Genomic DNA, 56,957 nt, shown 5'->3' on the forward strand with positions numbered 1-56,957 from the left:
AGCGTCGCGATCTCTTCCGGCGACAGCTCGGCGTCATAGATCTGACGGTCCGAGATCACCCCCTCGAACGGCGCGTCGAACCCGGCCTGACCGCTTGCGCTGGCCCAGCCCCGGCCGCCCCACTGGATCACCTCGACGTTCTGCGTCCAGTCCATCGCCAGCGGCGTGGTCCCCATCAGCGCGCCATCGACCCACACCGACGCCCCGCCCGGGCCGAAGGTGATCGCGATCTCGTACTCCTGCCCCGCCGAGATGCCCGGCACGTTCACGAAGTTTTCCGACGTCCCGTCCTGGAACCGCGCCCGCAGCGTCGTGCCTTCAAGGTACAGCGCAAAGTGGTTGCCGCCGCCCACGTAGCCGGAGGCGTCTTTCGCCATCAGACCCTGCGTTCCGTTGGTATCGGACGCGATGAAGGAGAAGGCGATCGAGCCTGATGAAATCTCGTAGATCGAATCGTGGGCGATCTCTTGCACGTCACCTGCGCTGCCGTTGAACGTGGCGACGCCGGCCGCAGAATATACCAAATCAGTCATTTAAGACCCCCAAGATCCATAGCCAGTCGAAGTCCGGGACGGCGCGGGCAGACGCCCAAGCCCCGGCTTCCGGCGCGGGCCCACCGTCCCGACACCACCAATACGAAGGATGCCACGCCAAATAGCGCCGCGCGCACTGCGCGGCGCCTCATTCGACACACCCAAATTAAAAACAGACAAATCCAACCCACACCGAACAATGAAGCCATAAAAACTGGCCGCCCCCGGACGTATTTCGCTTCACGCGGGTCATTTTCCGGGATGGTTTACGGTTAATCAATCCCGCCTCGCGACACCGTTACGGGCCGGTCGCGAACCGAAATTCCACCATAGATTGCGTTTTGGGCGTTCCGTCACACCATCACGAGACACGCGTCCAACAACCCTAAGATGAACCTCGCGCCTTTTCCGAAAGGTGCACTACCAAAGAGCGTTAGCCCCGAATGCATATAATGGCGTCAGGCTTGGCGGTCTGGTGCGTGAGCGGATCGGACAAAATTTGCCGATGCGACTTTGTGTCGAGACCCGGCAGAAACAATGTCGTTTCTGGGGCCAAATTGGACAAAAATAAGGCACACCCTGCCGGGATAGACCGGGCCCACGTCAGACGGCGGGCCCGGTATCTGGGTCAGCGTTCGTTGTCCATGTCGTGCAGCATCGACACCCGGCGGCGGAAATCCTCGTCGGTCGAAAACTCGGCAGTCAGGTAGGCATCGATCAGATCGAAGGCCAGCCACGGCCCGACGATCTGGGCGCCGATGCACAGGACGTTCACGTCGTCATGTTCCACGCACTGGTGCGCGGAATGCACGTCGTGGCCCACGGCGGCGCGGATGCCCTTGACCTTGTTCGCCGCGATCGAGGCACCGACGCCGGTGCCGCAGACCAGCAGGCCCCGCTCGGCAGAGCCGTCGTTCACGGCGGTCGTCACCTTCTTGGCGATCTCGGGGAAGTCGACCGGCTTCTCGTCGAACGACCCGACGTCGGTGACCTCGTGCCCGAGGCTCTTGATGTGGTCGACCACGGCGGCCTTGAGCGGGAAACCCGCGTGATCGGAGCCTATGACAAGACGCATGGATGAAACCTTTCCGGTATGGGTTAGCGGATGAGTTGCGGCAGGGCCAAAACCAGCCCGTCCGCGAAGGTGATGATCGCGAGGGTCACAAGCAGCGGCACGTAGAACGGCATCAGCGCCCACAGAAGCTGCCGAAGAGAGACCTTGGCGATGGACGAGACCACGAACAGCGACAGCCCCATCGGCGGCGTCAGCAGGCCCAGCATCAGGTTGAAGATCACCACGATGCCAAGGTGGACCGGGTCGATCCCGGCCATCACCATCGGCGGCGCGATCACCGGCACCACCAGCAGCGTCGCGGTGGTGGAATCGAGGAACATGCCGGCGATGAAGAAGATCAGGTTCGCAATCAGCAGCAGTATCATCGGGTCGCTGGAGATCGTGAGGATCAGCTTCGAGAAGTCCTGCGGGATCTGTTCCACCGCGAGAATCCAGCCGAACAAAGATGCGGCGGCGACGATGATCAGGATCGCCGAGGTGCTGCGCAGGGTGGTCAGCATGGCGTTCCACAGATGCGCGACGGTCAGTTCGCGATAGACCAGACCGCTGATCAGCACCACGTAGACGGCGGTGACGGCGGCGGCCTCGGTCGGGGTGAACAGGCCCAGCAGCATGCCGGCGATCATCAGGACGGGCGCCAGCAGGGCGGGAAGCGCGGGCAACAGGGCACCGCCGATTTCGCGCGGGGTGGACCAGCGGTCGGCGCGGGGCATGCCACGGACCATCGCGATGATCGCGGCGGTCAGCATCAGCAGCGCGATGCAGATCAGCGCCGGGATGATGCCCGCCAGCAGCAGCTGGATGATGGAAACGCTGGTGACCGACCCGTAGACGATCAGCGGAATGCTGGGCGGGAAGATCGGGCCGACCACGGCGGAACTGGCGGTCACGGCGGCGGCGAAAGGCGCGTCGAAGCCGCGGCGCTTCATCGCCTCGATCTCGATCTTGCCCAGCCCGCCCACGTCGGCCAGCGCGGCGCCGGACATGCCGGAAAAAATCAGGCTGGAGAAGATGTTGACCTGCGCAAGACCGCCGGGGATGCGTCCGACCAGCGTGTCGGCGAAGCGGAAGATTCGGTCGGTTACCCCGGCAAGGTTCATCAGGTTGCCCACGAAGATGAACAGCGGAACCGCGACCAGCGGGAAGCTGTCCAGCGCGTAAGTGATGCGCTGGGTCAGGAGGCCCAGCGGCAGCCCTTCCAGCACCACGTACAGGATCGCGGGCAGCAGGATCGAATAGACGACGGGGAAGCCCAGCACGAACAGGGCAAGGAACAGGACGATCAGGATCAGGCCCATGTCAGAGGCTCACGGAATGGGTATCGCTGTCCTCGGGCGTTTCGGGCCGGAACAGCTGGATGGCATGGAACACCGCGCCGCCGGCGAAGCCGATGAAACAGGCGCCGAGGAAGATCCAGAACGGGATTTTCAGTGTCGGGGTGGCGTTGCGCAGGTTGTCGGAGATGTTCATCGCGGTCACCACGGCGATCATCACGCAGGCCCCCAGCGACAGAAGCGTGATCAAAAGGCCCAGCCAGTGCCGCCACCGGGCGGGCAAGGCGGCGCGCAACTCGCCCATCACGATGTTCTCGCCCGACCGCACGACCAGCGGGTAGGCCACGAAAACGGTGCAGATCAGCAGGAACCGCGTCAGTTCCTCGGCCCCCACGATGGCGGAACCGAACACGTCGCGCATGATGACCTGCAAGAACGGCAGCAGGATGAGCGCGGCAAGCAAGGCGGCACAGATGAAACGAAGCGTCTTTACCATGAGCGGGACAATTCTTGTGACGTGACAGGCGGTGGCTTGGGCCGGAAACGGGGGGCGCAACGCGCGCCCCCCGCATAAGGATTACTGCATCGACATGATCTGTTCGATGTACGGCCCGAAGTCCGGGAAATCCTGATCGATCTGGGCCAGCACGTTCTCGCGGAACGCATCAAGGTCCAGCCCGTTCTCGGCCGTGGTGAAGGTCATACCCTTGCCCTTCAGTTCCTCGACCAGCGCGGCTTCGGACTCTTGCGCCCATTGCAGCGATTCCGCTGCCTTGGCGTCCAGCACCTCGGTGATCGCGGCCTGCTGTTCTTCGGTCAGCGACTGCCAGGTGTCCTCGTTGACGAACACCGCCAGCACCGACTGCATGTGGCCGGTCATCGCGACGTGGCTTTGTACCTCGTTCAGCTTGTTCGCCGAGATCATGGTCAGCGGGTTTTCCTGCCCCACGACCATGCCGGTCATCAGCGCGGTCGGCAGTTCCGACACCTCGACCGGGGTCGGCGTCGCGCCGAAGCCCGTCACCATCGACACCCACAGGTCCAGCGGCACCGCGCGGAACGGCTTGCCGGCCATGTCGTCGGGCGACTTGATCTCGAAGTTGGACGAGATGTGGCGCGCGCCGCGATAGATGCGGCCGATGATGCGCACGCCGCCTTCCTCGATCAGGCGCTCGTTGATTTCCTGCAGCGCAGGCGAGGTCGCCGGGTCCGTGGCGCGCATCGCGTGCTCGGCGTCGGTGTAGACGAAGGGCGCGTTGAACACGGCCACTTCCGGGACGATCCGGGCCAGCGACGCGAAGTCGTGGTGCCCCATCTGGATCGTACCCATGCGCACGCCGTCGACCATCTCGGCCACGTTGCCAAGCTGGCTGGCCGGGAACACCTGAACGGTCACATCGCCGCCGGTGGCCTCTTCGATTTCCGTTGCGGCCTCGGCCGCGAAACGGGTCTGGAAGTCTCCTTCGGCCCCCACGTGGGCATAGCGCAGTTCAGCCGCGGTGGCCGGAATGGCGCACAGGCCGATCGTTGCGGCAGCCATGAGCTGCCGGGCAGAATAAGCGAACATGATTTCCTCCCTTCGCTAGTCGTCTAAGCGGTCTTGGCGCCTTTTCGATAGGTGTCGATCAGGCTTCTGCGACGCAGTTCGTCGCCGATCGCGAAGTGTTCCCGCAGCCGCCGGTCGGCGACCTCGGGGTCCTTCGCGACAATCGAGAGGAAGACCTCTCGATGTGCTTCCACGAGGTCTCCGACGACGGAACGCTCGTGGTAGACAGTCTTTCGCCTTTGCACGTGGCTGCGCTGAAGCAGCTCGGACAGGGCGCCGTACAGCGTGATCAGCGAACTGGAATGGCTCGCCGCCACGATGGAACGGTGAAACATGAAATCCGCGCGCCCGCCGGCGTCGGGGTCGTCCAGCGTCTCGGTCAGCGAGGCGAACCACTGGCCGATGCGGGCAAGGTCGACTTCGTTGGCGCGGGTGCAGGCAAGACGGATGGCTTGGCATTCGATGCCGATGCGGGCCTCCATGACGTCGTCCAGCATGTCCTGCTGCTGGGCGAGACAGAAGGTGAAGAAATCGGCGATGGTGCTGAGGTTGGCCTGCCGAACGTAGGTGCCGCTGCCATGACGCACGTCCAGCATTCCCAGCATCGACAGGGACCGGATGACCTCGCGCAGCAACGGGCGGCCGACATCAAGCTCGCGGCTCAGGTCCCGTTCGGACTTAAGCTTGTCTCCGATCTTGAGCTCGCCGCTCATCAGCGCATCGTTGAAATACGCGATGACACGGTCGGCTCCCTTGTCGGACAGGATTGTCTCGACGTCGCTCACTCTGGCGCCTCCTCCTTGGCTGACCAGATACAAACTCTTGCCGAACCTTTTTCCAATCGGTTTTCGGTTTCCCAGTCGAATGCGGAGAGAGGCTTTTGATAGCCCAGTTCAGGATATAACCCCAAATATCTGTATATGTTCGTTTTTTAAACATCACGTCTCAGCGAAAGAACACACAAAACTGGTCAGACCACTTCAGCATTTTTCCGCCCATTCGTCTGCACGACCAAGAACCGCCTCGCAGATCGAGTCGTCCGAAGCGCCCGCCATAAAGCCCTTTTGCCGCCGCCGCTCAGGCCCCGCCGATCGGCCAGTCGCGCGCCCGAAGTTCAGCGCCCAGCGCCGGCGTTCCCGTAGCGATAATCCACCCTTCCCGGCACGTCGGCGCATAAGGGTTGCTATCCGCCAGCGTGACGTGCCCGCCCGCCTCCTGCAGCAGAAGGACGCCCGCCGCGTGGTCCCAGACCTTGACCGCGGCATTCACGCTGAAGTCGGCCTGCCCCGTCGCCAGCATCCGGTATTCGTGGCACGAGCAGCGCAGCGAACGCGCCGCGCGGGCGTCCGCCACGGCTTGCAGCGCCTCGACGCGACGCGTGCCGCGTGCAAGATCCAGCGGCACCGTGCCTTCCGCCTCGGCCAGCGCGGTACAGGCCCGCGTCGCCAGCTTGCGGCGGCGACCGTGCGCGTCGACCAGTTCGGCTCCCTGCCCGCGCCGCGCGATGGCCCAGTCGTCCATCACCGGATCGTACAGAAGGCCCATCACGGTCTGCCCGTGCCGCAGCACGGCAAGAATGATGCCAAAGACGGCAATGCCGCGCGCGAAGTTGAAGGTGCCGTCGACCGGATCGATCACCACGCAGGTCTCTGCCGTGCCTATGGCGTCCAGCAGGTCGGGGTTCTCGGAAACGGCCTCTTCGCCCACCACCGCGCAGCCCGGCAGGATCGCGCGCGCGCCTTCGGCCAGTGCGAGTTCCGCCTCGCGGTCCGCGACGGTGACAAGGTCCGAGGCGTCGGCCTTGGCCTCGATCTCGGCGGCGTCGAGGTTGCGGAACCGCGGCATCACGATGTCGCGCCCCACCCGCCGCACAAGTGCGACGAAGGCTTCGGCCTCTACATCGGACAATTGGTCTTGAAGTGCGGTCATCTCGGTCTCCGGTCACGGCATCAACAGGGCTTGATGTGATGCATACGCCGGAACAGGCGGAACTCAAGCCCGCCCCGAAGGATGGCACATGGCGAAACGCGACCGCGGCCCGCGTGCAGCGCCAACGCCTACCGGCCGCCCGGATCGGACGGCCGGTAGTGCCGTTTCAGGTCTCGCGGTTCAGCAGTCTTTCGCGCGGTCGATCATGGTGGCCAGCACCTCGTCCGCGTCGCGCGTCCACCAGTTGTCGCCCGAGAAGATCTCGACCTCGACATAGCCGTCGAAGCCCTGCGCCTCGACAAGGCCACGGACATGGGCGATGTCGATCACCCCGTCGCCCATCATGCCCCGGTCCAGCAGCAGGTCCTTGGTCGGGACCAGCCAGTCGCAGATGTGGAACGCCAACAGCCGCTCGCGGCCCGCGCGTTCGATCTGCTTGGCCAGCTCGAAGTCCCACCAGACATGGTAGACGTCCAGCGCCACGCCGATGCCGTCGCCCAGCCGGTCGCAGATATCCAGCGCCTGCCGCGTGGTGCTGACGCAAGCGCGGTCACCCGCGTACATCGGGTGCAGCGGCTCGATCGCCACGGGCACGCCCACGGTGCGGGCATAGTCCAGCGTGTCGGCCAGCCCTTCCTCGACCAGCGCCTGCGCGGCGGGAAGATCCTTGGACCCCTTGGGCAGACCGCCGACGACCATGACAAGGCAGGCGGCGCCGATCTCTGCCGCCTCGTCCACCGCGCGGCGGTTGTCGTCCTTGACCTTCTGCGTGAGGGACCCGTCCTCGGTATACCAGCCGCCCCGGCACAGGCCGCTGACGCCCAGCCCCGCATCGCGGATGGCGCGGGCGGCGGCGGTGGTGCCCATCTCGTGCAGCTTGTCGCGCCACGGCGACAGGGCGCCGATGCCGTGCCGCGCACAGCCGTCGATGCACTCGGCCAGCGACCACTGTTCGCGCACGGTGGCGGTGTTCAACGACAGGCGGGATGCGTCTATGCCAGCCATGTCAGACCTCCACGCCACGGGCGGCGAACACGGGCCGCGCACGGGCGGCGGCAAGGTCGGCGTCTGGGAACAGCCCTGCGTCGTTCGCCAGCCGCACCAGTTCGGCCAGATGGCGGGTCGAACGGGTGCTTTCCTGCCCGCCGATCATCGTGAAATGGTCCTGATGCCCGTTGAGATAGGCCATGAACACGACACCCGTCTTGTAGAACCGCGTGGGCGCCTTGAAGATGTGCCGCGACAAGGGAACGGTCGGGCCGAAGGCGTCGCCATACTGGTTCATGTCGCCCTGCCCCAGCGCGGTCAGCGCGCGGGCGGCGGCCCCGGCGATGGGATCGAAGATGCCCAGCAGCGCGTGGGAATAGCCTTGGTCATCCCCCGCGATCAGGTCGGGGTAGTTGAAGTCGTCCCCGGTGTACATGCGCACGCCCTCGGGCAGACGGCGCCGCATGTCGATCTCTTTCTCGGCGGACAGAAGCGATATCTTGATGCCGTCGACCTTGGACGCGTTCGCCTTGATGATCTCAAGACAAGTGTCCATCGCCGCCATGTGGTCGCCCGAGCCCCAGTAGCCTTCCAGCGCGGGGTCGAACATTTCGCCAAGCCAGTGCAGGATAGCCGGTTTCTGAAGGCCGGACAGCACGCGGTCATAGACCTTGGCATAGTCCTCCGGCCCCTTTGCGGCCTTCACCAGCGCCCGGGACGCCATGAGGATGACCTGACTGCCAGTCGCCTCGACCGCTTCGCACTGCTCCTCGTAGGCGGCGATGACAGAGTCGATGGTCGCACCCTCGGGCGAGATGTGGTCGGTCCCCGCGCCCGAGGCGATCAGGTGGCCGCCGGACTTCGCCAGCGCAACGCTGCGCTGGATCAGCTCCAGCGAGGTCGGCCAGTCCAGCCCCATGCCGCGCTGCGCGGTGTCCATCGCCTCGGCCACGCCGAAGCCCAGCGACCACAGGTGTTCGCGGAAGGCCAGCGTGCGGTCCCAGTCGATCGGACAGTCCAGCCAAGGATCGGCCTCGGCCAGCGGGTCGGCCACGACATGCGCGGCGGCGAAGGCGGTGCGGGTCCAGCCATCGGACGCCACCGGCGCCGGGCCGTCCTTCAGCGTGACTGCACCGCCGGGAAGGTTGAGTGTCGTGCTCACAGCCCCAGATCCTCCAGATCGATCCAGCGCCGTTCGCGCCAGCTTTGGTATCCGGCCTCGGCCAGCTGCACGCCCTTGGCGCCCTCGGCCAGCGTGTAGGCGAACGGCGCGTCCTCGACGACGTGGCGCAGGAACTGTTCCCACTGCACCTTGAAGCCGTTGTCGAACACGGTGTTGTCGGGCACTTCCTCCCATCCGCCGAACAGGTCCAGCGGCTGCGGCTCGTCCGGGTTCCAGACGGGTTTCGGCGTGTTCACGCGGTGCTGCGAATAACACTTGTGCAGTCCCGCAACGGCAGAGCCGTGGGTGCCGTCGATCTGGAAGGTCACAAGGTCGTCGCGGCGCACGCGGGTGCACCAGCTTGAATTGATGTGGGCCACGATCCCGCCTTCCAGCATGAACGAGGCATAGGCCGCGTCATCCGCCGTGGCGGTGTATTCCTTGCCCTCTTCGTCCCAGCGGGTCGGGATATGCGTGGCGCCAAGGCAGCTGACCGACTGGACCGGCGCGACCACGTTGTCGAGCACATAGCGCCAGTGGCACAGCATGTCGGAAATCATGCCTCCGCCGTCCTCGGAGCGGTAGTTCCACGACGGGCGCTGCGCGGGCATGAAGTCGCCCTCGAACACCCAATAGCCGAACTCGCCCTTCACGCTGAGCATCCGGCCGAAGAAGCCGCTGTCGCGCAGGCGCTTCAGCTTCAGCAGACCCGGCAGGTCCAGCTTGTCGTGGACGATGCCGTTCTTGACGCCCTTCTCCTTGGCATAGCGCGCGATGTCGACCGCCTCGGCCAGCCCTTCGGACACCGGCTTTTCGCTGTAGACGTGCTTGCCCGCGTCGATCGCCTTCTTCAGAAGCTCGGGCCGCAGCTGGGTCGAGGCAGCGTCGAAGAACAGCGTGTCGTCCGGGTTGGCCAGCGCCGCATCAAGATCGGTCGTCCAGCGTTCCACGTTATGCCGTTTCGCCAGCGCCTCGATCCGGTCGGCGTTGCGGCCGACGATGATCACGTCGGGCACAAGGTACGAGCCGTCCTTCAGCGCCAACCCGCCCTGATCGCGGATCGCAAGGACCGAGCGGATCAGGTGCTGGTTCATTCCCATCCGCCCGGTCACACCGTGCATGATGATGCCGATCCGTTGTTGTCTCATAGTCGTCGGTCCTTTCGAAGATATGTCCGAGTGGTATGGCGCGCCTTGCCGCGCCGGGGTGTCATGACGCCGGAGGAGTCCGGCGCAGGTAACAGGTGAGCATGTCCGAGATCATCGCCGCGCGCTGGTCCAGCCAGTCGTCGTCGATCGGCACCTTGAACACGGCGCGCAGCGTGTGCTTGTTCGAAACCGGGAAGTAGCAAAGCGACGCGATGGTGATGTACAGTTCGACCGGGTCGACATCGTCGCGGATCTCGCCCGCCGCCGCGCCGCGTTTCAGGAACTGGCGGATCGACTCGATCAGCGGCGACTGGATCTCTGCCACGTCCCCGATCTGCCGGATGGCGTCGCCGCCCAGCAGGTTCTCGGTGTTCAGCATCGACACGAACCACGGCTTCGAAACAAAGTGGCGCAGCGTGAAGCCGACCAGTTCGCGCACCGCTTCCTCGGGGCTCAGGTCCTCTAGCTTCAGTTTCCGCTCGCCCTGCCGGATCTGTACGTAGCTTTCGCGCAGCGCCGCCTTGTACAGCTCTTCCTTGTCGCCGAAGTAGCTGTAGATCATCGGCTTCGACACGCTGGCCTTCTCGGCGATGGTGTCGATCCGCGCGCCCGCGTGCCCGTGGGCGGCGAACTCGGCCAGCGCGGCCTTCAGGATGCGGCGTTTCGAGGCGGCGGCGTCGCGCTTGACGGGCTTCGCCGCGGATTTGGGTGCGGATTTCGGTGCGGTCTGGTTCATGGCTTCCTGCCCTCCGGTGCTTCGGTCGGGCCGCGTTTCCTGCCGATCACCCCGCCAACGGCGCGCCGGGTGGCGGGCATCGACAGGATGATGCTGAGCACGATGATCACCACAAACCCAAGCGAGATCGGGCGGGTGAAGAACGGCTCGAGCGACCCGTTCGAAAGGGTGAGCCCGCGCCGCAGCGATTTGTCCAGCAGATCGCCAAGGATGATGCCCAGCACCAGCGGTGCCATCGGGTAATTCATCTGCCTCAGCACGAAGCCGATCAATCCGAAGGCGACCATGACCCAGATGTCGAAGACCCGCTGCGTCAGCGCGTAGGGGCCGATGACGCACAGGGTGAACACCACCGGCATCAGCAGTTCCCGCGGGATGCGCAGCACTAGGATGAACAGCCGGGTCAGCGACAGCCCGTAGATCGCGATCGCAATGGTCGCGAGGATCAGCATCGCCGCGACCGAATAGATGAAGGTCGGCTGTTCCAGCATGATCATCGGCCCGGGACGGACGCCGTGGATGAACAGCGCCGCGATCAGCACCGCCGCCGGGGCCGAACCGGGCACCGCCAGCGTCAGCGCCGGGATCAGCGCGCCCGGCACCACCGCCGAGTTGCCGGTTTCCGCCGCCGTCAGCCCCTCGTGCGAGCCCTTGCCGAACTGGTCCTTTTCCTTGCTGCTGCGCTTGGCGGCGGCATAGGACGCCCACGCCCCGATGTCCTCGCCCACGCCGGGAATGATCCCCACCAGCGTGCCGATGACGCCGGACCGCCCGATGGTGAACTTATAGCGCCACAGGTCCGACAGCCGGGGCAGGACACGGTCCTCTTTCAGCTCTTCGGTCGACAGCTCGGCCTTGCGCCGCCACATGACGGTCAGCACCTCGGCGAACCCGAAGGCGCCGACCATCGCCGGGATCAGGCCGATGCCGCCGTTCAACTGGTCGAAGCCCAAGTTGAACCGGACATGGGCATGGATGCCCTCGGACCCGATCATCGCGACCATCAGGCCCAGCAGACCGGCCATGTAGCCTTTCAGCGGGCTGACACCGCCCGTCAGCTGGCCCGAGATGACGATCCCGAACACGGCCAGCCAGAAGAACTCGAACGATCCGAAATCCAGCGCGATGGCGGCCAGCGCCGGGGCCAGCAGCACCAAAAGCAGGATACCGACCATCGTGCCCATCGCCGACCCGGCGGTGGCCAGCGCCATCGCGTAGCCCGCCTGCCCCCGCTGCGCCAGCGGGAAGCCGTCCAGCGAGGTCGCGGCCGAGGCCGGGGTGCCGGGGATGTTCAGCAGGATAGCGGACCGCGACCCGCCATAGATCGCCCCGACATACATGCAGATCAGCACAAGGATCGCGCTGTCGCGGTCCAGCGTGTAGGTCAGCGTGGTCAGCAGCGCGACGCCCATCGTCGCGGTCAGGCCCGGAAGACTGCCGACAAGGATGCCCAGCAGCGTGGCCCAGGCGACGTGGAAAAGGCCCATCGGGGTCAGGAACTGCCCCAGCCCGTGCATGAGAGCGGCCAAAGCGTCCATCAGGGCAGCCTCACCAGGAAACCATAGCGGAACAGCGCGGCGACGCCCACGCCCACGGCGACGGCGTAGATGGCGATCAGGATCAGCCGCTTCGCGTTACGGCCCTGCCCGTCCTCTGCCTGCCATGCGTACCAGCCCGAGAACACCATGACGTAGATCGCGGCGGCGGCGGCGAACGGCAGCGTGCCGACCAGCAGCAGAGCGAAGATACAGCTCCATGCGGCGGCGAAGCCGAAGTCGTGCCAGTTGCCCTGCGCGCCCCCCTCGTCCGGGGTGCCGTCAGGCGCGGACAGGCCGCGCGTGGACAGCGCCAGCAAGGTGGCGCACAGCATCATAGCGGCGCCAAGGATCATCGGGACAAGGCCGGGAATGCTGGCCGGATGGATCTGCCGGATCTCGAGCCGGTCCATCACGAAGCCCCCCCAGGTCATGGCCGCGCCCAGCGCGAAGAGAGTGGCCGCAGTGATGCGGTCAGCGGCGGGTGTGTCGAAACGCATGGTATTGCCTTCTGGAAACGCCGGCCGGGACGGGTTTGCCCCGGGCCGGGTGTCCGCGCGCGGCGCACCGCGCGCGAAGAAGATGTGCTTATTCGCCGGCCGGGCAGTCGATGCCGATCTCGGACGGATCGACAACGGCCTCGCCGCGGGTGACGCGGGCGCAGGCCTCGGCCACGACGACCGGCATCGCGCGGTCCATCGCTTCTTCGCCGAAGCTGGGGGCGAAGACGGCCCCGCGCTCGGTGGCGTAAGACATCAGCGTTTCCGAGTTCATCACCTGCTCGGCCCAGATCTTGTCGACCGTGTCGTAGACCTCTTGCGGGGCCCCGACAGGGATGAACACACCGAAGTAGTCCGGCGCGACATGCATGTCGCTCAGCCAGTTGGTGATCGGCGGGATCGGGTCCAGCCCTTCGATGATCAGCTCGCCGTCGGACAGAACCGCCAGCGGACGGATCTTGCCGGCGCGGATCATCTCGGTCTGTTCCACGGCAAGCTGCGTGGTGACCATCGTCTCGCCCGCCGCGGTGGCCAGAACTGCGGGGTTGCCGCCGTCGTAGGTCACCATGCGGGCCTTGACATCGTCGCCCGCCGCCTCGTTGATCGCCGCCAGCGCCATGCCGCCGGACGAGTTCACGCCAGCGGTGCCGACGGTGACCGAGTCGTCCGCCTTCATCGCTTCCAGCAGTTCACCGAAGTCTTGATACGGCGCGTCCGCGTTGACCGAGATCACCGGCACGTTCGCGACGTGCAGGTAGATATGGTAATCCTCGATCGAGGTGTCCTCGACCAGCCCCGTCACCGCGTAGGTGGCGTTGTTGGCGATGGCGTTCGCGGTCCAGGTATAGCCGTCGCGCGGTGCGTCCAGAGCGGCCTTGGTCCCGATGGACCCAGAGGCCCCGGGCTGGTTGACCACGACGACCGGCGTGCCGAGTGCCTCCTCCAGGATCGGCGCGACGACCCGCGTGACCTGGTCGGTCGAGCCGCCAGCGGACCACGGAACGATGATGTTGATGGGCTTGTCGGGCTGCCATTGCGCCATCGCGGGCCCCGCTACGGCACATACGGCCATAGCGGCGGCCCCGGCGCAGCGCGCCAGAGTCTTGGTAAGCATGATTCTCCTCCCATATGCTACCTACTGGTAGGTAACTAAATCTTAAGAAATCCGTCAACGGTTTCTCGGCGCATCGGAAGGATGCCGCCTTTCCGCGCCGCTCGGGCCACCGTTAAAGGCAGGTCGAACAACCTGCGCCTTGCACATCCCATCTGCTTCGGCTCCTGCGATTTGTTTCCGTTTTGCAGATCGCACAGCGCGCACCCGGGCTTTAGAAATAAAGCGTTATAGGCGGCGCCATCCCTCCCCCCAGCAATCCCAGTCACGCGGTGGATTGCACTCGGTTTCGCGCCGGACAATGCATCAGCACCACCACATGAAACATCCATTTGCCAAACTGATGCATCAGTTGTAGCGTCAAGGTTGTCCACCCCCGGTCACCCTGCCGCACACGATGCGCAGGAACCGCTGCGGCGGCACGAACAGCCAATCAGGCGAAAGAGGAGTTTCGCGTATGACTGCACCTACCCGACGTCACCTTCTGGGAACCGCAGTCGCGGCAACCCTGACCGCTTCTTTCGCCCTGCCCGGACAGGCGCAGGATTTGCCGCAAATCGAGTTTCTGTATTCGCCCTTCGCGGATTACGCGCCCTTCTTCGTGGCCGAGGAACTGGGCTACTTCGACGACTTCGGCGTCGATGTGCAGCTTGCCCCCAAGGCCAACACCGCCGAGACGATCCAGCTTCTGGCCTCGGGCAACATCGAGGCCGGCGCCGCGACCTGGGGCGCCAGCCTGTTCAACGCGCTGGACCGGGGTGCAACCGTCGCGATCATCGCCACGATGGCCCGCATCCCCGATACCGTACCCTCTCCGTCGCCGTTCATGGTGTCGCAGCAGGCCTGGGACGAAGGCATTCAAAGCGTCGAGGATCTGAGGGGCAAGCGCGTCGGCATCCCCGGGCCCGGCGGGTTCGGCATCTATTCGGTCGCCAAGGCGCTTGAAACTGGCGGCCTTACCCTGGACGACATCGAGGCGGTCTACCTGCCGCCCCCCGCGACTGCTGCGGCCTTCGCCAACGGCGCGCTCGAAGCAGGATGGAGCATCGAGCCCTTCGCCAAGCAGCTTGAGAACGAGGGACTGGGCAAGCGACTGGTCGAGGACCACATTTTCGGCACGGAACTGGGGTTCATCGCCTTCAACCAGGACTACGTGGCCGAGAACGAGGATACCGTCGTCGCCTTCATGGCCGGCTACATCAAGGCGGCGCGCCTTCTGGACAACGGCGGATGGGACGATGACGAAGTCGTTGCCATCGTTGCCGAGTACACCGGAACCGACCCCGACTTCCTGCGCGGCATTCCCTATACCGTTCGCTCCGAGGACGGCGGCATCGACATGGCGTCGGTGCGCGAGCAGGAAGAGTTCTTCCGCGCCGAGGGTGACCTTAGCTACGAGGGCGAGGCGGACATCGAGGCGGTCTATCGCACCGACCTGCTGGAACGCGCCAACGCGCAGGTCGCAGAAAACCCCTGATGGCTGCGAAGCTTGAAATGGTACGTCCGGCCCCCGCTGACAGCGCGGGGCCGGCCATCGAAGTCGACCGGCTTACCAAGGCGTTCTACGACGCCGAGGGGGACCGGACGACCGTGGCGGTTTCCGACTTCAGCTTTTCGGTCCCGCGAGGCGAATTCGTCTGCATCGTCGGCCCCAGCGGCTGCGGCAAGACCACTGTTCTGCGCATCATGGCCGACCTCGAGTCGAAACTCAGCGGAACCGTCGATCTGCATAGCGACAGGCCGCCGGCGATGGTCTTTCAGGAAGCCTCGGTGCTGCCGTGGCTTACGGTGTCCGAGAACATCGCCCTGCCGCTGAGCCTGAAGGGCGTGAAACGGTCGAAGATCGACGCCCGCGTCAGTGAGTTGCTGGCATTGACCGGCCTGACGGATTTCGCCCGCGCCCGACCGCAGCAACTGTCAGGCGGGATGAAACAGCGGGTCTCGGTGGCGCGCGCTTTGGCCGACGACCGCGAGATTTTGCTGATGGACGAACCCTTCGGCGCGCTCGACGAACAGACCCGGCTGGTGCTGCAGCAGGAATTGCTGCGCATCTGGGAAGCCACCCGCAAGACCGTCGTCTTCATCACCCACAGCGTCGACGAGGCGCTGACCCTCGCCGACCGGGTGCTGGTGATGTCGCCGCGCCCCGGCACGCTTGTGGCCGATCTCGACGTGCCGTTCGAACGGCCGCGCGACGTGGTCGAGATGCGCCGCGACAAGCGGTTCTGGGACCTGACTTACGAGGTCTGGAACCTTCTGGCCGACAAACCTGCAGGAGCCTGACATGAGCGCGACGGCAAGGTCCCTTACCGAAGACGAACTGCGCCGCCTCAAGGCGCCCGCACGGCGCGAGCGGATTTACCGCTTCGCGTCCTACTTCAGTCCGCTGCTTCTTTTGCTGCTGTGGGAACTGTCCAGCAGGACAAACATGATCGACCAACGGTTCTTCCCCGCGCCCAGCGCGATCGCGGGTACCGCGTGGGAGATGATCGTCAGCCTAGAGCTTTTCCAGCACATCGGCGCGACGCTGCGCCGGGTCGGCATAGGATACGCAATGGGCGCCATTCCGGGTGTGCTGCTTGGCCTGCTGCTGGGCCTGTCCCGCCCGGTCCGTCGCCTCTTGGGTCCGATCTTCGCAGCCCTCTACCCGGTGCCCAAGATCGCCATCCTGCCGCTGATCCTGCTGATCTTCGGTGTGGGTGATGCGTCCAAATTCGTGCTGATCGCCATCGGCGTCTTTTTCCTGATGTTCTACAACACGATGGGCGGCGTGATGCAGACGCCGCAGATCTACATGGACGTCGCGAAGAACGCGGGTGCGACCCCGTTCCAGACCTTCCGCCGCATCGCCTTTCCCGCCGCGCTGCCCAGCATCTTCACCGGGCTGAAGCTGGCCGCCGGGTCGTCCTACATCATCATCGCCGCAGCCGAGTTCCTTGGCGCGCGCAGCGGTGTGGGCTTCTTCATCTGGGCGTCGTGGCAGACCTTCGCGGTCTCGCGCATGTTTGTGGGCATCGTCGTGATCTCTGTCATGGGCTATCTCACGATCATGGCGATCGAGGCACTGGAACGCCGCTTCGTGCCTTGGGCCAAGCACTGAACCGACGCGAGGATCCGAAGGCATGAGCCCCGAAACAAGCACCGCCACCCCAACCAGCGCCCCCGCGCCGGTGTCCGAGCGTATCCACGTTGCGCTTCGGCAGGCGATCATGCGGTGCGAGATCGCGCCCGGCACGACGCTGGACGCTGCCGCAATCGCGCGGGACTACGGCGTCTCGAAGACTCCGGTGCGCGACGCGATGCAGAAGCTGGCGGCAGAGGGGCTGGTCACGATCATGCCCCGCAGCGGCTATCGCGTGGCGGCGATCACCTTTCAGGCCGTGCATGAAATTCTCGACATGCGCGCCGCCATCGGCCCCCATGCAGCACGGCAGGCAGCGCGCTATGCGACCCGCGAAGACATCGCCGGGCTCAGGCGCATCGTGCGGGAATACGCTGCCCCCATGGACATCGGCGAGATGCAGCAGGTCGCCCGGCGGTTTCATGTCGCCATCGCCCGTTGCAGCCGGAACCGGCGGCTGGTCGCTCTTTCGGAATCGCTGTTCGACGAACTGGAACGCCTGCTGCGCTTTGCCATCGACTTCACCGTCAAGGCGGACGAACACTCGGACGAGCACACGCTTCTGGTCGACGCCATCGAGGCCGGGGACGGCGACCGCGCCGCGCAGATCGAAACCGACCACATCCGCCACAGCCGCGCGTTTCTGATCGAGCGGCTGATGACGCTGGGCTACCTGTCCGAGGGCGAAATCGCACGCGGCGCGACCGACGGGGCCATTCGATGATCCCGGCACAGGATGCCATAGCCAAGCTGTCGCGGGCTTTGGGCGGCTCTGACGCGGCCGCGCTTGCCGCCGCCGCACTGGTCGAGGCCGACGCGATGGGTCAACCGCGGTTCGGCATCTCGATGCTGGACGAATGGACCCCCGACGCCAGCCCGCCCCCCTTGGTGGACGGCAGCCGCGCGGTGGCGTGGCTGGACTGCACGGACAGCTTTGCCCCCCTTGCCGTCGCCTCTGCCACGCTGGACCTTGCCCAGACGGCCAAGCAGCTGGGCATCGGCGCCGTGTTCCTGCGCGGCGTTCGCGGGTTCGGCCGGTTCGCGCCGTTCCTGCGTCCTCTGGCAGACAGCGGGCTGATTGCCCTTGCCGGGGCCGAGGGCCCGCCCTTCGTCGCCCCCCACGGCGGCACCCGGCCTGTGGTCGGGACCAACCCGTTGGCCTTCGCGATGGGGCGTGGCGACGACAGCGTGATCATCGACGCCGCCAGCAGCAGCATGACAATGGCCGACATCCGGTCTGCCCGGGCCGAGGACAAGCGCCTGCCCGCAGGGTCCGCCGTCGACGCGGCGGGCGCTCCGACCAATGTCGCCGCAGACGTGGCTGCGCTGTTGCCGCGCGGCGGCCAGATCGGGTCGCTGCTGGGGCTGGTCGTGGAATTGATGGCCGGCGTTGCAGCGGGCGGTCGGGGCGATCCGAAGGGCCGAGGCGTGTTTCTGGTGGCAATCGACCCAACGGTCGCGGCCGAGGAAACCGGCTGGCAGGACAAGCTGGCGGCGCTTCGGAACGACTGGACCGGCGCGCGTGGCCACTGGCCGCGTGGTGGCGGACTGGCACCGGATGCGACGCTGGACGATGACTTCCGGGACCGGCTGGATGCCTATCTCGGGAAAATGCCCCCCGAAGCAGGCGGTGCGCAATGACGTCCCTTGTTCTGACCGTCACCCCCGAAGACGGCCCCGTCGATCTGCCGCGCCGCATCACCCTAACAGGGCTGGAGCCCGACGCACTGGTGGCGATCACGGCCCGCACACGGCGGACCGGCGGCGCAGACTGGGACAGTCAGGCGACGTTCATTGCGGATGCCGATGGCACCGTCGACCTGACCCGCGACGCCCCGGTGGGCGGTGACTATGCCGAGATCGCCGCGATGGGGCTGATCTGGGGCCAGCACCCCACCGACAGGGCAGGCCCGGACCTGTTCGCGGATGACGTCATGGGCCCCCTGCCAACCGACCTGACCGCCGAGACGGCGGACGGCCAAGGTGCCACCGCGCAGCTGATCCAACGGTTCGCCGCGCCCGGCGTGAGCCGTCGCGAGATCCGCGAGGACGGGATGGTTGGCACGCTGTTCACGCCGCCCGGCCCCGGTCCGCATCCGGCGGTGCTGGTGCTCAGCGGCTCGACCGGCGGCATCATGGAAGCGCGCGGCGCACTATTCGCGTCGCACGGGTATCAGGCGCTTGCGCTGGGGTACTTCAAGGCGCCCGGCCTGCCCGCGCACATCACCGAAACCCCGCTGGAATACTTCCGCGACGCGCTGGACTGGATGCGGGCCACGCTATCCCCGCGGGGCGACTTCGTGGCCGTCAGCGGCCAGTCACGCGGCGGCGAGCTGGCGCTGCTGCTTGGCGCAACGTGGCCAAAGCGCGTGTCCGCCGTCATCGCCTATGTCCCCGGCGCAATGGTCCACGGCGCGCAGGGCGCGGGCGATCCCGACCGGGGCGGCTGGCACGGTGACACGTGGACGCTGGATGGCACCCCGCTGCCGCACCTGTGGCAGAACAACGCCCACGTCCACTGGCACCCGTGGGACGGGGCGGCGCCGCCCGATCGCCACCACTCGGTGTTCTTCGAAGGTCTCAAGGACCGGGCGCTCGCCGACCGCGCCCGCATCCCGGTGGAACGGATCGCAGCACCGGTCCTGCTGATCTCGGGCCGCGACGACCGGGCTTGGCCGTCCAGCCTGTACGCGCGAATGGTCGTCTCGACCCTGCGCCGGCACGACCATGCCCACACCGTGCGCCACCTCGACTTCGACGATGCAGGCCACTCGATCAACCTGCCTTTCGTCCCCGCGACCCAGATCAGCCGCCCGCACCCGGTATCGGGCGTCCCTTTCACCACCGGCGGAACGCCGTCCGGCAATGCCCGCGCCGACGACGCCTCGTGGCGCGGCGTGCTGGCGTTCCTGGACGAGGCCACCGCCACGCACGCATCCCCCCAAGAGGAAGCCCCATATGCCCACGCACGAACATCTTGAAGGCCAGTGGCGCGAATGGCGTCACGCCCATGTCGCCACCATGTTCCGCCCCTATGGCTGGACCGCGCTGGTCGCCCAGTACTGGCTGGAAGAGACCGACAGAGACGTCCGGTTCGACATGCTGCCCGGCACATGGTCGGTCGAGGACGGTCGCATCATGTTCACCCCGCCGGCGTCGGGTCCCACTTTGTCCGTGAACGGCGCCTACCCCGAGGGCCCGGTCGAGATCATCCCCGGCCGGAACCAGACCTACGGCCACGGTGCAAGCCAGCCGGTGTACTACGGTGTCTGCGAGGTCGAGACGCTGCTGCGCACCAAGCACGACGGCGAACGGCTGTACGGCATCCGCGTCCGCGACCCGCGCGAGGCGACGAAGGCCGAGGACTCGGGCGTAAGCCATTTCGACTATGACATCGCGTGGCGCATACCGGGGTACTACACCCCGACCGAGCGCACATCCTACGAGGCGGAGACGGTTGAACCGGGCGTGCGCGAAGATACCCCCCGCATCGGCACCTTCACCTTCGAGCACGATGGCACGACCTACGAACTGCAATTGATCGGCAAGGACACCGCGCACGGCGTGCAGCCCGTCGCCCACGTCCGGGACAAGACGAACGGCCCCGTGACCTATGGCGCCGGTCGCGTGGTCGAGCTTCATTTCGCGGATGACAGCGGCGAACGGATCGATTGGATCGACTTCAACTACGCGGTGGCGCTGCCCTGCGCCTTCACCGATTTCGTCACCTGCCCGATTTGCCCGCCCGAAAACCATCTCGACTTCGAGGTGCTTGCTGGCGAAAAGCGCCCGACCCGGACAATCGCGCGCACCGTGACCTACCAGACGGAAGGCGCCGCCTGACCGGGTGACCGCAATACGTCGCCCCCGCCGCGACCGGCGGGGGCTTCTTTCATCTGCCCAAAAGCCACCCCGGCTTTACACCGGCGGCCACATGCGGCTGAAGATGCCGTCGCGTTTCACCAGACCGTGCATCGCCGCGGCGCCCGCGTGCATCAGGATCAGCACGATCAGGACGGATTTCGCGATCTCGTGGAATTCGCTGGCCGCTTCGGCAAGATCCTTGTCGCGGTCCAGAAGCCCGCCGATCAACGGGTCCCAGATCTCCATCGGGAAGCCTCCGGCCTGTACCCGCACCATGCCCGACACGACCAGTGCGACCAACGTGGCATAGAGCAGCCAGTGCACCACCGACGCGACAAGGGCCTGCACGCGCGGCAGGCTTTCGGGATGCGGCGGCGGCGGCGATACCACGCGGACCACCAATCGCAGCACGACCAGCAACAGGATCACCGGACCGATGTTCTTGTGGTACAGGTACAGCGTGTCCTGAACCGGCCTCGACAGCCCCTCTTCCACCATGATCAGCCCCGCCGGGATCGTCGTCAGCACAAGCACGACGGTCAGCCAGTGCAGGATGCGGGCGGCGCGGGAATATCTGGGCGGATAGGCGGCAGTTCGCACGTTTGCCATTGCGAGGACCTCCGGCTTGGCATTCATACTATTTTCACAGACGGTTGAAGTGGAGGCTTAGTCAAGGGTCTTCGCTTGACGTCGGAGTAAGGGGCGGCATGTCGTTTCCTATGAGTATTTTGTTACAACAGGCGCACAACGCCCCAGCGCAGGCCGGATCGCGGGCGGCTGCGGTGTCGATGTTCCTGCTTTCGTTGTCCTTTGCCGTGGTGCTGTTCGGCCTGTCGTGGTGGCTGGCAGGCACGCGAACGCTTTTGCCGGTCGTGTGCTTCGGGCTTGGCGCGGCGGTCTCCGGGGTGTTCCTGATCCGGTACTGGCCCGCGCGGCGGCTGGGCTATGCCAACGCGCTGACCTTGGCGCGGCTGGCGCTGTCGGCGCTGATGCTGGTGCCGCTGGCCGATCCGCGCCTGACCGAGGGCGCGACGGGCTGGATGGTGTTCTGCCTTGCGCTGGTGACGCTGTCGCTGGACGGGCTCGACGGTCCGCTGGCCCGGCGCAGCGGCCTTGCCGGGCCGTGGGGCGCGCGGTTCGACATGGAGGTCGACAGCATCTTCGCCCTGCTGCTGGCCGGCGTGGTCTGGCGCAGCGGTGCCGCCGGAAGCTGGGTGCTTCTGCTGGGCAGCCTGCGGTACGTCTTCGTCGCCGCAAGCTGGGCCTTGCCGTGGCTGGACCGCCCCCTGCCCCAGCGGTTCCGGCGCAAGCTGGTCTGCGTGGTCCAGATCGGGACGCTGGTCGCGCTGATCGCGCCGATCGTGCAACCGCCCTACAGCTGGATCGCGGCGGCGGTGGCGCTGGCCTTGCTGGCGTGGTCCTTCGCGGTCGATGTGATCTGGCTGGCGAGGCGGCGTTGACCTTGCGCCTCCGCCGCTGGCTTCTGCTGATCCTGTCCGCAGCGTTCCTGCACCTGCTGCTGATCATGCCCAACCATCCCCGGGCCGTGACTTGGCAGGCGCTGCAGATGGTGCCGCTGGAACTGCCGGTCCTGTTGCTGGGCATGCTCGCCCTGGCCACGCGGTCGCGGCTGGCGGGTTGGGTCTGCGCCGGGCTGCTGCTGGCTGTCACCCTGCTGAAGCTGGCGGACCTGTCCGTCTACACCGCGTATGGCCGTGGCTTCGACCCGCTGGCCGACATGCACCTTCTGCCCGCCGCCGGGATGCTGTTGACCGGCAGTATCGGCATCCTTGGCACCGTCGCGGTGGTGGCCGTCGTGGGGCTAGTGCTGGCCGGGATGCTGTTTCTGACCTGCGGCGCGCTGCGCCTGTGGGGCCGCGCCGGTCAGCGCCTGCCCCGCGCGGTCCGCATCGGCGCCGGGACCGTCGCGATGGTGTTCGCCGCCCTCTGCGCGACCGAGATCCGCACTGCCCTGAACGGCTGGAAGGGCTGGCAGCCGCCGGGCAGCGCCTTTACCGCAAGGCTCGCCGCCGAGAATATCCGCGACTTCGAACGCTCTCGCGCGGCGCAGGCCGAGTTCCGGCGCGCCGCCGCCGAGGACCCGTGGCGCGACCGCGACGGGTTGTTCGCCCGCCTTGACGGGCGGTCGGTGGTGATCGTGTTCGTCGAAAGCTACGGCCGCACCGCTTTCGTGAACCCGCTGTACGCCGAACGCCACGAGCGGACGCTTTCGGCGGGACAGGACGCGCTGGCCGATGCCGGGCTTGCGGCCCGGTCGGGCTGGCTGCGATCCCCGGTGCAGGGCGGGCAAAGCTGGCTGGCCCATGCCACGCTGGCCTCGGGTGTCGAGGTCAGCGACCAGCGCCGGTATCGCGCCCTGCTGGCCAGCGAGCGGCAGACGCTGTTCATGATGGCGATCCGCGCCAGATACGAGACCGCCACCGTGGCCCCCGCCATCGTGCTGGACTGGCCCGAGGGTCCGGCAATGGGGTTTCAAAGGATCTGGGCCGCCGCCGACCTTGGTTATGCCGGGCTGCCGTTCAACTGGGTGACCATGCCGGACCAGTACACGCTGGCCGCCTATGACCGCGAGGTGACGTCGGACGGCCCGCTTTTGGCCGAGATCGCCCTGATCTCCAGCCACGCGCCGTGGACGCCGGTGCCCGAGATGCTGCCGTGGGACGCGGTCGGCGACGGCAGCGTGTTCAACGATCAGGCCAGCGCCGGCCCCACCCCGCGCGAGGTCTGGTCGAACCGCGACAGCATCCGGGACCATTTCGGCCGGACCATCGACTATGCCATGCAGGCGGTCCTGTCGTGGGCCGCGCTGCCCCGTGACGAGGCGCCGCTGATCATCCTTCTGGGCGACCATCAGCCGGTCGAGTTCGTGGCACAGGGCGGCGGCAAGGATGTGCCGGTGCACCTGATCGGCCCGCCCGACGCGCTGCGGCTGTTCGACGACTGGGACTGGACCGACGGCATGATCCCCGATCCCGACCTTCCGACTTGGCCGATGAGCGCGTTCCGCGACAGGTTCCTCGACGCCACCAGCGCGACCGGAGACGCCGCGACACAGGCGGACGGATCATGAGATGGCTGCGCCTGCTTCTGCCGCTGGTCCTGATCGGGATCTGCCTTGCGCTGGCCGATGGGCAGGGCGCGCTGGACCGGCTGGCCGCCCTGTCGCCGGGGTGGATGCTGGCGACGGTCGTGCTGCTGAACGCGGTCACGCTGTTGTCGGCCCTGCGCTGGCGGGTGACGGCGGGCGCTTTGCGGCTGCACATGCCGTGGTGGGACACGGTGCGCGAATACTACCTTGCCCAATTCGTGAACCAGACCCTGCCCGGCGGCGTTCTGGGCGACGCGGCCCGCGCCGCCCGGAACCGACAAGGCGGTACGCTGGGGCGCGCGGCGCAGGCGGTGGTGCTGGAACGGGCCTCGGGACAGGCGGGCATGGCCGCGATGTTGGCGCTTGGCCTGATTGGCGTGGCGCTGCCGTCCGGGCCCGGCGCAACGGGTGCGGCGGGCGCGGCGGGCGCATCTGGCCCGCAGGTGCCGCTGGTGGTGCTGCTGCCCGCCGGGGTGCTTGCGCTGATGCTCGCAGCGACCGGCGTCCTGCTCTTCACCCGCGCCGGGCGCCCCGACGGCTGGCGCGCCGCCGCCCGCAGCGCGCTTTTGGGACGATTTCCGACACAGGTCGCGCTGTCTTTGGCGATCTCGGCCCTGATCGTCGCGGGGTTCGTCACCGCCGCCCGTGCCAGCGGCAGCACCCTGCCCGCCGGGACCGCGATGCTGATCGTGCCGTTGATCCTAACCGCCATGCTGCTGCCCGCGTCCGTTGCGGGCTGGGGCTGGCGCGAGGGCGCGGCGGCCGCCCTGTTCCCGCTGGCGGGCCTTGGCGCGGATGCCGGGCTGGCGGCCAGCATCGCCTTTGGCCTTGCCGCCCTGATCTCGGCCCTGCCCGGCGCCTTCTTCCTTCAGCGCCGCACCCCCAACGCTGCCCCCGCCGGGGACGGCATTGCCACCACGCACGATTAACCTACTCTTTTCCAAAACCCAGAGGATGATGCCATGACCTTCCTGACGCCCTCTCGCCGCCTGTTCATCGGAGGCGCCCTGACCACCGCCGGTGCCGCCCTTCTGTCGCCAAGCCGCGCGCGGGCGCAAAGCGCCGTGAACTTCCAGCTGTCGTGGCTGCACTCGGTACAGTTCGGCGGCAGCTATATCGCCAGCGACAAGGGCTATTGGTCTGACGCGGGGCTAGAGGTCTCGTTGCTGCCCGGCGGCCCCAACGCTCCGGTCGAACCGCCGGTCGTGGCGGGCACCGCGCTGGTCGGCATCTCTGCCGCGGACTATACCGCCGCCGCCGTGAACCAGGGCGCGCCGTTCAAGATCATCGGTGTCGCGATGCAGAAGAACCCCTTCGCCATCGCCTCGCTGGCCGAGAACCCGGTGAACACGCCCGCCGACCTTGTGGGCAAGAAGATCGGCATGGCGCTGGCCAACATGCCGGTGCTGGAAGCCCTGTGCACGATCAACGACGTCGATGTCTCGCAGATCGAGGTGGTGCCGACCCAGTACGATCCCGCGCCGCTGGTGCAGGGTCAGGTCGACTGCCTGCTGTGCTGGGAAACCGACCTGCCCGTCGCGATGGAGATCCAGGGCGTCGACAACGTGACCATGCTGCTGGCCGACCACGGCTATTCGGTCCACTCGCAGACCTACATCGCGACCGAGGACAGCCTTGCCAACCGCCGCGACGAGCTGGTCGCCCTGATGACCGGCGAAATTCGCGGTTGGGAGGACTACAAGGCCGCCCCCGCCGCCGCAGCCGCGCTGACGGTCGAGATGTTCCCCGACGCCGGGCTCGACCTGCCGACGCAAGAGCTGCAGGCCGAACGGCAGGTGCCGCTGATGTTCTCGGACCTGACCGAAGCCGAGGGCTTTGGCTGGTTCACCGACGATACCGTCGCCGCCAACGTGGAAACGCTGGACCTGCTGGGCACCCCGGTGTCGCCGGACCTGTGGGACCGGTCCATTCTGGAAGAGGTTCATGGCTAGACACCCGGGCCGAGGACCGGCTTGCGCATGACAGCCCGGCCCGACATCCGGCTGACCGGCGTATCCAAAAGCTTCGGCGCGGCAGGACGCCGCGTCGATGCGGTGGACACCGTGGACCTGACGCTTGCGGGCGGCCAGATGACCGCGCTTGTCGGGCCGTCGGGCTGCGGGAAGTCGACCCTGCTGCGGCTGATCGCGGGGCTGGACCGGCCCTCTACCGGCACGATTTTGATCGGCGGCGAAAGCCCGGACGACCTGCGCCGCCGCGCCGGTCTGGCGGTGGCGTTTCAGGACGCCGCGCTGCTGCCGTGGCGCACCGTTGAGGGCAACATCGCGCTTGGCCGCGCGCTGGCCCGTCGCCCGCGTGATCCCGACGGCATCCGCGACCTGATCGCCCGCGTCGGCCTGTCGGGCTTTGAACGCCGCCGCCCGGCAGAACTGTCGGGCGGGATGCGCCAGCGCGCCGCCATCGCCCGCGCCCTTGCCGGAGAGCCCGAGCTTTTGCTGCTGGACGAACCCTTCGCCGCCGTCGATGCCCTGACCCGCGACCGCCTGAACGCCGAGCTGCCGCCCCTGTGGGAAGCCCGCGGCGCGACCTCGGTCCTTGTCACCCATTCGGTGGCCGAGGCGGTGCGCCTGTCGGACCGCGTGCTTGTCCTGACCCCGCGCCCCGCCAGCGTCGCCGCCGACATCGCCATCCCGCTTCCGCATCCGCGCGACGCCAAGGTCCTGGCCTCGGACGCGTACCGCGACCTATGCGCCCAAGTCACCGAGGCGCTGCGCGACCACCAGTTCCCCGAAAACCTCGCGGCGCAATGACAGCCGCGGACGGCTCCGTTCCCGACAGCGGCCTTGCACCGGCCACGGCCCGCCTGTTGAAACGCGGCGTCGGGGTCGTGCTGTTGCTGGCGGTATGGGAAATGCTGGCCCGCGCCACCGCCGGCTCTTTCGTGATCGCCGCGCCCAGCCAGATCGCCATGCAGATGGCACAGAACGCGGGCCTGTTGTCCCGGGCGCTTGGCACCACGCTGTGGTCGGCGCTGCAGGGGTTCGTCTGGGGCAATCTTGCGGGCATGCTGCTGGCGCTGGTCGCCGTACTGGCCCCGCGCAGCGAAAGGCTGCTGGCGACACTTGCGCTGTTGGTCTTCTGCCTGCCGCTGGTCGCCACCGGCCCGATCCTTCGGGTGCTGTACGGCCCCGGCACCGGCCCGCAGGTCACGCTGGCCGCGCTGGCGGTCTACTACACCACCTTCCTGCCGGTGCTGGTTGGCCTGCGCGCCGCGCCGCGCGGCTGGTTCGACCTTGTGCACAGCTATGGCCGGGGGCGGCTGACCACGCTTTTGCAGGTGCGCCTTCCCGCCGCGCTGCCCTACGTCGTCGCGGGCCTTCAGATCGCCGCCCCCGCCGCCTTTCTGGGTGCCATGGTGGGCGAGTTCACCGGCGCCGAGCGCGGGCTGGGCGTGCTGACGGTGCGCGCGCTGCGGGCGCTGGACCTGCCCGCGACGTGGTCCATCGCGGTGCTGGCCGCCGGGGTGTCGATGCTGGCCTTCGCGGGCGTCGGCGCGCTGGGGCGGCGGCTGGACCTTGCCCCGCCCGAGGTGCTGCTGGCCCCGCCAACCGAAACCCGCCGGTCCCGCTTCGCAGGCCTTGGTCAGGCGCTGCTGGCGTTCGGGGTGACGGTCGCCATCTGGAAGGGCAGCATGGAGCTGTTCCAGCTGCCCCGTTTCTTCGCCAAACGCCCCGAGGACGTCTGGGCCTATCTTGTGACCGCCCCGTCCTCGGCGGCGCAACGGGCGCGGCTGTTCGACGCGATGGCCGAGACGCTGGCGCTGGCGGCGCCCGGCTATGCCGCGGGGCTGGTGCTGGGCGCCGGGCTGGCGATGGCGCTGACGCTGCTGCCGCGCCTTGCCGGGGCCGTGATCCCGGTGTCCGTCGCGCTGCGGTCGATCCCCATCGTCGCCACCGCACCGCTGATCGTCTGGGCGCTTGGCCGGGGCGCCACCGGCACAATCGCCGTGGTCGCCACGATGATCTTCTTCCCCACGTTGATCGCCTGCCAGCACGGGCTGGCCCGCACCCCGCGCGCCGTGCTCGACCTGTTCGACGTCTATGCCACCGGCCCGGTGCGGACGCTCACCGGCGCGCGGTTGCCCGCGATGCTGCCCGCGTTCTTCGCCTCTGCCCGCATGGCGATCCCCGCCGCGATCCTTGCCGTCACCACCGCCGAATGGCTGGCCACGGGCCGCGGCGTCGGCGCGCTGATGGCCACTGTCGCCTCGACCTCGGACTACGGGATGCTCTGGAGCGCGATCGCCCTGATCGGCCTTGCCGCCGTGCTGGCCCATGCTCTTGTCGCGACGCTGGAACGGATCGTCCTGTCGCGCACCAGTGCCGAGCAGATGGCCCGATGAGACCCTGTGCCTTCGCGATCCCCGGCGATCATCGCCAGAAAACCGGCGGCTACATCTATGAGCGCCGCCTGCTGGAAGAGCTTCAGGCCTCGGGGCGCGACACGCGGCACATCGCCCTGCCCGCCGCCGCCGCGTCGCCGGACCAGCCCGACGCGCTGCGCGCCGAGGTCGCCAAGACGCTGGCCGACCTGCCCGACGACCGGCCCCTGATCCTTGACGGGCTGGTGTTCGGGGCGATGCGCACCGTAGACCTTGCCCGGCTGCGCTGTCCCGTGGTGGCGATGCTGCATCATCCGATGGGGCTGGAAGACGGGCTGACCGCCGACACCGCACGTCGCCTGCTGGCGCAAGAGACCGCGAACCTTGCCCACGCCACCCGGATCGTGGTGACCAGCCCGCACACCCGCGACACCTATGTCCGCCTTGGCGCCGCCCCGGACCGCATCACCGTCGCGTTGCCCGGCTACGACGGTCCCCGCGACCTGCCGCGCACCGATGCCGGGCCGCGCATCCTGTCGGTCGGGCTGCTTGCCCGCCGCAAGGGACACGACGTGCTGATCCGCGCGCTGGCGCAGGTGGCCGAACTTGACTGGACCGCCCGCATCGTGGGCAAGACATTCGATCCGGCGGTGCAAGACGATCTTGCCGCGCTGATCGACGCGCTGGGTCTGTCAGACCGGATCGAACTTGCCGGCGAACTGTCGGACGCGGCGCTGGACGAGGCCTATCGCACCGCCCGGATCTTCGCGCTGGCCACCCGCTACGAAGGCTACGGCATGGCACTGGCCGAGGCGCTGACCCACGGCTTGCCGATCGTCACCTGCGCCACCGGCGCGGTGCCCGGCACGGTGGGCGACGCCGCCCTTCTGGCGCCGGTCGACGACCCCGACGCCTTCGCCCGCCACCTGCGGTCGCTGCTGGTGTCGCACACGGAACGCGACGCCCTGTCGGCCCGGTCCCGCGCCTTGGGCCGTGCATTGCCGCGCTGGCGCGACACGGCCAATGTGATGGGCAAGGTGCTGGACGGACTATGAAGGTGATGCATTACCTACCGCCGACAGGTATCTGATTTTATTTTACATTCCGGCCATTCATCCCGCCCCGAGACGGCCATCCCCGATATCCCAGAATAGCCCCGCCATCATCTGCGTCCCCTCGCGGGCCACGTCCAGCATCATGTGCTCGTTGGGCGCGTGCTGGGCACAGGCCGGGTGCGAATGCGGAATCCAGATCGTCGGCAGACCCAGCGTTTCGGCAAAAACCTCGTTGGGCAGCGCGCCCCCGAAGTTCGGCGACAGGGCCGGCGGCGCGCCCATCGTCTGGGTGATCGAGGCAACCGCCAGCCGCACCCACGCATTGTCGGGGTCGGTGCGGGTCGCATGGAAGAAATGGCGCGAGCCCTCCACAATCTCGACATCGGCAAAGCCGTGGCGGTCGAGATGCTCGCGCAGCGCCGTGACAATCCGCGTGTGGTCGATCTCGGCGATATAGCGCAGCTGACAGGTCGCGCGGGCCTGCCCCGGGATCGCGTTCACCGGCGCCTGCGGATTGCCGCACACGAAGCTGGTGACCTCGAAGTTGCACCACCCCAAAAGCTGCGTCGCGCCCGTCAGCCCCGGCTCGCCCCAGTCGTCGTCCGTCTGCGGGTCGTCGGGCCCGAATTCCAGCGCAATACCCCGCAACGCCGCCAGCACGTTTGCGGGGATCTCATCGGGCCGCCACTCGGGCACCGCGATTTTCCCCTTCGCGTCGGTGATCACCGAGATCGCCTGCGCCAGCCGGATGCCCGCGTTGGGCAGGATACCGCCCCAGTTGCCAGAGTGATGCCCGCCCTCGCGCAGGTCGCACCGCAAGGTAAACCCGTGACTGCCCCGCGCACCAAGAAACACCGTAGGCGTCCGGGTCGAGACCCGCGGCCCGTCCGACGCGATCAGCACATCCGCCGCCAGCAGGTCGCTGTGCGCCTCGGCGATCCCGCCCAGCCCCGGCGACCCGCATTCCTCGCCCATCTCGATCAGGATCTTCGCGTTGAAACCAAGCCGCCCCCGCGTCTCGATCACGATGCGCAGCGCCTCTAGGTTGATCGTGTGCTGCCCCTTGTTGTCCACCGCACCCCGGCCATACAGCCGGTCACCGACGACCGTCGCCTCCCACGGGGACAGGCCATCGGCCCACTCGCCCTCCATGCCCCACAGCACATCGCCATGCCCGTAGACAAGCACGGTCGGCAGTCCAGGATCCTCGGCACGCTCTGCAAACAGCGCAGGCAGTCGCGGCAGGTCGGGGTTGTCCAGCAGACGGCAGGCGAACCCCATTTCCGACAGCATCGGCTGGATCTGTCCCTGCAGGTATTGCAGATGGTCGGCCGCGCTGTCCTCGCGCGGGCTTTCCGAGCGGACGGCGATGCGCGCGGCCATGTCTCGAGCGAACCGCCCGTCGTCAACATATGCAGATGCGCGTGACGTGGCCTCTTGGCGTGACATGGCGGTCTCCTTCCGCATCGGGTCGTTGCAGGGACTCGGCGGGCCAAGGGCTGGCCGCAAGGACACTGCACATGAAGACAGGCGCGAAACCGCGCCTGCCCCGTTATCCGCGGCCGGGGCCGAAGCCTCCGTCCCGGCCTATGAATACCCGTCGCCTTAGCGGTTGGCGATCTCGATGAACTCTGCGAAAGCGTCAAGCTCTTCGCGCATCATCTGGCTGGCTTCTTCCGGGCCATAGAAGGTCATGTCGACGTTGCGCCGCTGACCGACCGTCTGCGCGGTCTCGCTTGCGACCGCGGGCTCGATTGCCGCGGCAAGTGCGTCGACGATTTCGGCCGGGGTGCCTGCCGGGGCAAGAAACATCATGCTGGATGCGCTGCCCAGTTCGAAGCCCAGATCCTTCATCGAAACCAGATCCGGCGCCATTTTCAGGCGGTCGAAGGACGAGGCGAACAGCGCCTTGGCGTCGCCCGCTTCGACCAGCGGTGCCCACGACCCGCCCGACAGGACAACGTCGACGTCGCCCGACAGCATCGCCTGGATCGCGCCATTGCCGCCCTGCACCGGAACCGGGGTGAATTCCACGCCGGCGCTGTCGGCCATGTAGCCCATCAGCAGACGGTCATACGACAGGTAGCTGCCCAGAAGGATCGGGCGGTCTTCTTCCTGCGCCACGGCGACCAGTTCCTCGAAGGTCGAGAAGCTGCTGTCGGCGCCGGTGATCATCGCGGACTGGAACTGCCCGGCTTTCGCGATCACCTCGAAGCTGTCGAGATCGTACATCGTTTCGTTCAACTGGGGTTCCAGCGTGATCGAGGACGAGTTGGTGGCAAGGATGGTGTACCCATCCGGGTCGGCGCGCGAGACTTCCGAGTTGCCAACGGCACCACCGCCGCCACCGACGTTCTTGACGAGGATCGACACGCCAAGCTCTTCGCTCATGACGTCGGTCATGGCACGCACCGCCGTGTCGACGCCGCCGCCGGGTGCATAGGCCACGACGATGGTGATCGGCTGGTCAGGGAAGCTTTGCGCCAAAGCGGCACCACCGGGGACGACGGCCATCGCCGTGGCGAAGGCAAGCAGTGCGCGCCGCGTGACGCCCTTGGATGTATTGGTCATGTTCATCTCCTTGTTGGTTCGTTGTCGTTTCAGGTTCAGCCAGCCGCAGACAGCCGCATGGATCGCATCCCGGCGATGGTGAAGCGCCAGACCGCGAAGACCGTAAGGGCGAGGAAAAGCAGCGCGATGGGATGGTCGAGGATCCGCCAGGGATCGCGCGCCGACAGGATGATCGTCTGGCGGATCGTAAGCTCTGCCATCGGCCCCAGAAGGTAGCCCACGACGAAGGTCACGAAGGAATAGTCGAACTTCCGCATGAAGTAGCCGATGAAGCCGAAGATCAGCATCAGGTACACGCCGAACATCGTGCCGCCCTGGATGTAGGCACCGCAGACGCACAGGAAAACGATGACCGGCCACAGGATCGTGCCGCGCACCCGAAGCGCCGCCGCGAACAGGCTTTGACCGAAGAACCCGACCAGCAGCAGCGCCGCAGAGGCCACGATCATCCCGATATAGATCGAATAGACCACCGTCGCGTTCTCGCGAAACAGGAATGGGCCGGGCGTGAGGTCGTGCATCATGAACGCGCCCATCAGCAGCGCCGTCGACAAGCTGCCGGGCACGCCGATGGCGAAGACGGGCACCAGCGCGGCGGGAACGGTGGCGTTGTCCGCCGCCTCCGAGGCCGCGACCCCTTCCGGGGCGCCCTTGCCGAAGCGTTCCGGCGTCTTCGAGCTTTTCTGCACCCATGTATAGGCGAGGAACGACGCCAGCGTCGCACCAAGCCCCGGCAGGATGCCGATCAGCGTGCCGACGATGCTACCGCGCATGATCGCGGGGGTGATCTGCTTGAATTCTTGCTTGCTCAGCTGCTTGTCGGACTCGTCGGTGGACACGACCTCGGCATCGGGCGAGGTGTACTTTCCGCGCCACCCCTTGTCGGTCTGTGACAGGACCTGCGACATCGCCAGCGTGCCGATGGCGACCGACAGGACCGGCACGCCGTCGAACAGTTCGACCAAGCCGAAGGTCATCCGGGGCAGCCCGGTTTCGATATCGAGGCCCGGTGCCGACAGAAGCAGGCCAAAGAACCCGGCGATCAGCGCCTTGAAGAACGAGTCGCCCGCCACCGCAGCGATGAAGGTGATCGAGAAGATCAGGATCGCCGCCAGTTCGAACGGACCCAGCCCGATGGCGAAATCGGCAAGCGGCCGCGCCAAGGCGATCAGCACGGCGGTGGCCAGCACGTCGCCGATCACCGACCCGAACAACGCCGCCTTCAGCGCCTTCTGCGCCTTGCCGCTGCGCGCCATCGGATAGCCGTCATAGGCGGTCACGGCCGACGATGCCTCGCCGGGGATGTTCAGAAGGATGGCCGACACGGCAGACCCGGCCGCTCCGCCCTTGTTGATGCCGATCAGGAAAGAGATCGCCGCAGCCGGCGACATCGTGAAGGTGAACGGCAGCGACACTGCGATGGCGGTCGTCCGGTTCATGCCGGGCAGCGCCCCGACGACGTAGCCCAAAAGCACGCCGAAGACGATGTAGATCAGGACAGCGGGCTGAAAGATCTCGGCTGCCGCCGCAAGGATGTACTGGCTCATGATACCGCCCTAGGGAAGTGGTGCCCGAAGCACGTAGGTGACGACGAGGTAGACGGCGGCGACCGGAACCGTGCTGGTCAGCAGGATGGTCAGCCACGACCGTTCACCGAGGATCAGCATCAGCCCGGCGATCATGACCGGCGCGCCATAGATCAACCCGAAGAAGTCCATCAGGATGACCGAACCCAGCACGAGACCGATGATCAGCAGGAAGAAGAAGATGTTCGAGGCCGAGACGGGAAGCTCTTTGCCGAACCCTTCCGCCTTCAGCCGACGAAGCGCCTGCAGCGTAAGCCCAAGGCCGCACAGGCCGAAGCCGGCGGACAGGATGATCGGGAACACCACCGGCGACAGGCCGAAATAATTCCCCGACGCGGTCTGGGTCGGGATGATCCAGAAGATCAGCAACAGGCTGAACCCCATGATCATCAGGCCTCCGATAAGATCGGCCCTGTTCATTCAAACTCTCCCGCCGGACGCGTCCACTGCATCGCTCAGGCCTCTGCCATCTCTTCGCGGTACGTCACGAAGACCTCTTCGGCGGCGCGCATGGATTCCAGCGCAGCCGGCGCACCGCAGTAGACGGCGGTTTGCAGGACGACCTCGACGATCTCTTCCTCGGTGACCCCGTTGCGCAGCGCGCCGCGGACGTGAACACGGAATTCATGCATCCGGTTCAGCGCGGTCAGCATCCCAAGGTTCAACATGCTGCGCTGCGCCAGCGTCAGGCCGGGGCGCGTCCAGATCTCGGCCCAGCAGGTTTCCGTCACAAGCTTCTGCAACTGCACGGATTTTTCGCCAACCGCCGACAATGAGCGGTCCACATGGGCATCACCGAGAACTGTCCGCCGAACGGCCTCGCCCTGCTTGAACCGCTCTGTCTGGAATTCAACTCTCGCATTCATGGGCCCGTGCCCCTCCGCAACATTGTCGTATTGCGCCGGACGCTAACCACCGATCCGGGGGGCGTCAAGATTGTATTATTGTCCTAGCATCATATTGTTGGAACATCCTTCGATTGATGCTATCGTCTGCGGAAATGGATACGGACAGGCGCGCGACGAAGCCGCCAAATACCTGCAATACAAGGAGAATATCAGTGACCAGCCGCAGTTATGGTTTTGTCGGACTTGGCAACATGGGCCTGCCGATGGCGCGCAGATTGCTCGAGGCCGGGTATTCCCTTTCGGTGTTCGACACCCGCCGCGACGTCGCGGAAACCCTTGTCGCCGATGGTGCGACGGTGGCGGAATCGCTGTCCGACCTTGGCCGGAACGCCGACGTCGTCTTCATGTCGCTGCCGACGCCGGATGCGGTGAAAGCGGTTTGCCTGTCGCCCGGCGGGTTGCGCGAAGCCGAACGCGCAGAGGTGATCGTGGACCTGTCGACCACTGGCCCCCGCGTCGCGACCGAAGTGGCGCAGGTCCTTTCCGACGCCGGCAAGACCTGGATCGACTGCCCCGTCAGCGGCGGCGTCGCCGGGGCGCGCAAGGGCACGCTGACGCTGATGGTCTCGGGCGATGCCGGGTGGATCGAGACGCTTGCGCCGGTGATCGCGTGCTTTGGCAAGCAGTTCGTGGTCGGAACCGAGGCCGGCAGCGGCCACTCAATGAAGATCATCAACAACCTGATGTCCTCTGCCGCCCTCGCCGTCACCTCGGAATGTCTTGTGCTGGGGCGCAAGCTGGGGCTGGAGCCGGAAACCATGCTGGAGGTCCTGAACTCTGGCAGCGGCCGCAACAGCGCGACCACGGACAAGATCCCCAATTTCGTCCTGCCCGGCAGCTTCGACTTCGGCTTCGCCATCGCGCTGTCGTCCAAGGACGCGCGGCTGTGTCTGGAGGAAGGCGACCGCATGGGCGTGCCCATGATCGTCGGCAACGCCGTGCGGCAGCTGATGAACATCGCCCGCGACTCGCTGGGCCCCGATGCCGATATGACCGAGGTCATCCGTGTGGTCGAAGGCTGGGCCGGGGCCGAGGTGCGCGGCAAGGACGTCGCGCAGAAGGCCGCCGAGTGAGCGCGCCCGCGCTTCCGGCGGAAACGGCGCTCGCCCGCTTTGCCGCCGACGCGGCATCGCTTGCGGTTCCCGAACGCGTGCTTTCGGAAGGCCGCCGGTCCCTGCTGAACATGTTTGCCACTGCCTTGGCGGGCAGCGGCGAGCCCGCCATCGACATCGCTGCGTCTGTTCTGACCCCGTTCGCCGGTCCCGCAACCTGTGGCGTCATCGGGCGGCCCGACCGCACCGACCTGCCCACCGCCGCCTTCCTGAACGCGGCCAGCGCCAACATCTTCGACTTCGACGACACCCATCCGGGCACCATCATCCATCCGACTGCCCCCGTCGCTCCGGTCCTGCTGGCACTGGCCGAGACCAGACACATGACCGGCGCCGACCTGCTGCGGGCGTTCATCATCGGCGCCGAGGTGGAATGCCGCCTTGGCCTTGCCGTGTCGCCCGACCACTACGCGCGCGGTTGGCACATCACGTCGACCTGCGGCGTTGTGGGGGCCGCCGTCGCGGCCTCGGTCGCGCTTGGGCTGGATGAACGCCGGATCGGCTGGGCAATCGCCAATGCCTGCGGGCAGTCCGCTGGCATGGTCGAGACGCTTGGCACGATGACAAAGTCGCTCAGCGTCGGAAACGCGGCGCGCGGCGGCCTGCTGGCGGCCCTCCTGGCCGAGAAGGGTTTCTCGGGCCCGGACGCCCCGCTGACCGGCCAGCGCGGCATTCTGCACCTGTATGCGGACGCGCCCCACGCCAAGGCGCTGTCGCAGGATCTCGGGACACGCTGGGATTTCGCGGACAACACCTACAAGCCGTACCCTGTCGGCGTCGTACTGAACCCGGTGATCGACGCCGCCGCCGTGTTGCAGTCGGACGGCGTTAGGCTGTCGGACATAGCGGACATCACCCTGCGCGGGCACCCGCTGCTGCGTCAGCGCGCCGACCGCCCCGACGTCGCCACCGGACGCGAAGCGCAGGTCAGCGCGCAGCACGCCTTCGCCGTGGCCCTTTCGGGCGAGGTCGGGTTGGCGGATTTCACGGACGACGCGGTCATAGGCACGCTGAAGACGGGACGGCCCGCGATGACGTTCGAGGATGATGCCGATATGGACATTGGCGCCGTCGCACTGACGGCCCGGATGGCCGATGGCACCGAGCGACAGGTCACCATCACCGCTGCGCGCGGATCGACGGACAACCCGATGACCAACGCGCAGATCGAGGACAAGCTGCGCGCGCTGGCGGAGTATCGCGGCGTGACATGGGACACCCAGCCGCTGATCGACGCGGTTTGGTCGCTGGACACCCTGCCGGACGCCGCGCGCCTTGCCGCTTTGGCCTGCCGCGCCCCAATGGCAGAGGTGGCGGCATGACCCAGCCCGATCCGTTCGAGTTGTTCGCGCTGCGGTACGGCACCCACACGGGACGCAGTGACGCTGACAATTTCGACGACGGCGATCCGGATGCCGCCGGTTCGGACCTCGACTATTACATCTGGGTCGCGCGTCGCGGGGACCGGGTCTTCGTGATCGACACCGGCTTTTCCGACGCACAGGCACGCCCACGCGGCCGCCGGCTTCTGTGCGCGCCCGCCGACGGGTTTGCCGCGATCGGAATAGACGCAGCGCGGGTCGAAGACGTCGTCATGACCCACCTGCACTATGATCACGCGGGCGGCCTGGAGGCCTTCCCGAACGCGCGGCTGCACCTGCAACACGCAGAGATGGCGCATGTCACCGGCCCGGCCGTCAGCCACCCGCCGCCGCATGGCGCCTACGACGGCGACGACATCGTCCACGTGGTGCAGCAGCTTTATGCAGGTCGGATCATGTTCCATGACGGCGATGTCCAGCTGGACCCCGGCCTGACGCTTCACCTGACCGGCGGCCATTCCGCCGGATTGCAGGCAGTGCGGGTGTTCACCCAGCGCGGCTGGGTCGTCATCGCGGGCGACGCCGCCCACCTGTACGCCCACCTGCACGACGACAGGGTTTTCCCGGTCTACCATGATCGGGACACCACTCTGGACAGCTATCGCCGCATCATCGCGCTGGCAGAAGGCCCGGACCGCATAATCCCCGGGCACGATCCGCTGGTCGCGCGGCTTTATCCCGAGTTCGCGTCGCCGCGCGATGGAAAATTTGTCCGTTTGGACAAAAGCCCCTTCGATACTCCCGTATGATTGTATTAGGATACTTCCGCCGGGTGCCATATGCTGCCGGCTTTAGTGTTGCCAGTTGGGAGGCTCCGGCACCGCATGACATTCATTTCCGATCCAGACAGTCATCGGGCCCTCGCCAGATGCGGCCGCTCTGCGAGCGCGCCACACGTTGAGTATTATGCCGTGGACAGCCGCGGAACCCGAACGGGCACGATGTCACTTGGACGACACCGAGACGGCCACTGCCAGAACACAAACACCTGACAGGACTGAGCAAGAAATCCATGACCACCCCCCCGAACGCATTCCGCGTCCAGAAGGTCGCCGCGCCCTTGCGGCAGACCGTAACCGAGAACATTCGCAACGCCATCTCGACCGGACATTTCGAGGCGGGATCGCACCTGCCCGAACGCGAGCTGTGCGAGGTGCTTGGCGTCAGCCGTACCCTTGTCCGCGAGGCGCTGCGTCAGCTTGAGACAGAGGGCTGGATCACCGTGATCCCCCATCGCGGCCCCTTCGTGACCAAGGTCACGCGCGAGCAGGCCGAGGGCATCTACAAGGTGCGGATCGAGCTAGAGGGCTTGGCCTGCGAGCTGTTCGCCACCAATGCAACGGACGCCCAGTGCGACGCGCTCAAGGAAGCCTTCGCCGCGTTCCGCGACCTGCCGCCGTCGACCGACCGCCTTGCGCAATTGCAGGCCAAGAACCGGTTCTACGAATGCCTGCTGGACGGCGCTCAGAACGAAACGCTGAACGCCTGCATGACGCTGCTGGATTCCCGCGTCATGCTGTTGCGGGCGACCTCGCTGCAAGCACCCGGCCGCGCCGAGGACTCGGTTCGCGAGCTGGCGGATCTTGTCGACAAACTGATCGCCCGCAATGCGCCTGCCGCGCGCAAGGCGGCGCAGGACCACATCCGCATGGCCGGAAAGACCGCGCTGAGCATGATGGACGAAGAGGTCGCCTAAGGCCGTGGCCGGGCATCAGATGCCCGGCGTCGCGCCTCCGTCCGCGACAATGACCGTGCCCTGAATATAGGCCGCCTTGTCAGAGCACAGGAATCCGACCAGCTGCGCGATCTCTTCCGGGGTGCCGTACCGCTCGATCTTGCTTTCGGCGCGGAACCGGTCGGCGGCGGCGTCGAATGTGATCCCCTCGCGGTCGGCCAGAGCCTGCACGCGTTTCGACAGCCGGTCGGTCAGGATGTGGCCGGGGCAGACGGTGTTGACCCGGATGCCCTGCGGCAGGCCACGCTTGGAGATCGCCTTGCCGAAGTTGATCATCGCCGAGTTCACAGACCCACCGATGGTGAAATCCGCGGCGGGCGTCTGCGCGCCGATGCCAGAGATGTTGACAATGCTGCCGCCGCTTTCCGCCAAGGCCGGCCACGCCGCGCGGCAGAACCTGACAGCGGCGTGGAATTTCAGGCCGAAGCCGGACAGGAAATCCTCGTCCGTCAGGTCAAGAAAATCGCCCCGCTTGGTGGTGCCCGCGTTGTTTACCAGAACGTCGATCCGGCCGAACCGCTCCATCGTTTGCGCGACGACCTGTGCCGGGGCCTCGGGCTGCGACAGATCGGTGGCCTGCACAAGCACGTCCGGCGCACCGGCGGCGCGCGCTTCGTCCGCGACCTCGGCAAGGACGTCCGCGCGGCGGGCCGACAGCACCAGTGCCCGACCGCCGCTGGCCAGTTCCAGCGCGATTGCCCGCCCCAGCCCCTGACTTGCGCCGGTAACGATCGCGACTTCGGCCGAATTGCTCATTCTTCTTACTCCTGCAGGTTCGCGGGTCCCGTCGCGGAAGCCTCGCCTCGTAATATTGACAGATTGTCATATCGTATTAAAGGTACATTCGACAGCCGGATGGCTGATAGGACGGAAAAGGACCCGACAATGCATAAGGAAATCATCCGCGCCGACGTTCCCGAGAACGGCGGATCCTACAATCTGTGTGTGCGCTATGGCGACATGCTGTACCTTTCGGGCCTTGCCCCCTTCGACGCCGAATTCTGCGCCGAGGTCGCAGAGGCGCGCAAGAACGGCACCAAGGTGCCCCCGATGCCCGACACGCCGTTCCCGCGTCAGGTCGAGATCGTCATGGACAACATCAAGAAGCTGGTCGAAGCGGCCGGGTCCAACATGGACTGCCTCTTGAAGACGAACGTGTGGCTGAAGGACCAGACGCAGGCCGAAGAGTTCGAGAAGGTCTACGTCAAGTATTTCTCCAGCTTCGAAGCCCTGCCCGCCCGTGCCCGGATGCAGGCTGGCCGGACCCCGATGGACTGCGGGCTTGAGATCGAAGCGATCGCCTACGTCCCGTCCAAGGACTGATCGATGCGGCGCATGGCCATCTCGACGTCGGTCGACTTCCAGCAGGACGGCCGCCAGACAGGTCACCTGCGCCTGCCGCATTCGACGCACAGGTCGGCCTATGGCCACATTCGGATTCCCATCGCCTGTCTCAGGAACGGCGATGGCCCCTCGCTTCTTGTGGTCGCGGGCAACCACGGTGACGAGTACGAGGGGCACATCGCCGCCCGCAGGCTGGTGCAGTCGCTTGACCTCGGCAGACTCCGGGGGCGGATCATCGTTCTGCCCTCGGCCAACCACCCCGCGCTTATGGCCGGGCAGCGGACCTCTCCGCTGGACGACGGCAACCTCAACCGTTGCTTTCCCGGCGACCCGGACGGCACCCCGACCCGGCAGATCGCCGACTACATCGAAAACGAGTTGATGCCGCAGTCGACCCACGCGATCGACCTGCATTCGGGCGGCAGTTCGCTGGACTACGTGCCGTCGGGTGTTGGCAACATGCAGCCCGGCGACACCCCCCGGAACCGCGCGGTGATCGGGATGCTGGATGCCTTCGGGGCACCGACCAGCTTCGTGTCGGCCACCACCTCGGGCGCGCCGCAATCCTTCGCCTCGGCCGCGATCCGGCAGGGCGTCACCGCGATCGGGACCGAGGCCGGCGGCGCGGGACGGACGTCACGCGCGGCGCTGGACCTTGTCGAGGCCGGTCTGATGCGGCTGCTGGCCCATCTGGGCATGCTGCGAGACACACCGGCCCCGGCCGACAGCGCAACGCGCCTGATGCAGGTCGGCGGCGCGGATTACTTCGTCTTCGCCGGAACGCGCGGGATCTTCGAGCCGTTGGTCGAACCCGGCGCCACCGTCACGGCGGGCCAGCCCGCCGCCCGCATCCACGACCCCCTGACCGGATGGACCGAGCCCGAAACGGTCTGCTTCGAAAGGGACGGCTTCGTCCTGTGCCGTCGCAGTCTTGGACATGCAGAGCCCGGCGATTGCCTGTACCATCTGGGCACCGAACTTGCCCGCCCCTCGGACGCGCCCTGAAACACCACGCTGAAAGCAAGACCATGAGCAACTTCTCGACCACCCAGAAGATCACCAAGACCGTGGAGTGGACCGACGGTGGCGTCGTCGCCAGTCAGCACCGCACCGCATCCGAAGCCGGTGCGCGCGTGTTGGCCGAGGGCGGCAACGCCTTTGACGCGGCCGTCGCGACCGCGTTCGCCCTTGGGGTGGTCGAGCCGTGGATGAGCGGGCCGGTGGGCGGCGGGATGATGACCCTGTGGCGCGCGGACCGGCAGCAGGCCGAGACCATCGAGTTCGGGATGCGGTCTCCGGTCGGGCTGCGGCTGGAGGACTACCCGCTGGAGCGCGGCGACGGCCATTCGGACCTGTTCACCTGGACCAAGGTGAAGGACGACCGCAACGTCTTCGGCCCGCATTCCATCGCGGTGCCGGGCTTCGTCGCCGGAATCGAGATGCTGCACCAGCGCCACGCGACCCGCGACTGGGCGGATCTGCTGGCCCCGTCCGTCGGGCTGGCCGAAAAGGGAATGCTGATCGACTGGTACGCTTCGCTGATGATCGCGGCTGTTACGCGCAACCTTGCGCAGGACCCCGATGCCGCCGCCATGTTCCTTGTCGACGGGCAGTGGCCCAACATCGCAGGCTGGACCGACGTCAGCGAACAGCGGCTGGACCAGTCCGCAATGGCGGCGACCCTGCGCCAGCTGGCCGAAGCCGGGGCGCGCGACTTCTACGAGGGCCGCACCGCCGAGGCGCTGGTGGCCGACATGGCCGCCAAGGGGTCGTCGCTGTCGGCGGAAGATCTGTCGACCTACAGCGCCAAGGCGTCCCCCACGCGCGAGATTGCCTATCGCGGCGGCGTGATCCATGCGCCCTCCGGCCCCAGCGCGGGCGCGTCGCTTGTCCGCACTTTCCGCCAGTTGGCGCAGTCCACGTTCGGCGACAGCCCCGACGCCGCCAGCTTCGCCGCCACGGCGACGGCGCTGCGCGACGCGTACAAGGCGCGCCTGTCGCAGGACGGGGCCGAGGACGAACCGGCGGGGTCCGAATCCTGCACGACCACGTTCAGCGTGGTCGACAAGGACGGCAACATGATCAACGTCACGCAGACCTTGCTGTCCAAGTTCGGCAGCCGGGTCGTGTCGCCCTCGACCGGGATGCTGATGAACAACGGCATCATGTGGTTCGATCCCGAACCCGGCCGGCCGAATTCGCTGGCGCCGGGCAAGGCCTGCCTGATGAACGTCTGCCCGACCATTGGCAGCACCGGCGACACCATGTTCGCGATCGGCGCCGCAGGCGGGCGGAAGATCCTGCCCTCGGTCACCAACCTCGCCAGCTTCATGCTGGACTTCGGCATGAGCCTTGAAGACGCGTTCCACCACCCCCGCATCGACGTCAGCGGCACCGAGCGCATCATCGCGGACGAAGACCTGTCGCCCGAAATCGTCGAGGCACTGTCGGGCGTGGCCGATACGGGCACCGCGAAACGGACCGTCCACCCCTATGCCTTCGGCGTGCCCGCCGGCGTTATGCGGCAGAACGGTCGGAACTGCGGTGCGACCGAGATCATGAGCCCTTGGGGCGACGCTATCCTGGCCGACGACATCGCCTGAGCCTCGACCGTCTCAGACGTTTCCGAAAGAAATTCACCCGCCGCGAAGCAGGCGTCGCGGCTGGTTTTTCCGTTTCTCAACCGCCCATCCCGACCGCTGTCCCCCAACCCCGCTGACGCATCCATCGCGCCTGCACATTGTTTGATCACCGCGGAGGAAATCGCCGGTCGCCCTGCCCTGATCTGCGGATAAACCTTGAGCCGCCGCAGACAATCATATTGTCTGACAATCATAACAAAGTAGTCCGCTGTCCGAGGCTTCTGCTCTCGGGCTGCGGGCGGTTCAGGGATCGCCATGGTGCGGTCACGCGGAGGACCCATGACAAAGCAAGACCCCACATGCTGACCTTTATCATCAAGCGTCTGCTGGCGACGATCCCGGTGATGATCTTCGTCGCGCTGTTCGTATTCTCGCTGCTGTACCTCGCGCCCGGCGACCCGGCGGCGGTGATTGCAGGCGACCACGCCACCGCCGAAGAGGTCGAAGCGATCCGCGAGAGCATGGGCCTGAATCGCCCGTTCCTCGTGCGCTTCGCCGACTGGAGCCTGAGCGCCCTGCGCGGCGATCTTGGCACCTCGATCTACACCAACCTGCCCGTGTCCGAGCTGATCCTTCAGCGCGTCGAGCCCACCATGTCTCTGATGGTGCTGTCGCTGTTGTTCGCGGTGGCGGTCGGCGTGCCGATGGGCGTGCTGGCGGCGTGGAAAGCCGGCAGCTGGATCGACAAGGCGACGATGGCCTTCGCGGTGCTCGGCTTTTCGGTGCCGGTCTTCGTCGCGGGCTACGTGCTGTCGTGGTTCCTTGCCCTGAAACTCGGCTGGCTGCCGTTGCAGGGCTATACCCCGCTGTCCGAAGGCGTGCTGCCGTGGCTGCGAAACCTGATGCTGCCGTCGCTGACGGTGGGGATGATCTATATCGCGCTGATCGCCCGCGTCACCCGCATGACGATGCTGGAGGTGCTGAACCAAGACTATGTCCGCACCGCGCACGCCAAGGGCGTGGCGCAGAAGGACATCCTGTTCCTGCATTCGCTGAAGAATGCCGCGGTGCCGATCATTACCGTCATCGGTCTTGGCGTCGCGCTGCTGATCGGCGGCGCGGTCGTCGCCGAAAGCGTCTTCGCCATTCCGGGTCTCGGCCGCCTCACGGTCGATTCCATCATGTGGCGAGACTATCCCGTCATCCAGGGCGTGCTGCTGGTCTTCAGCCTTGTCTACGTTCTGGTGAACCTTCTGGTCGACCTGACCTACACCCTTGTGGACCCGAGGATCCGGTACTGAGCATGAGCGACACCGCAACCCCCACGTCTTCCGCCATCCATTCCGGCGCAGTCCGCGCCCGCCTTGGTCGCAGCGCGCGGTTCCGGCGCTATCTGCGACGCTATCCTTCGGTCACCATCGGCGGCGGCATGCTGCTGCTGATCGCGCTGGCTGGCATACTCGCGCCGCTTCTGGGCACCGTGAACCCGTCCGAGATCGCTCCGACCCTGCGCCTGCAGCCGCCAAGCGCAGAGACTCCGTTCGGCACCGACATGCTGGGCCGCGACGTCTATTCCCGCGTGGTCTACGGCGCGCGTGTGTCGCTTGCCATCGGCTTCAGCGTGGCGATCGTCGCATCGGTGATCGGGCTGGCGGTCGGCATGATCGCAGGGTTCGTGCGCTGGACCGACGGCATCATCATGCGGATCATCGACGCGATGATGTCGATCCCGTCGATCCTGCTGGCCATCGCGATGATGGCCCTGACCCGAGGCTCTATCGCGAACGTCATCATCGCGATCTCGCTTGCCGAAATTCCGCGCGTGGCGCGGCTGGTGCGGGGCGTGGTGCTGTCGCTGCGCGAACAGCCCTATGTCGAGGCCGCGATTTCGCAGGGCGCGCGGACGCCGCGCATCATCCTGCGGCACATCCTGCCAAATACGGTGGCCCCGATCCTGGTGCAGGCGACCTATATCTGCGCAAGCGCGATGCTGGTGGAATCGATCCTGTCCTTCATCGGCGCAGGCGTGCCGCCCGCGACGCCGTCGTGGGGCAACATCATGGCCGAGGGCCGGACCCTGTGGCAGGTGCGCCCGAACATCATCTTCTTCCCTGCCCTGTTCCTGTCGATCACGGTGCTGGCCGTGAACCTGCTGGGAGACGGCCTGCGGGATTCGCTCGACCCGCGCGTGGCGAAACGGATCTGACCCAATGGCGGGGGGCCGGTTTGGCCCCTCGCCCTGCCCTTACAGGGCCAGTCCCGCGATGGCGTCGCGCATCGCCGACACGCACATCTCGGTCCGCTCGGCATCCATTCGGAACGCGGGGCCAGTGACCGTCAATGACCCCAGCGGCATGCCGCCCGCAGACAACAGCGGCATACAGATCCCGCGCGTCTGTGCGGTCGTCTGGCTTTCGCTGATGGCGTAGCCACGGTCGCGGATCTGCGCCAGCTCGGCGCGGATCAGCTCGGGGTCGGTGACCGTTTGCGGTGTGTACGCCGTCACGGGCTGCGACAGGACGCGGTCGATCTCGGTGTCGCGCAGGTGGGCGAGGATCACCCGGCCCGAGCCGCCCGCCGCGATGTGCATCCGGCGGCCGCGCGGGATCGACACGCGCAATTCCTGCTCCGACTCCAGCACCTCGGCATGGACCGCCTCGTCGCCGCTTCGAATGGTCAGCATCACCGTCTCGGCGGTGGCGCTGCGCAGCCCCTCCAGCACCGGGCGGATGCGCGCCAGAAGACCGTCCTCGCCCCGCACGCAGTCCCCCAGCAGCCGCAGCTTGTCGCCCAACTCGAAACTGCCGCGCGCATCGCCATCCTGCAAAAGCCCGTTCGATTTCAGAACGCGGATCAGCCGATAGGCGGTGCTTGTCGGGATGTTCAGCGCGGCGGTCACGTCGGCCACGCGCCGGGCCTCGGGGTTGCCGTCCAGAAACAGGTCGAGGATGCGGATGCCGCGTTCCAGCGACTGCAACTCGCCCCGGGCGGCGCCCGAGGTATCCTGATCCGGCCCAGCCGGGGCGTTGTCGTCCGGAGAGGCCGGAGGGGGTGTCATGGCGATGTCTGTCCGCGCGTCTTCGGTTCGGTCCGTCACCTTAGCCGCAGGTTTGCCGCACTGGCAAACGGTTGCCCCGGAAAGACCCGGCCAGGCAGCGTCCGTCGCCACATCAGGCCGCGCGGGGCGTGCGGTGGTTCCATTCCTCGCCCCACACCATGACGCTGTGCCCTGCCGAAACCTCGCGGTATTCGCGCACGGGGACCACGAAATCGGTCGCCCGCGTCGGGTTCATGATCTCGTCGTTCACCACCGCACGCTTTTCGTGGCGACGGGCCGGGTCGGCGATCGGGACCGCAGACAACAGGCGCTTGGTATACGGGTGCTGCGGGCTCTCGAAGATCGCCGCGCGGGGACCTATCTCGACGATCTCGCCAAGGTACATGACCGCGACGCGATGGCTAACCCGTTCGACCACGGCCATGTCGTGGCTGATGAACAGATAGGCCAGCCCCATCCTTGCCTGCAGGTCCAGCATAAGGTTCAGCACCTGCGCCTTCACCGAGACATCCAGCGCCGAGACGGATTCATCCGCGACGATCAGCCGGGGGTTCACGGCAAGCGCGCGGGCGATGCAGACCCGCTGCCGCTGGCCTCCCGAGAATTCGTGCGGATAGCGGTCGGCCATCTCGGGATGAAGTCCGACGTTCCGCAACAACTCTGCCACCTGCTCGGCGACGCCAGAGCGTTTCGCCATGTCGTTGATCAGCAGCGGCTCGGCAATCGCCGCCCCCACCGTCATCCGCGGATTGAGCGAGGCGAAGGGGTCCTGAAAGATCATCTGGACGTGCCGCCGCTGGTCGCGCAGGCCGGACTGGCCCAGCGTCGTCAGATCGACACCATCCAGCAGCACCGTCCCCGCCTGCGGCTTCACAAGTCCCATGACCGACCGGCCGGTTGTCGACTTGCCGCAGCCGGATTCGCCCACCACAGCCAACGTCTCGCCCGGCTGCACGCTGAAGGACACGTTCTCGACCGCGTGGACCCGCCCGGACACCTTGGACAAGATCCCCGACCGGATGTCGAAGCGCGTGGTCAGGCCCTTCACGTCCAGCACCGGAGGTTCGTCAGCCTTCACGGTGTCGGGCACCTGCACGGGCACATCGGCCAGCCCCGTCTCGCGGTCGACGGTGGGAAAGCGCATCGGTTTGGCCTGCCCCTGCATCGACCCAAGTTTCGGCACAGCCGCCAGCAACGAACGCGTGTAGGGTGCCTGCGGGCGGGCGAAAATATCGGCGGTGGGGCCCGTCTCGATCTGGTCGCCGTTGTACATCACGACGGTGCGGTCCGCGATCTCGGCCACCACGCCCATGTCGTGGGTAATAAAAAGCACCGAGGTGCCCTCTTCGTCCTGCAGCGTCTTGATCAGGTCGAGGATCTGCGCCTGGATCGTCACGTCCAGCGCGGTGGTCGGCTCGTCCGCGATCAGCAGCTTCGGCTTGCACGCCAGAGCCATCGCGATCATCACCCGCTGCCGCATCCCGCCCGAGAACCGGTGCGGATAATCGTGGAACCGCGAGGCCGCCGCCGGGATGTGCACCTTCTCCAGAAGGCGGATCGTCTCTGCCTCGGCCTCGGACCGCGACACACCCCGGTGCAGGACCAGCGCCTCGGCGATCTGGAACCCGATGGTCAGCACCGGGTTCAGCGAGGTCATCGGCTCTTGGAAGATCATCGCGACGTCGTTGCCGCGAATGCCGCGCATCGTTTTTTCGGACTGCGTCGTCAGTTCCGTTCCCGCCAGCTTGATCGACCCCTCGACACGGCTCATGTCCGACGGCGTCAGCCCCATGATGGACAGCGCCGTCACCGACTTGCCCGACCTGGATTCGCCAACCACGGCAAGGGTTTCGCCCGCCGCGATGTCGAACGAGATGCCGTTGACCACCGGGCGCCATTCGCCGTCGACGCGGAACGAGGTGGTAAGGTTCGAAACGGAAAGGATCGGCTGGGTCATCGGTGTCTCTTCTCTACAGATTTCGCGGCGGTCAGCGGGGTGTTGCGGTATCTAGAACCGGCGTGCGGGCCGCGCCTGTCGCCGGCTCAGAGGGCCTTGCCCCCTGCGGCAGCGACTGACGAAACCGCGCGGCGTATTCCGCGATCCCATCCGGCAGGCTCAGCTTCGGCGCCCAGCCCAGCAGGCGTTTCGCAGCCGAAATATCCAGCGGCGCGCGCATTTTGACGTTCTTCGCCTCAAGCGGCGTCAGATCCTCGCCGATCTCGATGTCGGCGCCGGGGATCTCGGCGCGGACCATCGCCGCCACCTGCGAGGCGGTCCACGTCTTGCCACAGGCGACGTTCAGCACCCGCTGTTCCCCGGCGGTCCAGCGCGGCGCGTCCAGTGCCGCACAAACGGCGTCGCAACAGTCTGCGACGTGGGTATAGTCGCGCATCATCGCGCCGCCGGTGGCGAACCGTGTGGGGCGCCCCAGCACCGCGTTCTCAACCATCGGCTTGACGTACAGCGGGCTTCGCATGCCGAACCCGTAGATCGCGGTGACCCGCAGGCTGAGAAAGTCGAGGCCGTGGAACTCGGCATAGGACATGCCCACCGCCTCGGCCATCATCTTGGATGTGCCGTAGTGCGAGGCCGGGTTGCCGTTCCGAACCGAGAACACAGGATCGGATTCCGACAGGCTGTCGCCCGCCCCGGCATGGTAGGCCGCGTTGCTGGACATGAAGATCACCTTCCGCATGTCCGTCTGGCGGGCCACTTCGCAGACGTTGACCAGCCCCATGACATTGGTCTGGTAGGTCGTCAGCGGCTGCTTCAGCGACGGCTCGTGCCCCACCAGCCCGGCGGTGTGGATGATCGCCTCGATCTTCTCGGTCCGGCACACGTCGAACAGGCGCGCCAGGTCGCCCACGTGACCAATGCGCGTGCGTGCGGCCAGATCGGGCGCGATGATCAGCGCATCGCCAGAGGGTGGCACTATGTCCAGCCCGACGGGATCGTCGCCGCGCCGGGCCAGCGCCCCGATGATGGAGCTGCCCAGAAAGCCAGAACTTCCGGTAACAAGGACCTTCATGCGCGGGCCGCCGTCGGCGCCGAAGCGGGTTGAAGTGACATCAATGGATCAGACCTCCGGAAGCGTGCTCGTCCAGCGGCCAGATCGGCCGCCGCACCTTGGCATAGGGGATGCGGGTATAGTCGCGACGTTCCAGCAGACCGTCGGTGTGAATGTGGACGATCTCGGCGGCGATGGGCGCATAGGCGGCGCGGAAATGGGTGCTGGATTTCAGCACCAGCACGCCCCGCGCGGTCGGGTCGATACCGAGGTTGGTGAAGGTTTCCAGCCCCAGCGCCTGCGTGCGCGCCGTATTCAGCACGATCTCGACCCCGCCAATGCGGATCGCCGCGCAGTCGCCAAGCGCGACCTTGGTCGGGCCAAAGGTTTGGGTGCAGTCGCGGGCCAGCGCGATGACCTCGACCACGGCATCGACCGGATCGCCCGAGGCCGGGCCGGTCTTGCCGCCGAAGCGCAGCGGGAAGGTCGCGCCCAGCCCCGCAGAAAAGCAATGCTGCGTCGCCACCGGGTCCCAGACCGGGCCGACGGCGACGTCTTGCGCGTCCCGCGCCAGCAGCGCACGGATCAGCGTGGTATTGTCCGACGGCGCCCCCGCCCCCGCGTTGTCAGCGGCATCGGTCACGATAATCGGCTTGCCGCCGCCCGCCTGCGCGAAGGCATGGTCCAGCCCTTGCTCGACCTCGAAGAAATCAATCGCGGTCTTGCCGCGCAAGGTCTGGAACCGTCCGCCGACCTCGGTCGCGACCGCGTCGGCCAGCGCCTTGTCGCCATCGGTGACGACCAGCACGCGGCCGCCAAGGTCGGGCACGTCGCCGTAGCAATAGGCGTGCGACACCGAGATCGAAAGGACGCCGTCGGTCTTTTCCTTTTCGATCACCCAGTCGACGAATTCGCGCATGACCGGATCTTGGGTCGGGTACGCACCCAGTTGCTGGCAGTCGTAAACCGACATGACCGGCGCAATGTCGCCGCGATGCTTGGCAAGGATCAGGTCCAGCAGTTCCTCGGCCCGGTCCACCACGTCGGTGTGAGGATATTCCTTGTACAGCACGATGACGTCGCACAGCTCCACCCGCTTCAGGCTGAGGTGGCAGTGCAGGTCGAATTCGACGCCAAGGATGCAGTCGGGGCCGATGATCGCGCGGACACGGTCCAGAATGTCGCCCTCGACGTCGTCATAGCCGTGCGCGACCATCGCGCCGTGCAGGCCCAGCATGACCGCGTCCAACGGCATCGCTGCGGCGAGCTCTGCAAGGATCTGGTCACGCATCCATTCATAATCGGCGCGGTTGGTGACACCGCCGGGGCTGGCCGCAAAGCAGCTGCCGTCGATCGCGGTGAAACCGTCCCTCGCCGCCCGTTGCCGGGCGACGAAGGTGGGTGCTGTGCAGAACATCGGCTCTGAGTCCGGATGCTCGCCCGGTCGCAGGAAGACGTACTCGCGAAAATTCGCGAGGCTGGTCGAGACCGGCGCGAAGGTGTTGGACTCGGTCGCCAATGTCGCAGTGAACAGTCGCACGTATCAGGCCTTCGTGACGCCGTAGAACACGGGGAAACCGGGCTGGATGCCCTCGATGGTCGTCCGGTAGGCCGTGGGCAGGAAGAATTGGCCCAGCGGGATGTACGGCACGTCCTCGAACACCTGTTCCTGGATCGCGGCGCAGGCGGCTTTCTGGGCCTCGAAGTCCGGCGCTTCGAACCATTCGGTCCGCAGGCGTTCCAGTTCTTCGCTGACCGGCCATCCCGGAGGCGCGCTGTCGCCGTTGCCGCGCGTGTTCTGGTGGCTGGCCGGGTCGAGCGTGTCGATGCCCGCGATGTAGGTGAACGTGATGTTCCAGCCGCCCTCTTCGACCGGGTCGCGCATCACGCGGCGGCCTTGAAGGGTGCTCCAGTCCATCGGCTGCAGATCGACGTTCATTCCCAACCGCTGCAGCAGGTCGGCGGCCACCTCGGATTCCGCCTTGATGACCGGACGGTTGCTGGGCGACAGCAGCACGACGGGTTCGCCGTCATAGCCGGACTCGGCGATGATCCGGCGCGATTCCTCTAGGTCGCGCGGACCGTTCAGCGCCTCCATCCCGGCGTCGCTGTCCATCGGAGTGCCCTTGGTGAAGACCCCGACGCCGGTGTTCGACATCTCGGGGTCCGCCCCTGCGACCGCGGCCATGAAGTCGGACTGCGACACCGCGTGAAGCACCGCGCGGCGGACTTCCGGGTTGTCGAACGGCGGGTGCAGCGTGTTGAACCGCAACGCGCCCTGGTTGCCGGTCGGGTCGGTGATTTCCACGTTCACGTCCGGGTTGCTGGTCAGGATCGGCAGCAGGTCGGTGACCGGCGACTGCACCCAGTCCACCTCGCCGATGGCCAGCGCGTTCACCGCCGTGGCGTGGTCGGGCATGATGTGCCACTCGACCCGGTCGAAGTTGACATGCTTGCCGCCTGCGGTCCGGTTCGCAGCCTCGTCGCGCGGGACGTAGCCTTCGAAGCGGTCATAGACGACGCGGGCACCCTGCACGCGTTCCTCTTCGTTAAAGCGGAACGGACCGCTGCCGATGATTTCCGAGATCTGCTCGGTGTGCGAGGCAGAGGCAAGGCGTTCCGGCATGATCGCGCACATCGAAGAGGCCAGCTTGGCCAGTGCGTTCGGCAGCAGCGGGAACGGCTGGTGCAGGCGGAACTGGATGACATTATCGGACGGGGCGGTCAGCTCGGCGGTGGCGGCCATCAGCGACTGGCCGAACACGTCGCGCCCGGACCAACGCTTGATGCTGGCCACACAGTCACGCGCCAGCACCGGCTCGCCATCGTGGAACGTCAGGCCGGGACGCAGGGTCAGCCGCCACAGCAGACCGTCTTCCTCGATCGTGTGCCCCTCGACCATCTGCGGCTTGATGTTGAACTCGGCATCGGTGCCGTAAAGCGTGTCGTACACCATGTACCCGTGGTTCCGGGTCAGGTTCGACGAGGTCCAGATCGGATCCACCACGCCGAGATCCGAGGATGGAACGAACCTCAGGACATTGCTCGACTGCGCCCGCACGAATGACGGGGCAGCAAAGAGGGCGGCCCCCCCTGCAAGAAAGTGACGACGTTTCATCTTTCGGTCTCCTTGTGCCAATCCGCGCTGTCCCGCGGCTGAATTCCTTATTTCCACTATGTGAAAATAATAACGGCTTCTTGTCCATTATGTGTATTCGCTAGGAAGCCAAATTCCGGAATGCAAGCAAAATGCGGCCCCTGACGGATGCATTTCCGGACATCGCACAAGAATTACTCAGTGCCGCCATTCACGGCAGACGAGCAGCGGTCGGGACTTTCGGGACGCTTTGGCTGCGACAAGGGATCGGCGCCTTACAGCGCGCAGAACGTGGCGGGCTGGCGTTGCGCGAGTCGCGCGCTGGCTGGAAGCGGGCCTACAAAAAGCGCCGCGCCACCCGAGTGCACATATGTGCAGGATAATTTCAGATAAGATTCTTTAATCACTTTTAGCATCTGTTTTTAAAATAATTTCTTGGCTTTTAGGCTTGCACCTACAATCACTACCATCTGTTTTTCGTTTGACTCATCGTGTCGGCTTAAGGCTTTCTGGCGGAAGCTCGTCGATTCAGGGGCAATCGTTGGCCAGCGGTGCAAGGGAGTGCATCGCCTGCCATCGCTGCAGGATGCCCCTTCCGCAATGAAGAAATCGGCGTTTAAGGGAGGAGCCATATGGCCAGTTTTGAAGTCATGCACACTGTTGCATTCGTGGATCGCGCGGCATGAGCAGCGTGTCCGACCCCCAAGGGCACAGCCCTCGGTCCAGCCTTGCCACACGCCTGAGATACCGGACACGGATCGCGATGCGCGAGCCGACGACGGTCATCGGGCTGCTGATGGCCGGGCTGTTTACCTACCTCATCGTCGTCCCGATCATCTCGATCCTGCTGGACGCGGTGCAGACCCAGTTCGGGGATGCCCGGCGTACCGGCGGCGATGTCGGAAGCTGGACCGCCTACTACCTGAACCGCACCTTCCTGTCGCCCATCGCGCAGGACATGTTCTGGGAGCCGTTGAAGAACACGCTTAGCGTCGCCTTCGGAGCGATCGGCGTGTCGCTGGTGATCGGCGGCATCCTGGCTTGGCTGATCAGCCGCACCGACATGTTCGCCCGGCGCTGGTTCGCGACCGCGCTGATCGTGCCCTACATGCTGCCCGCGTGGACCTTCGCGCTGGCGTGGACCACCCTGTTCAAGAACCGCACCATCGGCGGCCAGCAAGGCTGGCTCGAGGCTATGGGCTTCACGCCGCCGGATTGGCTGGCCTATGGGCAGGTGCCGATCACCATCATTCTTGCACTGCACTACACGCCCTTCATCATCCTGCTGTTCGGCAGCGCCCTGCGCCGGTTCGACAGCCAGCTGGAAGACAGCGCCCGGATGCTGGGCGCCAGCCGCGGACGCATCGCGTGGTCGATCGTGCTGCCGTTGATGAAGCCCGCGCTGATCTCGGCCGTCGTGCTGATCTTCGCCAAGTGCCTTGGCGAATTCGGTGTCGCCTATGTTCTTGGCCTGCCTGTGAAATTCGACGTTCTGGCAACGTCGCTGTACCGCAACCTCGGCTCGCGCCAGACCGGCGTGGCGGGTGTGCTGGCGGCCTCGATCATGATCCTCGGCATCATGACGCTGCTGATCGACGCCTACCTTGTGCGGGAAGCGCGCAAGTTCGTCACCGTGGGATCCAAGGGCTCGATGAACCGGCTGACGCAGCTTCGGGGTATGCGGCTTCCGGCGACCGGGTTCGCGGCGTTCATCTTCTTCATCAGCGTCGGCCTGCCGGTCCTGACCCTGTTCCTGTCCACCGTCATGCACGTCCCTGCCCGGTTCACATGGGAGAACTTCACGCTGGACTACTGGCTGGGCACCAACCTTGACACCGTCGCGCTGCAACAGGGCATCCTGCTGACGCCCGAACTGTGGAGCGCGGCATGGAACACGCTGTGGATCGTCGGCTCTGCCTCGGTCGTGTCGGGCATCCTCGGGCTGCTGGTCGGTTATGCCGTCGTGCGCACCCCGCTGCGGCCGCTGGGTGTCTTCCTGCGGCAGGTGACCTTCTTCCCCTACCTCGTGCCCGGCATCGCCTTCGCCGCCGCCTATCTGTCGCTGTTCGCGGTCCAGCGCGGCCCGGTCCCGGCCCTGTACGGCACGATGGCGATCCTGATCCTCGCCCTGATCGCGGACCAGATGCCCTATGCCTCGCGCGCCGGGATCTCGGCCATGATGCAGCTGGGCAAGGAACCCGAAGAGGCGGCGCAAGTCGCCGGCTCGGGGTGGTTCCACCGCATGACCCGCATCGTGGTGCCGATCCAGAAGGGATCGCTGGTGACCGGCGTCCTGCTGCCGTTCATCTCGGGGATCAAGGGGCTTAGCCTGTTCGTCGTGCTGGCGGTGCCGTCGACCGACGTGCTGACCACCTATTCGCTGCGGCTGGTCGACTACAACTACACGCAGGCCGCCAACGCGGTGGTCCTGATCGTCGCGGGGCTGGCCTATTTCGGCACCCTCGCCGCGCAAAAGCTCACAAAGACAAACCTTGCCGAAGGCCTGGGAGGATAAGCCATGCCGGGAATTACGCTGAAAAACGTCAAGAAAAGCTATGGGGCCTACGAGGCGATCCACCATCTGGATCTCGAGGTCGCGGACGGAGAGTTCCTGTGCCTGCTCGGCCCCTCGGGCTGCGGCAAGACCACCACGCTGCGGATGATCGCCGGGCTGGAGAACCTGTCGAGCGGGGAGCTGGCCGTCGGCCCGCGCGTCGTCGATTGCCCCGAGCGCGCCACCTTCATCGCGCCCGAGAAGCGCGGCATGGGGCTGGTGTTCCAAAGCTACGCGCTGTGGCCGCACCTGACGATCGAGCAGAACGTCGAGTTCGGTCTGAAGCTGCGCAAGGTGGCGAAAGCAGACCGCCAGAAGCGCACTGCCGAGGTGATGGAGGCCCTCGGCATCGGCAAGTACGGCAGCCGCTACCCGTCGCAGCTGTCCGGCGGGCAGCAGCAGCGCGTCGCGCTGGCACGGATGCTGGCGGTCAACCCGGACGTCCTGCTTCTGGACGAACCCCTGTCCAACCTCGACGCGCGCCTGCGCCTTGAGATGCGGGCCGAGCTGAAGCGGATCCACGACCAGTTCTCGACCACCATCGTCTTCGTCACCCACGACCAGTGGGAGGCGATGACCCTTGCCGACACCATCGCCGTGATGAACGAGGGCACCCTGCAACAGCTGGGCAAGCCCGACGACATCTACGAACGCCCCGCGAACCGCTTCGTGGCGGAATTCGTAGGCTCGCCGCCGATCAACATTCTGGAGTTCGATCAGCCCGGCGAACTGGTGCAGGGCGCGAAACGCTTCCTTGCGCTGCGCCACCCGGAGATTTCCGGCATCGGCTCGGTCGGCATCCGGCCCGAGGCGATCTCGCTGGTGTCGGGCAAGGACGGGCTGGCCGAGGGCGACTTCGGCGCGCCGGCCAAGGTGGCGGCGATCCTGCCCACCGGCGGCAGCTGGATCCTTGAGCTCGAGACCGGCGACCAGACGATTTTCATGAACACACACGTCGCGCCCAGCGTGCACGAGGGCGACCGGATGTGGTTCCGCGTCCCGGCCCGCGCGCTGAACGTCTTCGATCTGAAGGGCGACCGCATCTTTGCCGCGGACGAAGTGCTCGCGGCGGCGGCAGCCTGAACCGATGTCCAAAAGGGAGGAACAGGACATGACCAAGAACACCCTTACCACGACAGCGATGCGCCTTGCGGCGTTGAGCCTTGGGCTTGCGCTTGGCGGCGCGGCGCAGGCGCAGGACGCCGATTTCGACATCGACGCCCTGATCGACGCGGCACGCGCCGAGCCTCCGATCACGGTCTATGCCGTGACCGGCAAGATCGTCCGCACGGCCGAAGCCTTCAGCGAACTCTATGGCGTCGAAGCCGAGGGCAAGAAGGTGAACGAGGCGGACCAGATCGACCTGATGATCCGCGAATTCCAAGCGGGCAACATCGTCGGCGACCTTGGCGTCGCGGCGGACGTCGGGTCCATCATGGCGCAGCTGATCCCCGAGGGCATCGCCGCAAGCTGGGTGCCCGCCGATCTTGCGCCCGGTATCGCCGAAGGCCAGCAGGATCCGCTGGTCGTCGTGTCCGATCCGCATGTCTGGGCCTATTCGACCGAGGTCTACGACACCTGCCCCGTCTCGAACATCTGGGAACTGACCGAGCCTGAGTGGAACCGCAAGGTCGCGATGCTCGACCCGCTGGTGAAGCCGAACTACGCCGACTGGTTCAACCAGCTTGAAACCCACCACGACGATGCGATGGCCGCGGCCTACGAGGCCTACTTCGGTGAAGCCATCGACACGTCCGAGGAAAGCGCCACCCGGCAGTGGGTCCGCATGTACGCCGAGAACGCCCCCCTGCTGGGCGACAGCACCTCGGTCGCAGAGGCCGTCGGCGCAGTGGGTCAGGACGACCCGTTCTTCGGCATCATGTCCACCGCCAAGTTCCGCTCGAACTCTGACGGGGAAACCGCTCTGGGCATCTGCGGCGGCATGGAGCCGTTCACCGGCTGGCTCTATCCGGGGCTCGCGATGATGTCGACGAAGACCGAAAGCCCGAACGCGGCGAAGCTTTTCGTCCACTACCTGCTGACCGAGGAAGGCATCGCGCCGATGTCGGTCGACGGCAAGGTGTCGTCCAACACCGCCGTGCCCGCCAACCCGGAAGAGGTTTCGGGCGTCGCCGACTTCATGGACGAACTGATGGTCTACGACACGGCCACCGCCGCCGAGGACTTCGACGCCCGGCAGGATTGGCAGGATTTCTGGCGCATTCACTACAGCCGCTAAACCACGTCCGGCCCGCAGGAGGAGCGGGCCGGGCTCACAACTCAAAGGGAGGAAAGACACAAATGAATAAGCTGATCAAAAGATCCACCAGCGCATTGGCGCTTTGCCTTGTCGCCGCTGGCGCGCAGGCGGAAGAGTTCGATCTGGACGCCCTGATCGAGGCGGCCAAGGCCGAACCGCCGCTGGCCGTGTTCGACAGCACCGGCAAGATCACCACGATGGCCGAGGCTTTCGCCGAGAAGTATGGGCTAGAGGCCGTCGGCCAGAAGGTGAAAGCCCACGCCCAGCTGGAAATGATGGCGCGCGAGGCGATGGCCGGGAACGTGCAGGGCGACGTGTCGATCATCTCGGACGCGCCGGCGGCAATTGCCGAACTGCTGCCGAACGGCTTCGCCGTCAGCTGGGTGCCGCCAGACATGACCGACGTCATCGAACCCGGCTATCAGGACCCGCTGGTCGTGGTCACGATGGCGAACGTCTGGACCTACAACACCGAGCTGTACGACACCTGCCCCGTGTCCAACGTCTGGGAACTGACCCAGCCCGAGTGGCGCGGCAAGGTGGCGATGCAGGATCCGCTGAACAAGTCGGTCTACACCGACTGGTTCAACCAGATGCAGACCTATGGCGACGACGCGCTGGCCGAAGCCTACGAAGAGTACTTCGGCGAAGCGATGGACCGCACCGACCAAAGCGCGACCGAACAGTGGGTCGCGATGCTGGCCGCGAACGCGCCGCTGCTGGGCAGCTCTGA

The 56,957-nt window shown here is 66.4% G+C and carries 53 protein-coding genes (1 of these 53 running past the window's edge); 27 read left to right on the forward strand and 26 right to left on the reverse strand.

Going from position 1 to position 56,957, the window contains the following annotated elements; all coding sequences use genetic code 11:
- The 14 genes from P1K30_RS20595 to P1K30_RS20660 all read right to left on the reverse strand — a co-directional run.
- On the reverse strand, positions 1-533 hold a 533-nt coding region (locus P1K30_RS20595), incomplete at its 3' end, for a LamG-like jellyroll fold domain-containing protein (RefSeq protein ID WP_275634668.1).
- A 628-nt stretch (positions 534-1,161) separates the two neighbouring features.
- Entirely contained in the window at positions 1,162-1,608 is a 447-nt protein-coding gene (gene rpiB, locus P1K30_RS20600; protein ID WP_275634669.1) for a ribose 5-phosphate isomerase B, read from the reverse strand.
- A gap of 23 nt (positions 1,609-1,631) precedes the next feature.
- Entirely contained in the window at positions 1,632-2,906 is a 1,275-nt protein-coding gene (locus P1K30_RS20605; RefSeq protein ID WP_275634670.1) for a TRAP transporter large permease, read from the reverse strand.
- Position 2,907: 1 nt separating this feature from the next.
- Positions 2,908-3,378: a TRAP transporter small permease gene (locus P1K30_RS20610; protein WP_275634671.1), complete on the reverse strand. Its 471-nt coding sequence runs from the start codon at positions 3,376-3,378 to the stop codon at positions 2,908-2,910.
- 81 nt (positions 3,379-3,459) lie between these two features.
- Entirely contained in the window at positions 3,460-4,422 is a 963-nt protein-coding gene (locus P1K30_RS20615) for a TRAP transporter substrate-binding protein (RefSeq protein WP_275634672.1), read from the reverse strand.
- A 50-nt stretch (positions 4,423-4,472) separates the two neighbouring features.
- On the reverse strand, positions 4,473-5,213 hold the full coding sequence (locus P1K30_RS20620) for a FadR/GntR family transcriptional regulator (RefSeq protein ID WP_275634673.1): 741 nt from the start codon (positions 5,211-5,213) through the stop codon (positions 4,473-4,475).
- A gap of 292 nt (positions 5,214-5,505) precedes the next feature.
- Entirely contained in the window at positions 5,506-6,357 is an 852-nt protein-coding gene (locus P1K30_RS20625; RefSeq protein ID WP_275634674.1) for an inositol monophosphatase family protein, read from the reverse strand.
- Positions 6,358-6,537: 180 nt separating this feature from the next.
- Positions 6,538-7,362, reverse strand: coding sequence for a sugar phosphate isomerase/epimerase family protein (locus P1K30_RS20630; protein WP_275634675.1), 825 nt, complete (start codon positions 7,360-7,362; stop codon positions 6,538-6,540).
- A gap of 1 nt (position 7,363) precedes the next feature.
- Positions 7,364-8,506: a dihydrodipicolinate synthase family protein gene (locus P1K30_RS20635; RefSeq protein ID WP_275634676.1), complete on the reverse strand. Its 1,143-nt coding sequence runs from the start codon at positions 8,504-8,506 to the stop codon at positions 7,364-7,366.
- On the reverse strand, positions 8,503-9,654 hold the full coding sequence (locus tag P1K30_RS20640; RefSeq protein ID WP_275634677.1) for a Gfo/Idh/MocA family protein: 1,152 nt from the start codon (positions 9,652-9,654) through the stop codon (positions 8,503-8,505). Before P1K30_RS20640 ends, P1K30_RS20635 begins: the two co-directional genes overlap by 4 nt.
- Before the next feature lie 61 nt (positions 9,655-9,715).
- Positions 9,716-10,390, reverse strand: a complete 675-nt coding sequence (locus tag P1K30_RS20645) for a TetR/AcrR family transcriptional regulator (protein ID WP_275634678.1) — start codon at positions 10,388-10,390, stop codon at positions 9,716-9,718.
- Entirely contained in the window at positions 10,387-11,928 is a 1,542-nt protein-coding gene (locus P1K30_RS20650; protein WP_275634679.1) for a tripartite tricarboxylate transporter permease, read from the reverse strand. The genes P1K30_RS20645 and P1K30_RS20650 overlap by 4 nt, the downstream gene beginning before the upstream one ends.
- Positions 11,928-12,425: a tripartite tricarboxylate transporter TctB family protein gene (locus P1K30_RS20655; RefSeq protein ID WP_275634680.1), complete on the reverse strand. Its 498-nt coding sequence runs from the start codon at positions 12,423-12,425 to the stop codon at positions 11,928-11,930. The genes P1K30_RS20650 and P1K30_RS20655 overlap by 1 nt, the downstream gene beginning before the upstream one ends.
- Before the next feature lie 88 nt (positions 12,426-12,513).
- Positions 12,514-13,539 carry a Bug family tripartite tricarboxylate transporter substrate binding protein gene (locus tag P1K30_RS20660; RefSeq protein WP_275634681.1) on the reverse strand — a complete coding sequence of 342 codons (1,026 nt, stop codon included), beginning with the start codon at positions 13,537-13,539 and terminating at the stop codon, positions 12,514-12,516.
- Between the two features lie 454 nt (positions 13,540-13,993).
- Between P1K30_RS20660 and P1K30_RS20665 the strand changes: the two genes are divergently transcribed.
- Genes P1K30_RS20665 through P1K30_RS20695 form a run of 7 tightly spaced genes read left to right on the forward strand, consistent with a single transcriptional unit; the run spans position 13,994 to position 20,500 of the window.
- Complete coding sequence (locus P1K30_RS20665) at positions 13,994-15,013, forward strand: ABC transporter substrate-binding protein (RefSeq protein ID WP_275634682.1); 1,020 nt, start codon at positions 13,994-13,996, stop codon at positions 15,011-15,013.
- On the forward strand, positions 15,013-15,819 hold the full coding sequence (locus P1K30_RS20670) for an ABC transporter ATP-binding protein (protein WP_275634683.1): 807 nt from the start codon (positions 15,013-15,015) through the stop codon (positions 15,817-15,819). The genes P1K30_RS20665 and P1K30_RS20670 overlap by 1 nt, the downstream gene beginning before the upstream one ends.
- Before the next feature lies 1 nt (position 15,820).
- The gene (locus P1K30_RS20675; RefSeq protein ID WP_275634684.1) at positions 15,821-16,636 is read left to right on the forward strand and encodes an ABC transporter permease; all 816 of its coding nucleotides are present in this window, start codon (positions 15,821-15,823) and stop codon (positions 16,634-16,636) included.
- Positions 16,637-16,658: 22 nt separating this feature from the next.
- Positions 16,659-17,381, forward strand: a complete 723-nt coding sequence (locus P1K30_RS20680) for a GntR family transcriptional regulator (RefSeq protein WP_275634685.1) — start codon at positions 16,659-16,661, stop codon at positions 17,379-17,381.
- Positions 17,378-18,298, forward strand: coding sequence for an Ldh family oxidoreductase (locus P1K30_RS20685; protein WP_275634686.1), 921 nt, complete (start codon positions 17,378-17,380; stop codon positions 18,296-18,298). The genes P1K30_RS20680 and P1K30_RS20685 overlap by 4 nt, the downstream gene beginning before the upstream one ends.
- Positions 18,295-19,638: an acyl-CoA thioesterase/bile acid-CoA:amino acid N-acyltransferase family protein gene (locus P1K30_RS20690; RefSeq protein WP_275634687.1), complete on the forward strand. Its 1,344-nt coding sequence runs from the start codon at positions 18,295-18,297 to the stop codon at positions 19,636-19,638. Before P1K30_RS20685 ends, P1K30_RS20690 begins: the two co-directional genes overlap by 4 nt.
- Positions 19,616-20,500 (forward strand): DUF1684 domain-containing protein, encoded by an 885-nt coding sequence (locus tag P1K30_RS20695; RefSeq protein WP_275634688.1) that lies wholly within the window; start codon positions 19,616-19,618, stop codon positions 20,498-20,500. The genes P1K30_RS20690 and P1K30_RS20695 overlap by 23 nt, the downstream gene beginning before the upstream one ends.
- A gap of 75 nt (positions 20,501-20,575) precedes the next feature.
- On the opposite strand, the gene P1K30_RS20700 is transcribed toward P1K30_RS20695, so the two are convergent.
- Positions 20,576-21,130, reverse strand: a complete 555-nt coding sequence (locus P1K30_RS20700; RefSeq protein ID WP_275634689.1) for a cytochrome b — start codon at positions 21,128-21,130, stop codon at positions 20,576-20,578.
- A gap of 110 nt (positions 21,131-21,240) precedes the next feature.
- Between P1K30_RS20700 and P1K30_RS20705 the strand changes: the two genes are divergently transcribed.
- From P1K30_RS20705 to P1K30_RS20735, 7 genes are all read left to right on the forward strand, one after another.
- Complete coding sequence (locus tag P1K30_RS20705; RefSeq protein ID WP_275634690.1) at positions 21,241-21,981, forward strand: CDP-alcohol phosphatidyltransferase family protein; 741 nt, start codon at positions 21,241-21,243, stop codon at positions 21,979-21,981.
- Positions 21,978-23,612 (forward strand): sulfatase, encoded by a 1,635-nt coding sequence (locus P1K30_RS20710; protein WP_275634691.1) that lies wholly within the window; start codon positions 21,978-21,980, stop codon positions 23,610-23,612. The genes P1K30_RS20705 and P1K30_RS20710 overlap by 4 nt, the downstream gene beginning before the upstream one ends.
- The gene (locus tag P1K30_RS20715; RefSeq protein ID WP_275634692.1) at positions 23,609-24,559 is read left to right on the forward strand and encodes a lysylphosphatidylglycerol synthase transmembrane domain-containing protein; all 951 of its coding nucleotides are present in this window, start codon (positions 23,609-23,611) and stop codon (positions 24,557-24,559) included. Before P1K30_RS20710 ends, P1K30_RS20715 begins: the two co-directional genes overlap by 4 nt.
- A gap of 33 nt (positions 24,560-24,592) precedes the next feature.
- Positions 24,593-25,582 (forward strand): ABC transporter substrate-binding protein, encoded by a 990-nt coding sequence (locus tag P1K30_RS20720; RefSeq protein ID WP_275634693.1) that lies wholly within the window; start codon positions 24,593-24,595, stop codon positions 25,580-25,582.
- Positions 25,583-25,609: 27 nt separating this feature from the next.
- A complete protein-coding gene (locus P1K30_RS20725) occupies positions 25,610-26,401 on the forward strand; it encodes an ABC transporter ATP-binding protein (RefSeq protein WP_275634694.1) in 792 nt (263 codons plus the stop codon).
- 101 nt (positions 26,402-26,502) lie between these two features.
- Positions 26,503-27,993: an ABC transporter permease gene (locus tag P1K30_RS20730; protein ID WP_275634772.1), complete on the forward strand. Its 1,491-nt coding sequence runs from the start codon at positions 26,503-26,505 to the stop codon at positions 27,991-27,993.
- Positions 27,990-29,027, forward strand: a complete 1,038-nt coding sequence (locus tag P1K30_RS20735) for a glycosyltransferase family 4 protein (RefSeq protein WP_275634695.1) — start codon at positions 27,990-27,992, stop codon at positions 29,025-29,027. Before P1K30_RS20730 ends, P1K30_RS20735 begins: the two co-directional genes overlap by 4 nt.
- A 57-nt stretch (positions 29,028-29,084) precedes the next feature.
- Here the strand turns inward: P1K30_RS20735 and P1K30_RS20740 are convergent, their stop codons facing one another.
- The 5 genes from P1K30_RS20740 to P1K30_RS20760 form a co-directional block, all read right to left on the reverse strand.
- The gene (locus P1K30_RS20740; RefSeq protein ID WP_338052389.1) at positions 29,085-30,494 is read right to left on the reverse strand and encodes a M20 family metallopeptidase; all 1,410 of its coding nucleotides are present in this window, start codon (positions 30,492-30,494) and stop codon (positions 29,085-29,087) included.
- Between the two features lie 138 nt (positions 30,495-30,632).
- A complete protein-coding gene (locus tag P1K30_RS20745) occupies positions 30,633-31,598 on the reverse strand; it encodes a Bug family tripartite tricarboxylate transporter substrate binding protein (protein WP_275634697.1) in 966 nt (321 codons plus the stop codon).
- A gap of 35 nt (positions 31,599-31,633) precedes the next feature.
- Positions 31,634-33,145 carry a tripartite tricarboxylate transporter permease gene (locus tag P1K30_RS20750; RefSeq protein ID WP_275634698.1) on the reverse strand — a complete coding sequence of 504 codons (1,512 nt, stop codon included), beginning with the start codon at positions 33,143-33,145 and terminating at the stop codon, positions 31,634-31,636.
- A gap of 9 nt (positions 33,146-33,154) precedes the next feature.
- Positions 33,155-33,604 carry a tripartite tricarboxylate transporter TctB family protein gene (locus tag P1K30_RS20755; protein WP_275634699.1) on the reverse strand — a complete coding sequence of 150 codons (450 nt, stop codon included), beginning with the start codon at positions 33,602-33,604 and terminating at the stop codon, positions 33,155-33,157.
- A gap of 35 nt (positions 33,605-33,639) precedes the next feature.
- Positions 33,640-34,050 (reverse strand): carboxymuconolactone decarboxylase family protein, encoded by a 411-nt coding sequence (locus tag P1K30_RS20760; protein ID WP_275634700.1) that lies wholly within the window; start codon positions 34,048-34,050, stop codon positions 33,640-33,642.
- A 116-nt stretch (positions 34,051-34,166) separates the two neighbouring features.
- Here P1K30_RS20760 and P1K30_RS20765 point away from each other — a divergent pair, with 116 nt between their 5' ends.
- From P1K30_RS20765 to P1K30_RS20780, 4 genes are all read left to right on the forward strand, one after another.
- Positions 34,167-35,165: an NAD(P)-dependent oxidoreductase gene (locus P1K30_RS20765; protein ID WP_338052391.1), complete on the forward strand. Its 999-nt coding sequence runs from the start codon at positions 34,167-34,169 to the stop codon at positions 35,163-35,165.
- Positions 35,162-36,526 (forward strand): MmgE/PrpD family protein, encoded by a 1,365-nt coding sequence (locus tag P1K30_RS20770; RefSeq protein ID WP_275634702.1) that lies wholly within the window; start codon positions 35,162-35,164, stop codon positions 36,524-36,526. The genes P1K30_RS20765 and P1K30_RS20770 overlap by 4 nt, the downstream gene beginning before the upstream one ends.
- Positions 36,523-37,335, forward strand: coding sequence for an N-acyl homoserine lactonase family protein (locus tag P1K30_RS20775; RefSeq protein ID WP_275634703.1), 813 nt, complete (start codon positions 36,523-36,525; stop codon positions 37,333-37,335). Before P1K30_RS20770 ends, P1K30_RS20775 begins: the two co-directional genes overlap by 4 nt.
- A 263-nt stretch (positions 37,336-37,598) precedes the next feature.
- Positions 37,599-38,282, forward strand: coding sequence for a GntR family transcriptional regulator (locus tag P1K30_RS20780; protein WP_275634704.1), 684 nt, complete (start codon positions 37,599-37,601; stop codon positions 38,280-38,282).
- A 15-nt stretch (positions 38,283-38,297) separates the two neighbouring features.
- On the opposite strand, the gene P1K30_RS20785 is transcribed toward P1K30_RS20780, so the two are convergent.
- A complete protein-coding gene (locus tag P1K30_RS20785) occupies positions 38,298-39,077 on the reverse strand; it encodes an SDR family oxidoreductase (RefSeq protein ID WP_275634705.1) in 780 nt (259 codons plus the stop codon).
- A gap of 129 nt (positions 39,078-39,206) precedes the next feature.
- On the opposite strand from P1K30_RS20785, the gene P1K30_RS20790 reads away from it, so the two are divergent.
- The 5 genes from P1K30_RS20790 to P1K30_RS20810 all read left to right on the forward strand — a co-directional run bounded on the left by P1K30_RS20790 (position 39,207) and on the right by P1K30_RS20810 (position 44,453).
- Positions 39,207-39,644, forward strand: a complete 438-nt coding sequence (locus P1K30_RS20790) for a RidA family protein (protein ID WP_275634706.1) — start codon at positions 39,207-39,209, stop codon at positions 39,642-39,644.
- Between the two features lie 12 nt (positions 39,645-39,656).
- Positions 39,657-40,670: a succinylglutamate desuccinylase/aspartoacylase family protein gene (locus P1K30_RS20795; RefSeq protein WP_275634707.1), complete on the forward strand. Its 1,014-nt coding sequence runs from the start codon at positions 39,657-39,659 to the stop codon at positions 40,668-40,670.
- Positions 40,671-40,693: 23 nt separating this feature from the next.
- A complete protein-coding gene (locus tag P1K30_RS20800; RefSeq protein WP_275634708.1) occupies positions 40,694-42,268 on the forward strand; it encodes a gamma-glutamyltransferase in 1,575 nt (524 codons plus the stop codon).
- A gap of 338 nt (positions 42,269-42,606) precedes the next feature.
- Entirely contained in the window at positions 42,607-43,548 is a 942-nt protein-coding gene (locus P1K30_RS20805) for an ABC transporter permease (RefSeq protein WP_275634709.1), read from the forward strand.
- Between the two features lie 2 nt (positions 43,549-43,550).
- Positions 43,551-44,453: an ABC transporter permease gene (locus P1K30_RS20810; protein WP_275634710.1), complete on the forward strand. Its 903-nt coding sequence runs from the start codon at positions 43,551-43,553 to the stop codon at positions 44,451-44,453.
- Between the two features lie 39 nt (positions 44,454-44,492).
- On the opposite strand, the gene P1K30_RS20815 is transcribed toward P1K30_RS20810, so the two are convergent.
- The 5 genes from P1K30_RS20815 to P1K30_RS20835 form a co-directional block, all read right to left on the reverse strand.
- Positions 44,493-45,305, reverse strand: a complete 813-nt coding sequence (locus P1K30_RS20815) for an IclR family transcriptional regulator (protein WP_275634711.1) — start codon at positions 45,303-45,305, stop codon at positions 44,493-44,495.
- A 112-nt stretch (positions 45,306-45,417) separates the two neighbouring features.
- Entirely contained in the window at positions 45,418-47,262 is a 1,845-nt protein-coding gene (locus P1K30_RS20820; RefSeq protein ID WP_275634712.1) for an ABC transporter ATP-binding protein, read from the reverse strand.
- A gap of 31 nt (positions 47,263-47,293) precedes the next feature.
- Positions 47,294-48,334, reverse strand: a complete 1,041-nt coding sequence (locus P1K30_RS20825) for an NAD-dependent epimerase/dehydratase family protein (RefSeq protein ID WP_275634713.1) — start codon at positions 48,332-48,334, stop codon at positions 47,294-47,296.
- A gap of 40 nt (positions 48,335-48,374) precedes the next feature.
- On the reverse strand, positions 48,375-49,853 hold the full coding sequence (locus tag P1K30_RS20830) for a M81 family metallopeptidase (RefSeq protein ID WP_275634714.1): 1,479 nt from the start codon (positions 49,851-49,853) through the stop codon (positions 48,375-48,377).
- Positions 49,854-49,856: 3 nt separating this feature from the next.
- Positions 49,857-51,320 carry an ABC transporter substrate-binding protein gene (locus tag P1K30_RS20835; protein ID WP_275634715.1) on the reverse strand — a complete coding sequence of 488 codons (1,464 nt, stop codon included), beginning with the start codon at positions 51,318-51,320 and terminating at the stop codon, positions 49,857-49,859.
- Positions 51,321-52,173: 853 nt separating this feature from the next.
- Here P1K30_RS20835 and P1K30_RS20840 point away from each other — a divergent pair.
- From P1K30_RS20840 to P1K30_RS20855, 4 genes are all read left to right on the forward strand, one after another.
- Positions 52,174-53,925 (forward strand): ABC transporter permease, encoded by a 1,752-nt coding sequence (locus tag P1K30_RS20840; RefSeq protein ID WP_275634716.1) that lies wholly within the window; start codon positions 52,174-52,176, stop codon positions 53,923-53,925.
- Between the two features lie 3 nt (positions 53,926-53,928).
- Complete coding sequence (locus tag P1K30_RS20845; RefSeq protein ID WP_275634717.1) at positions 53,929-55,047, forward strand: ABC transporter ATP-binding protein; 1,119 nt, start codon at positions 53,929-53,931, stop codon at positions 55,045-55,047.
- Positions 55,048-55,075: 28 nt separating this feature from the next.
- A complete protein-coding gene (locus tag P1K30_RS20850) occupies positions 55,076-56,203 on the forward strand; it encodes an ABC transporter substrate-binding protein (RefSeq protein WP_275634718.1) in 1,128 nt (375 codons plus the stop codon).
- Between the two features lie 62 nt (positions 56,204-56,265).
- Positions 56,266-56,957 carry the 5' portion of an ABC transporter substrate-binding protein gene (locus tag P1K30_RS20855; protein ID WP_275634719.1) on the forward strand. The gene runs 418 nt beyond the window's last position, so the window shows 692 of its 1,110 coding nt (coding positions 1-692); it begins with the start codon at positions 56,266-56,268; its stop codon lies off the right edge, out of view.

Origin of the sequence: Psychromarinibacter halotolerans, assembly GCF_029168315.1 — a bacterium.
Taxonomy (GTDB): Bacteria; Pseudomonadota; Alphaproteobacteria; order Rhodobacterales; family Rhodobacteraceae; genus Psychromarinibacter; species Psychromarinibacter halotolerans.

Excerpts from the sequence above, each read along its gene's own strand:
- P1K30_RS20815 (WP_275634711.1), bottom strand. The coding sequence starts at position 45,305 with ATGACACCCCCTCCGGCCTCTCCGGACGACAACGCCCCGGCTGGGCCG.
- P1K30_RS20610 (WP_275634671.1), bottom strand. The coding sequence starts at position 3,378 with ATGGTAAAGACGCTTCGTTTCATCTGTGCCGCCTTGCTTGCCGCGCTC.
- P1K30_RS20715 (WP_275634692.1), top strand. The coding sequence starts at position 23,609 with ATGAGATGGCTGCGCCTGCTTCTGCCGCTGGTCCTGATCGGGATCTGC.
- P1K30_RS20750 (WP_275634698.1), bottom strand. The coding sequence starts at position 33,145 with ATGAGCCAGTACATCCTTGCGGCGGCAGCCGAGATCTTTCAGCCCGCT.
- P1K30_RS20625 (WP_275634674.1), bottom strand. The coding sequence starts at position 6,357 with ATGACCGCACTTCAAGACCAATTGTCCGATGTAGAGGCCGAAGCCTTC.
- P1K30_RS20735 (WP_275634695.1), top strand. The coding sequence starts at position 27,990 with ATGAGACCCTGTGCCTTCGCGATCCCCGGCGATCATCGCCAGAAAACC.
- P1K30_RS20780 (WP_275634704.1), top strand. The coding sequence starts at position 37,599 with ATGACCACCCCCCCGAACGCATTCCGCGTCCAGAAGGTCGCCGCGCCC.
- P1K30_RS20605 (WP_275634670.1), bottom strand. The coding sequence starts at position 2,906 with ATGGGCCTGATCCTGATCGTCCTGTTCCTTGCCCTGTTCGTGCTGGGC.
- P1K30_RS20665 (WP_275634682.1), top strand. The coding sequence starts at position 13,994 with ATGACTGCACCTACCCGACGTCACCTTCTGGGAACCGCAGTCGCGGCA.
- P1K30_RS20705 (WP_275634690.1), top strand. The coding sequence starts at position 21,241 with ATGAGTATTTTGTTACAACAGGCGCACAACGCCCCAGCGCAGGCCGGA.
- P1K30_RS20650 (WP_275634679.1), bottom strand. The coding sequence starts at position 11,928 with ATGGACGCTTTGGCCGCTCTCATGCACGGGCTGGGGCAGTTCCTGACC.
- P1K30_RS20720 (WP_275634693.1), top strand. The coding sequence starts at position 24,593 with ATGACCTTCCTGACGCCCTCTCGCCGCCTGTTCATCGGAGGCGCCCTG.
- P1K30_RS20825 (WP_275634713.1), bottom strand. The coding sequence starts at position 48,334 with ATGAAGGTCCTTGTTACCGGAAGTTCTGGCTTTCTGGGCAGCTCCATC.
- P1K30_RS20670 (WP_275634683.1), top strand. The coding sequence starts at position 15,013 with ATGGCTGCGAAGCTTGAAATGGTACGTCCGGCCCCCGCTGACAGCGCG.
- P1K30_RS20645 (WP_275634678.1), bottom strand. The coding sequence starts at position 10,390 with ATGAACCAGACCGCACCGAAATCCGCACCCAAATCCGCGGCGAAGCCC.
- P1K30_RS20775 (WP_275634703.1), top strand. The coding sequence starts at position 36,523 with ATGACCCAGCCCGATCCGTTCGAGTTGTTCGCGCTGCGGTACGGCACC.
- P1K30_RS20805 (WP_275634709.1), top strand. The coding sequence starts at position 42,607 with ATGCTGACCTTTATCATCAAGCGTCTGCTGGCGACGATCCCGGTGATG.
- P1K30_RS20630 (WP_275634675.1), bottom strand. The coding sequence starts at position 7,362 with ATGGCTGGCATAGACGCATCCCGCCTGTCGTTGAACACCGCCACCGTG.
- P1K30_RS20850 (WP_275634718.1), top strand. The coding sequence starts at position 55,076 with ATGACCAAGAACACCCTTACCACGACAGCGATGCGCCTTGCGGCGTTG.
- P1K30_RS20745 (WP_275634697.1), bottom strand. The coding sequence starts at position 31,598 with ATGACCAATACATCCAAGGGCGTCACGCGGCGCGCACTGCTTGCCTTC.
- P1K30_RS20640 (WP_275634677.1), bottom strand. The coding sequence starts at position 9,654 with ATGAGACAACAACGGATCGGCATCATCATGCACGGTGTGACCGGGCGG.
- P1K30_RS20840 (WP_275634716.1), top strand. The coding sequence starts at position 52,174 with ATGCGCGAGCCGACGACGGTCATCGGGCTGCTGATGGCCGGGCTGTTT.
- P1K30_RS20820 (WP_275634712.1), bottom strand. The coding sequence starts at position 47,262 with ATGACCCAGCCGATCCTTTCCGTTTCGAACCTTACCACCTCGTTCCGC.
- P1K30_RS20725 (WP_275634694.1), top strand. The coding sequence starts at position 25,610 with ATGACAGCCCGGCCCGACATCCGGCTGACCGGCGTATCCAAAAGCTTC.
- P1K30_RS20795 (WP_275634707.1), top strand. The coding sequence starts at position 39,657 with ATGGCCATCTCGACGTCGGTCGACTTCCAGCAGGACGGCCGCCAGACA.
- P1K30_RS20760 (WP_275634700.1), bottom strand. The coding sequence starts at position 34,050 with ATGAATGCGAGAGTTGAATTCCAGACAGAGCGGTTCAAGCAGGGCGAG.
- P1K30_RS20675 (WP_275634684.1), top strand. The coding sequence starts at position 15,821 with ATGAGCGCGACGGCAAGGTCCCTTACCGAAGACGAACTGCGCCGCCTC.
- P1K30_RS20790 (WP_275634706.1), top strand. The coding sequence starts at position 39,207 with ATGCATAAGGAAATCATCCGCGCCGACGTTCCCGAGAACGGCGGATCC.
- P1K30_RS20655 (WP_275634680.1), bottom strand. The coding sequence starts at position 12,425 with ATGCGTTTCGACACACCCGCCGCTGACCGCATCACTGCGGCCACTCTC.
- P1K30_RS20730 (WP_275634772.1), top strand. The coding sequence starts at position 26,503 with ATGCTGGCCCGCGCCACCGCCGGCTCTTTCGTGATCGCCGCGCCCAGC.
- P1K30_RS20845 (WP_275634717.1), top strand. The coding sequence starts at position 53,929 with ATGCCGGGAATTACGCTGAAAAACGTCAAGAAAAGCTATGGGGCCTAC.
- P1K30_RS20680 (WP_275634685.1), top strand. The coding sequence starts at position 16,659 with ATGAGCCCCGAAACAAGCACCGCCACCCCAACCAGCGCCCCCGCGCCG.
- P1K30_RS20755 (WP_275634699.1), bottom strand. The coding sequence starts at position 33,604 with ATGAACAGGGCCGATCTTATCGGAGGCCTGATGATCATGGGGTTCAGC.
- P1K30_RS20700 (WP_275634689.1), bottom strand. The coding sequence starts at position 21,130 with ATGGCAAACGTGCGAACTGCCGCCTATCCGCCCAGATATTCCCGCGCC.
- P1K30_RS20740 (WP_338052389.1), bottom strand. The coding sequence starts at position 30,494 with ATGCGGAAGGAGACCGCCATGTCACGCCAAGAGGCCACGTCACGCGCA.
- P1K30_RS20690 (WP_275634687.1), top strand. The coding sequence starts at position 18,295 with ATGACGTCCCTTGTTCTGACCGTCACCCCCGAAGACGGCCCCGTCGAT.
- P1K30_RS20765 (WP_338052391.1), top strand. The coding sequence starts at position 34,167 with ATGCTATCGTCTGCGGAAATGGATACGGACAGGCGCGCGACGAAGCCG.
- rpiB (WP_275634669.1), bottom strand. The coding sequence starts at position 1,608 with ATGCGTCTTGTCATAGGCTCCGATCACGCGGGTTTCCCGCTCAAGGCC.
- P1K30_RS20810 (WP_275634710.1), top strand. The coding sequence starts at position 43,551 with ATGAGCGACACCGCAACCCCCACGTCTTCCGCCATCCATTCCGGCGCA.
- P1K30_RS20785 (WP_275634705.1), bottom strand. The coding sequence starts at position 39,077 with ATGAGCAATTCGGCCGAAGTCGCGATCGTTACCGGCGCAAGTCAGGGG.
- P1K30_RS20615 (WP_275634672.1), bottom strand. The coding sequence starts at position 4,422 with ATGGCTGCCGCAACGATCGGCCTGTGCGCCATTCCGGCCACCGCGGCT.
- P1K30_RS20685 (WP_275634686.1), top strand. The coding sequence starts at position 17,378 with ATGATCCCGGCACAGGATGCCATAGCCAAGCTGTCGCGGGCTTTGGGC.
- P1K30_RS20800 (WP_275634708.1), top strand. The coding sequence starts at position 40,694 with ATGAGCAACTTCTCGACCACCCAGAAGATCACCAAGACCGTGGAGTGG.
- P1K30_RS20660 (WP_275634681.1), bottom strand. The coding sequence starts at position 13,539 with ATGCTTACCAAGACTCTGGCGCGCTGCGCCGGGGCCGCCGCTATGGCC.
- P1K30_RS20695 (WP_275634688.1), top strand. The coding sequence starts at position 19,616 with ATGCCCACGCACGAACATCTTGAAGGCCAGTGGCGCGAATGGCGTCAC.